54 protein-coding genes and 2 tRNA genes (2 of these 56 cut by a window edge) are annotated in these 56,387 nt (G+C 65.6%); 34 read left to right on the plus strand and 22 right to left on the minus strand.

Going from position 1 to position 56,387, the window contains the following annotated elements; all coding sequences use genetic code 11:
* Positions 1–68: transfer RNA gene (locus N8H22_RS01195), tRNA-Leu, on the plus strand (it extends 119 nt beyond the left edge of the window).
* Between the two features lie 112 nt (positions 69–180).
* Positions 181–267, plus strand: a tRNA-Leu gene (locus N8H22_RS01200).
* A 142-nt stretch (positions 268–409) separates the two neighbouring features.
* Here N8H22_RS01200 and N8H22_RS01205 read toward each other — a convergent pair.
* The 11 genes from N8H22_RS01205 to N8H22_RS01255 all read right to left on the minus strand — a co-directional run bounded on the left by N8H22_RS01205 (position 410) and on the right by N8H22_RS01255 (position 13,380).
* A complete protein-coding gene (locus N8H22_RS01205) occupies positions 410–1,705 on the minus strand; it encodes an adenylosuccinate synthase (protein ID WP_264588806.1) in 1,296 nt (431 codons plus the stop codon).
* Between the two features lie 81 nt (positions 1,706–1,786).
* On the minus strand, positions 1,787–2,974 hold the full coding sequence (locus tag N8H22_RS01210) for an ATP phosphoribosyltransferase regulatory subunit (RefSeq protein WP_264588807.1): 1,188 nt from the start codon (positions 2,972–2,974) through the stop codon (positions 1,787–1,789).
* A gap of 283 nt (positions 2,975–3,257) precedes the next feature.
* Entirely contained in the window at positions 3,258–4,124 is an 867-nt protein-coding gene (gene hflC / locus N8H22_RS01215) for a protease modulator HflC (RefSeq protein ID WP_264588808.1), read from the minus strand.
* Complete coding sequence (gene hflK / locus N8H22_RS01220) at positions 4,124–5,299, minus strand: FtsH protease activity modulator HflK (protein WP_264588809.1); 1,176 nt, start codon at positions 5,297–5,299, stop codon at positions 4,124–4,126. Before hflK ends, hflC begins: the two co-directional genes overlap by 1 nt.
* Before the next feature lie 97 nt (positions 5,300–5,396).
* Positions 5,397–6,698: a ribosome rescue GTPase HflX gene (gene hflX / locus N8H22_RS01225; protein ID WP_264588810.1), complete on the minus strand. Its 1,302-nt coding sequence runs from the start codon at positions 6,696–6,698 to the stop codon at positions 5,397–5,399.
* Positions 6,699–6,709: 11 nt separating this feature from the next.
* Positions 6,710–6,964 (minus strand): RNA chaperone Hfq, encoded by a 255-nt coding sequence (gene hfq / locus N8H22_RS01230; RefSeq protein WP_003283098.1) that lies wholly within the window; start codon positions 6,962–6,964, stop codon positions 6,710–6,712.
* Positions 6,965–7,053: 89 nt separating this feature from the next.
* Entirely contained in the window at positions 7,054–8,025 is a 972-nt protein-coding gene (gene miaA, locus N8H22_RS01235; RefSeq protein ID WP_264589318.1) for a tRNA (adenosine(37)-N6)-dimethylallyltransferase MiaA, read from the minus strand.
* A 102-nt stretch (positions 8,026–8,127) separates the two neighbouring features.
* Entirely contained in the window at positions 8,128–10,005 is a 1,878-nt protein-coding gene (gene mutL / locus N8H22_RS01240; protein ID WP_264588811.1) for a DNA mismatch repair endonuclease MutL, read from the minus strand.
* Entirely contained in the window at positions 10,002–11,414 is a 1,413-nt protein-coding gene (locus N8H22_RS01245) for an N-acetylmuramoyl-L-alanine amidase (protein WP_272890666.1), read from the minus strand. Before N8H22_RS01245 ends, mutL begins: the two co-directional genes overlap by 4 nt.
* Positions 11,415–11,431: 17 nt before the next feature.
* Positions 11,432–11,902, minus strand: a complete 471-nt coding sequence (gene tsaE, locus N8H22_RS01250) for a tRNA (adenosine(37)-N6)-threonylcarbamoyltransferase complex ATPase subunit type 1 TsaE (RefSeq protein WP_264588812.1) — start codon at positions 11,900–11,902, stop codon at positions 11,432–11,434.
* Complete coding sequence (locus N8H22_RS01255; RefSeq protein WP_264588813.1) at positions 11,890–13,380, minus strand: NAD(P)H-hydrate dehydratase; 1,491 nt, start codon at positions 13,378–13,380, stop codon at positions 11,890–11,892. Before N8H22_RS01255 ends, tsaE begins: the two co-directional genes overlap by 13 nt.
* 69 nt (positions 13,381–13,449) lie before the next feature.
* Between N8H22_RS01255 and queG the strand changes: the two genes are divergently transcribed.
* Complete coding sequence (queG, locus tag N8H22_RS01260) at positions 13,450–14,523, plus strand: tRNA epoxyqueuosine(34) reductase QueG (protein ID WP_264588814.1); 1,074 nt, start codon at positions 13,450–13,452, stop codon at positions 14,521–14,523.
* 22 nt (positions 14,524–14,545) lie between these two features.
* Here the strand turns inward: queG and ftsH are convergent, their stop codons facing one another.
* The 4 genes from ftsH to mpl all read right to left on the minus strand — a co-directional run bounded on the left by ftsH (position 14,546) and on the right by mpl (position 18,885).
* The gene (ftsH, locus tag N8H22_RS01265) at positions 14,546–16,387 is read right to left on the minus strand and encodes an ATP-dependent zinc metalloprotease FtsH (protein ID WP_264588815.1); all 1,842 of its coding nucleotides are present in this window, start codon (positions 16,385–16,387) and stop codon (positions 14,546–14,548) included.
* Between the two features lie 118 nt (positions 16,388–16,505).
* On the minus strand, positions 16,506–16,796 hold the full coding sequence (locus tag N8H22_RS01270; protein WP_264588816.1) for a YceK/YidQ family lipoprotein: 291 nt from the start codon (positions 16,794–16,796) through the stop codon (positions 16,506–16,508).
* 2 nt (positions 16,797–16,798) lie between these two features.
* The gene (ubiX, locus tag N8H22_RS01275) at positions 16,799–17,428 is read right to left on the minus strand and encodes a flavin prenyltransferase UbiX (protein WP_264588817.1); all 630 of its coding nucleotides are present in this window, start codon (positions 17,426–17,428) and stop codon (positions 16,799–16,801) included.
* Positions 17,429–17,535: 107 nt separating this feature from the next.
* Positions 17,536–18,885, minus strand: a complete 1,350-nt coding sequence (mpl, locus tag N8H22_RS01280; RefSeq protein ID WP_264588818.1) for a UDP-N-acetylmuramate:L-alanyl-gamma-D-glutamyl-meso-diaminopimelate ligase — start codon at positions 18,883–18,885, stop codon at positions 17,536–17,538.
* Between the two features lie 213 nt (positions 18,886–19,098).
* Between mpl and N8H22_RS01285 the strand changes: the two genes are divergently transcribed.
* From N8H22_RS01285 to eutC, 4 genes are all read left to right on the plus strand, one after another.
* Positions 19,099–20,619, plus strand: a complete 1,521-nt coding sequence (locus N8H22_RS01285) for an aldehyde dehydrogenase family protein (protein WP_264588819.1) — start codon at positions 19,099–19,101, stop codon at positions 20,617–20,619.
* Between the two features lie 197 nt (positions 20,620–20,816).
* Positions 20,817–22,265, plus strand: coding sequence for an ethanolamine permease (gene eat, locus N8H22_RS01290; protein WP_264588820.1), 1,449 nt, complete (start codon positions 20,817–20,819; stop codon positions 22,263–22,265).
* Between the two features lie 11 nt (positions 22,266–22,276).
* On the plus strand, positions 22,277–23,668 hold the full coding sequence (locus tag N8H22_RS01295) for an ethanolamine ammonia-lyase subunit EutB (RefSeq protein ID WP_264588821.1): 1,392 nt from the start codon (positions 22,277–22,279) through the stop codon (positions 23,666–23,668).
* A gap of 155 nt (positions 23,669–23,823) precedes the next feature.
* Entirely contained in the window at positions 23,824–24,618 is a 795-nt protein-coding gene (gene eutC, locus N8H22_RS01300) for an ethanolamine ammonia-lyase subunit EutC (protein WP_264588822.1), read from the plus strand.
* Positions 24,619–24,624: 6 nt separating this feature from the next.
* Here the strand turns inward: eutC and N8H22_RS01305 are convergent, their stop codons facing one another.
* The 3 genes from N8H22_RS01305 to N8H22_RS01315 form a co-directional block, all read right to left on the minus strand.
* Positions 24,625–26,178: an alkaline phosphatase D family protein gene (locus N8H22_RS01305; protein WP_264588823.1), complete on the minus strand. Its 1,554-nt coding sequence runs from the start codon at positions 26,176–26,178 to the stop codon at positions 24,625–24,627.
* 84 nt (positions 26,179–26,262) lie between these two features.
* On the minus strand, positions 26,263–26,691 hold the full coding sequence (locus N8H22_RS01310; RefSeq protein ID WP_264588824.1) for a RidA family protein: 429 nt from the start codon (positions 26,689–26,691) through the stop codon (positions 26,263–26,265).
* Positions 26,688–27,218, minus strand: coding sequence for a carboxymuconolactone decarboxylase family protein (locus N8H22_RS01315; protein WP_264588825.1), 531 nt, complete (start codon positions 27,216–27,218; stop codon positions 26,688–26,690). The genes N8H22_RS01310 and N8H22_RS01315 overlap by 4 nt, the downstream gene beginning before the upstream one ends.
* Positions 27,219–27,364: 146 nt before the next feature.
* Here N8H22_RS01315 and sigJ point away from each other — a divergent pair, with 146 nt between their 5' ends.
* The 9 genes from sigJ to dxs all read left to right on the plus strand — a co-directional run bounded on the left by sigJ (position 27,365) and on the right by dxs (position 37,407).
* Positions 27,365–28,243, plus strand: a complete 879-nt coding sequence (sigJ, locus tag N8H22_RS01320) for an RNA polymerase sigma factor SigJ (RefSeq protein ID WP_264588826.1) — start codon at positions 27,365–27,367, stop codon at positions 28,241–28,243.
* Positions 28,244–28,315: 72 nt separating this feature from the next.
* Positions 28,316–29,128, plus strand: coding sequence for a M90 family metallopeptidase (locus N8H22_RS01325; RefSeq protein ID WP_264588827.1), 813 nt, complete (start codon positions 28,316–28,318; stop codon positions 29,126–29,128).
* Between the two features lie 109 nt (positions 29,129–29,237).
* The gene (gene ppa / locus N8H22_RS01330; RefSeq protein WP_014854012.1) at positions 29,238–29,765 is read left to right on the plus strand and encodes an inorganic diphosphatase; all 528 of its coding nucleotides are present in this window, start codon (positions 29,238–29,240) and stop codon (positions 29,763–29,765) included.
* A 233-nt stretch (positions 29,766–29,998) separates the two neighbouring features.
* Entirely contained in the window at positions 29,999–30,934 is a 936-nt protein-coding gene (locus N8H22_RS01335) for an ABC transporter substrate-binding protein (RefSeq protein ID WP_264588828.1), read from the plus strand.
* On the plus strand, positions 30,928–33,324 hold the full coding sequence (locus tag N8H22_RS01340) for an EAL domain-containing protein (protein ID WP_264588829.1): 2,397 nt from the start codon (positions 30,928–30,930) through the stop codon (positions 33,322–33,324). The genes N8H22_RS01335 and N8H22_RS01340 overlap by 7 nt, the downstream gene beginning before the upstream one ends.
* Before the next feature lie 80 nt (positions 33,325–33,404).
* The gene (locus N8H22_RS01345; RefSeq protein ID WP_264588830.1) at positions 33,405–34,172 is read left to right on the plus strand and encodes a sulfite exporter TauE/SafE family protein; all 768 of its coding nucleotides are present in this window, start codon (positions 33,405–33,407) and stop codon (positions 34,170–34,172) included.
* A 90-nt stretch (positions 34,173–34,262) separates the two neighbouring features.
* The gene (locus tag N8H22_RS01350; RefSeq protein WP_264588831.1) at positions 34,263–34,505 is read left to right on the plus strand and encodes an exodeoxyribonuclease VII small subunit; all 243 of its coding nucleotides are present in this window, start codon (positions 34,263–34,265) and stop codon (positions 34,503–34,505) included.
* Positions 34,502–35,389, plus strand: coding sequence for a (2E,6E)-farnesyl diphosphate synthase (gene ispA / locus N8H22_RS01355; protein WP_264588832.1), 888 nt, complete (start codon positions 34,502–34,504; stop codon positions 35,387–35,389). Before N8H22_RS01350 ends, ispA begins: the two co-directional genes overlap by 4 nt.
* 119 nt (positions 35,390–35,508) lie before the next feature.
* Positions 35,509–37,407, plus strand: coding sequence for a 1-deoxy-D-xylulose-5-phosphate synthase (dxs, locus tag N8H22_RS01360; protein ID WP_264588833.1), 1,899 nt, complete (start codon positions 35,509–35,511; stop codon positions 37,405–37,407).
* Positions 37,408–37,725: 318 nt separating this feature from the next.
* Here dxs and N8H22_RS01365 read toward each other — a convergent pair whose 3' ends face one another.
* Positions 37,726–38,202 (minus strand): NYN domain-containing protein, encoded by a 477-nt coding sequence (locus tag N8H22_RS01365; protein ID WP_264588834.1) that lies wholly within the window; start codon positions 38,200–38,202, stop codon positions 37,726–37,728.
* 117 nt (positions 38,203–38,319) lie between these two features.
* On the opposite strand from N8H22_RS01365, the gene N8H22_RS01370 reads away from it, so the two are divergent.
* Positions 38,320–39,000 (plus strand): YciC family protein, encoded by a 681-nt coding sequence (locus tag N8H22_RS01370; RefSeq protein ID WP_264588835.1) that lies wholly within the window; start codon positions 38,320–38,322, stop codon positions 38,998–39,000.
* Positions 39,001–39,076: 76 nt separating this feature from the next.
* Positions 39,077–39,505 (plus strand): VOC family protein, encoded by a 429-nt coding sequence (locus N8H22_RS01375; protein ID WP_264588836.1) that lies wholly within the window; start codon positions 39,077–39,079, stop codon positions 39,503–39,505.
* Here the strand turns inward: N8H22_RS01375 and N8H22_RS01380 are convergent.
* Entirely contained in the window at positions 39,502–40,332 is an 831-nt protein-coding gene (locus N8H22_RS01380; RefSeq protein ID WP_264588837.1) for an SDR family oxidoreductase, read from the minus strand. The two genes, N8H22_RS01375 and N8H22_RS01380, sit on opposite strands and share 4 nt — an antisense overlap.
* A 192-nt stretch (positions 40,333–40,524) precedes the next feature.
* Between N8H22_RS01380 and N8H22_RS01385 the strand changes: the two genes are divergently transcribed.
* The gene (locus tag N8H22_RS01385) at positions 40,525–41,238 is read left to right on the plus strand and encodes a transporter substrate-binding domain-containing protein (RefSeq protein WP_264589320.1); all 714 of its coding nucleotides are present in this window, start codon (positions 40,525–40,527) and stop codon (positions 41,236–41,238) included.
* Positions 41,239–41,246: 8 nt separating this feature from the next.
* Here the strand turns inward: N8H22_RS01385 and hrpB are convergent, their stop codons facing one another.
* Positions 41,247–43,760, minus strand: coding sequence for an ATP-dependent helicase HrpB (hrpB, locus tag N8H22_RS01390; RefSeq protein ID WP_264588838.1), 2,514 nt, complete (start codon positions 43,758–43,760; stop codon positions 41,247–41,249).
* 189 nt (positions 43,761–43,949) lie between these two features.
* Here hrpB and N8H22_RS01395 point away from each other — a divergent pair, with 189 nt between their 5' ends.
* The 5 genes from N8H22_RS01395 (at position 43,950) to N8H22_RS01415 (ending at position 46,911) form a co-directional block, all read left to right on the plus strand.
* Positions 43,950–44,366 carry a polyribonucleotide nucleotidyltransferase gene (locus N8H22_RS01395; RefSeq protein ID WP_264588839.1) on the plus strand — a complete coding sequence of 139 codons (417 nt, stop codon included), beginning with the start codon at positions 43,950–43,952 and terminating at the stop codon, positions 44,364–44,366.
* Positions 44,367–44,397: 31 nt separating this feature from the next.
* Positions 44,398–45,291 carry a cation diffusion facilitator family transporter gene (locus N8H22_RS01400; RefSeq protein ID WP_264588840.1) on the plus strand — a complete coding sequence of 298 codons (894 nt, stop codon included), beginning with the start codon at positions 44,398–44,400 and terminating at the stop codon, positions 45,289–45,291.
* Positions 45,292–45,593: 302 nt separating this feature from the next.
* Positions 45,594–46,073 carry an Lrp/AsnC family transcriptional regulator gene (locus N8H22_RS01405; RefSeq protein ID WP_264588841.1) on the plus strand — a complete coding sequence of 160 codons (480 nt, stop codon included), beginning with the start codon at positions 45,594–45,596 and terminating at the stop codon, positions 46,071–46,073.
* Positions 46,074–46,242: 169 nt separating this feature from the next.
* On the plus strand, positions 46,243–46,446 hold the full coding sequence (locus N8H22_RS01410; protein ID WP_003290551.1) for a DUF2788 domain-containing protein: 204 nt from the start codon (positions 46,243–46,245) through the stop codon (positions 46,444–46,446).
* Positions 46,447–46,518: 72 nt separating this feature from the next.
* Positions 46,519–46,911, plus strand: a complete 393-nt coding sequence (locus N8H22_RS01415) for a globin (protein WP_264588842.1) — start codon at positions 46,519–46,521, stop codon at positions 46,909–46,911.
* Between the two features lie 16 nt (positions 46,912–46,927).
* Here N8H22_RS01415 and N8H22_RS01420 read toward each other — a convergent pair whose 3' ends face one another.
* On the minus strand, positions 46,928–47,566 hold the full coding sequence (locus tag N8H22_RS01420; protein WP_264588843.1) for a pseudouridine synthase: 639 nt from the start codon (positions 47,564–47,566) through the stop codon (positions 46,928–46,930).
* A 292-nt stretch (positions 47,567–47,858) separates the two neighbouring features.
* On the opposite strand from N8H22_RS01420, the gene urtA reads away from it, so the two are divergent.
* From urtA to ureC, 10 genes are all read left to right on the plus strand, one after another.
* Positions 47,859–49,127: an urea ABC transporter substrate-binding protein gene (gene urtA, locus N8H22_RS01425; protein ID WP_264588844.1), complete on the plus strand. Its 1,269-nt coding sequence runs from the start codon at positions 47,859–47,861 to the stop codon at positions 49,125–49,127.
* Positions 49,128–49,303: 176 nt separating this feature from the next.
* Positions 49,304–50,875, plus strand: coding sequence for an urea ABC transporter permease subunit UrtB (urtB, locus tag N8H22_RS01430; protein WP_264588845.1), 1,572 nt, complete (start codon positions 49,304–49,306; stop codon positions 50,873–50,875).
* Positions 50,872–51,951, plus strand: a complete 1,080-nt coding sequence (gene urtC / locus N8H22_RS01435; RefSeq protein ID WP_264588846.1) for an urea ABC transporter permease subunit UrtC — start codon at positions 50,872–50,874, stop codon at positions 51,949–51,951. The genes urtB and urtC overlap by 4 nt, the downstream gene beginning before the upstream one ends.
* Positions 51,948–52,799, plus strand: coding sequence for an urea ABC transporter ATP-binding protein UrtD (urtD, locus tag N8H22_RS01440; RefSeq protein ID WP_003283036.1), 852 nt, complete (start codon positions 51,948–51,950; stop codon positions 52,797–52,799). Before urtC ends, urtD begins: the two co-directional genes overlap by 4 nt.
* A 131-nt stretch (positions 52,800–52,930) precedes the next feature.
* Positions 52,931–53,629: an urea ABC transporter ATP-binding subunit UrtE gene (gene urtE, locus N8H22_RS01445; protein ID WP_264588847.1), complete on the plus strand. Its 699-nt coding sequence runs from the start codon at positions 52,931–52,933 to the stop codon at positions 53,627–53,629.
* A gap of 219 nt (positions 53,630–53,848) precedes the next feature.
* On the plus strand, positions 53,849–54,682 hold the full coding sequence (locus N8H22_RS01450; protein WP_264588848.1) for an urease accessory protein UreD: 834 nt from the start codon (positions 53,849–53,851) through the stop codon (positions 54,680–54,682).
* A gap of 169 nt (positions 54,683–54,851) precedes the next feature.
* Entirely contained in the window at positions 54,852–55,154 is a 303-nt protein-coding gene (gene ureA / locus N8H22_RS01455) for an urease subunit gamma (protein ID WP_264588849.1), read from the plus strand.
* An 11-nt stretch (positions 55,155–55,165) separates the two neighbouring features.
* Positions 55,166–55,720 carry a GNAT family N-acetyltransferase gene (locus tag N8H22_RS01460; protein ID WP_264588850.1) on the plus strand — a complete coding sequence of 185 codons (555 nt, stop codon included), beginning with the start codon at positions 55,166–55,168 and terminating at the stop codon, positions 55,718–55,720.
* Complete coding sequence (locus N8H22_RS01465) at positions 55,717–56,022, plus strand: urease subunit beta (RefSeq protein WP_264588851.1); 306 nt, start codon at positions 55,717–55,719, stop codon at positions 56,020–56,022. The genes N8H22_RS01460 and N8H22_RS01465 overlap by 4 nt, the downstream gene beginning before the upstream one ends.
* Before the next feature lie 103 nt (positions 56,023–56,125).
* Positions 56,126–56,387, plus strand: the 5' portion of a protein-coding gene (gene ureC / locus N8H22_RS01470; RefSeq protein ID WP_264588852.1) for an urease subunit alpha. 1,439 nt of this gene lie beyond the right edge of the window; 262 of the gene's 1,701 nt are visible here — the first part of the coding sequence; its start codon is at positions 56,126–56,128; its stop codon lies beyond the right edge, outside the window.

Genomic DNA, 56,387 nt, shown 5'->3' on the forward strand with positions numbered 1-56,387 from the left:
TAGACGCACTAGGTTCAGGTCCTAGCGGTGGCAACACCGTGGAAGTTCGAGTCTTCTCCTGGGCACCACTCTTCAGATGAAACCCGCGCAATTGGCGCGAGTCTCATGCAACAACGAAGCTGTCGTCTTCGGCCAGAAATGGCAAAACGACAAAAAGTCGATGAGCAATCATCGCAATGTGCCCAGGTGGCGGAATTGGTAGACGCACTAGGTTCAGGTCCTAGCGGTGGCAACACCGTGGAAGTTCGAGTCTTCTCCTGGGCACCACTCTTCAGAAAAAACCGAGCCACTGGCTCGGTTTTTTCGTTTAAGCCCCCACGTTTTACCCACCCCGCAATTCACATCCGAGCCGCCCTCGCCAGTCATAAAAAAGGCCGCCCTGAGGCGGCCTTCCATCAGCTCAGCGCCATCAGGCGTACGGATGACGCAGCACGATGGTCTCGTTGCGATCCGGACCAGTAGAAATGATATCCACCGGCGCCCCGATCAGCGCCTCAATGCGTTGGATGTATGCCCGGGCATTGACCGGCAGCTCATTAAGGCTCTTTGCGCCCACGGTGGACTCGCTCCAGCCCGGCATTTCTTCGTAAACCGGCTGAAGACCGTCATAGCTATCGGCATCGGTCGGCGCATCGACCAGCATTTCGCCATTGCGGTCTTTATACGCTACGCACAGACGAATAGTTTCCAGCCCATCCAGCACATCCAGCTTGGTCAGGCAAATACCGGAAATGCTGTTGATCTCGATCGCGCGACGCAGGATCACCGCATCGAACCAGCCACAACGACGCGCACGACCAGTGGTCGAACCGAACTCGTGGCCACGCTCAGCCAGGCGAGCACCGACCTCGTCAAACAGCTCGGTCGGGAACGGACCGGAGCCAACGCGCGTGGTATAGGCCTTGGTGATGCCCAGAATGTAATCCAGATACAGCGGGCCGAAACCCGAACCAGTGGCCGTACCACCCGCAGTGGTACTCGAACTGGTCACGTAAGGATAGGTGCCATGGTCGATATCCAGCAGCGAACCCTGCGCGCCTTCGAACATGATGCAGGCGCCCTGCTTGCGCAGCTCGTGTAGACGCGCACTAACGTCGCTGATCATCGGACGAAGAATCTCGGCGTAGCTGAGCGCCTCGTCGAGGGTCTTCTGGAAATCAACCGGATCGACCTTGTAGAAGTTCTGCAGCATGAAGTTGTGGTATTCCAGCAACTCGCGCAATTTGACGGCGAAACGCTCAGGATTGAACAGATCCCCGATACGCAGCCCGCGGCGCGCCACCTTGTCTTCGTAGGCCGGACCAATGCCACGACCGGTGGTGCCGATCTTGCCTTCCGAACGCGCTGCTTCGCGTGCCTGATCCAGCGCGACGTGGTACGGCAGGATCAGCGTACAGGACGGACTGATGCGCAGCCGTTCGCGAACCGGCACGCCCTTCTCTTCCAGCTTGGTGATTTCGCGCATTAACGCGTCGGGGGCAACCACCACACCGTTGCCGATCAGGCACTGCACGTTCTCACGCAAGATGCCGGACGGAATCAGGTGCAGCACGGTCTTCTCACCATCGATGACCAGGGTATGGCCGGCATTGTGGCCACCTTGGTAACGCACGACGGCGGCCGCCTGATCGGTCAGCAGATCGACGATCTTGCCCTTGCCCTCATCACCCCACTGGGTGCCCAGGACCACGACATTCTTACCCATAACCCTTTGTCCTCTTCGGAGAAGCATGCCGGCGTTTGACCGGCAGATATCGAACCAGCCTGGGCCGCGACGCGGCGTACATCAGGACGCCAGCGGCGCCACCATCCAGGAATTGTCTTTGGCCAGCAGCTGGCGATCACAGCCCAGCCCTATCGCAGCGCCATGTGCCTGCCCATCAAGCGCCTGCACCACCCGCTCACCCTGGCGGCGCAGGCGACAGATCTCCTGCCACAACGCAGGATCATCGCTGTGAGGCGCCCAGATACCGGTCACAGGCGTCGTCAAATCGGCATTCCCCAGACTTACAAGGGTCTTCAGATCTGTCGAAAAGCCGGTTGCCGGGCGTGCACGCCCGAAATCGGCGCCGATATCGTCATAACGCCCGCCCTGGGCGATCGATTGCCCGACCCCTGGGACAAAGACGGCAAACACCACACCGGTGTGATAGTGATAGCCGCGCAACTCACCCAAATCGAAGTAAAGCGGCATTTTCGGATAGCGTGCAGCGAGCTGATCAGCAATACGCGTCAAGGTCTCCAGCGCCTGGCGCACGTCGATAGGCGCGCCGGCCAGCGCGACCCGCGCATCCTCAAGGGCTTCGCGCCCACCGCAAAGGCGTCCAAGCGCTCGCAGCATGGCCGCCAATGACGGTTCGAGAGTAGCAGTCAGCACCTCGATTTCATCCATCGCCTTGCGCTGCAGTGCGTCGAACAACTGCTGCTCGGCGCTGCCGGCCAGTCCCGCCGCTCGCGCCAGCCCACGGTAGATCCCGACATGACCGAGATCCATATGCACGTCAGGCACATCGGCCAGCTCCAGCATTTCCAGCATCAGGCTTATGACCTCGATGTCACTGGAAGCACTGCCATCGCCATAGAGTTCGGCGCCCAGCTGGATCGGACTGCGCGAGGTGGCCAGTGCCTGCGGCTTGGCATGCAGCACGCTACCCGCGTAGCACAGTCGACTAGGCCCTTCGCGCCGCAGCGTATGCGCATCGACCCGCGCCACCTGCGGCGTGATATCTGCACGCAACCCCATTTGCCGACCAGACAGCGGGTCGGTGACCTTGAAAGTTCGCAGGTCGAGGTCCTGACCGGAGCCGGTCAACAGGGACTCGAGAAATTCGACATGAGGGGTGATGACCAGCTCATACCCCCAGCGCTGAAACAGATCCAGCACGCGACGCCGTGCGGTCTCGATACGCGCCGCCTCGGGCGGCAGCACCTCTTCGATGCCATCTGGCAGGAGCCAGCGGTCTACCGTTGCCATTTCGCCAATCACCTCTCGATACGGCAAGCCTAGTCAAGCGGACGAAAACCGGGCTGCCATCAGGGCTGGCCATCGGTCGCGTGCAGTTGTGTTCAACACCATGGCGTCAACGCCAAGCCCCGCTAGGGGTGCGGCATGGCATCCCATGCTCGGAGATCGTCCATCACCACGCTGGCGCAGACGCAAAAAAGCCGGGCTTTTCCCGGCGGGCGGATCATAGCAATGTTTTCCCGATGGGTCACCCGGCGGTCAGCATCGACCGCCGGGCGACCAGCATCGCTACTTACTGAGACTTTTCCAGATAGCGGAAGAAATCGCTTTTGGGATCCAGCACCAGCACATCTTCCTTGCTGGAGAAGCTCTCGCGATAAGCTTGGAGGCTACGGTAGAAGGAGTAGAACTCCCTGTCCTGACCATAGGCGGAAGCATAGATAGCCGCGGCACGCGCATCGCCATCACCGCGCAGCTCTTCCGCCTCGCGGAACGCTTCGGCGAGCAGGACTCGCCGCTGGCGATCGGCATCGGCGCGAATACCCTCAGCCAGCTCCTTACCCTTGGCCCGATGCTCACGGGCCTCACGCTCACGCTCGGAACTCATGCGCTCAAACACGCTGCGGTTCACTTCGCGCGGCAGGTCAATCCCCTTGACCCGCACATCCACCACCTCGATACCCAGCTCCTGCTGCACCGCACGGTTCAGGCTATTGGTCACCTGCCCCATCAGCTCGTCACGCTGGCCGGACACCGACTCATGCAACGTGCGCTTGCCGAACTGATCGCGCAAAGCGGCCTCCAGACGGCGGGCCAAGCGCTCATCGGCGATCTGCTTCATGCCAGACGTCGCGGTGTAGAAGCGCTCGGCATCCGCGACACGCCACTTGGCGTAGGCATCGACCATCAGCGCTTTCTTCTCCAGAGTGAGGAAGCGCGAGGTGGACGAGTCCAGCGTCATCAGACGAGCGTCGAACTTGCGCACGCTGTTCACGTAGGGAATCTTCATGTGCAGTCCGGGCTTAACATCGGGCTCGACAATTCGGCCGAAGCGAAGCAGCACCGCACGCTCGGTCTGCGAAACGATATAAAAGCTGTTCCACAGCACCAGCGCTAGCACCACACCCACGATCAGCGCCGTCAGGGATTTATTGCTCATCAGCGACTCTCCCTCGTACGAACTTCACGCGGATCCAACTCCGGCGGCAGACGTGTAGCCTGACTGGCCGCGCCCGAGGCCATTCCTGGAGGCGTGGCGTTACTGGCAGCGCCGCGACTGTTGATCATCTTGTCCAGCGGCAGGTACAGCAGGTTGTTCTGCCCACTCTCGCCGGTCACCATGACCTTGCTGGTATTGCTCATGACTTCCTGCATGGTTTCCAGATACAGACGCTCACGAGTGACATCCGGCGCTTTGCTGTACTCGGCGACCAATTTGCTGAAGCGATCAGCCTCACCCTGGGCACGGGATATCACCGCATCGCGGTAACCGGCAGCCTCTTCCAGCATGCGCTGAGCCTGACCACGGGCCTCTGGAATCACGCCATTGGCGTAGGATTCCGCTTGGTTCTTCTCGCGCTGTTCGTCCTCACGCGCACGAATCACGTCATCGAAGGCTTCCTGCACTTCACGCGGCGCGGCCGCGCTCTGCAGGTTCACCTGGGTGACGATGATGCCGGTGCCGTAATTGTCGAGGAACCGCTGCAGGCGCTCCTTAACTTCGGCAGCCATCGCCTCTCGCCCCTCGGTTAGCACCTGATCCATCGCAGTCGAACCGACCACGTGGCGTACTGCGCTGTCGGTCGCGTGCTGCAGACTGACCTCCGGCTGGTCAACGTTGAGCACGAAGGACTGCAGATCACTGATCTTGTACTGAACGGTCAGCGGCACTTCGATGATGTTCTCGTCCTCGGTGAGCATCTGCCCCTGCTTGGTGTAAGAGCGCTCACGGGTGACATTTTCCTGGAACTTCTTGTCGATCGGCGGGAAATAGATGTTCAGACCCGGCCCGACGGTTTCGTGGTACTTACCGAAGCGCAGCACCACCGCTTGCTCCTGCTCGTCGACGATATAAATGGCATTGAACAGCCAGACCGCGAGCAATACCACCAGCGCAATCCATACCAGTCCGAAGCCACCACGCTTGCCGGCACCACCAGCGCCACCGCCACTGCCACGCTTCTTGCCGCCAAACATGCCGTTGAGGCTGTCCTGCAACTTGCGGAAAGCTTCGTCGAGATCCGGCGGCCCTTTCTGATCGCCACCGCGACGGCCACCGCCGCCGCCCCAGGGATCCTGGTTGTTCGAGTTGCCACCCGGCTCATTCCAAGCCATAGCGCTCTCCATTCAGATAAAGCCAAAGACGCGCCTGCGGCGCGCCCGCCAATGCTACCGAAAGCACGAAACCAGCGGCTAAATTGCCGCCCGGGCTTTATTGCAAAGTGTGTTGTTCCAGAAACTCGTTCGGCTGCAGCCCTTCTCGACTGAGCAGTCGATGCAGTTCGACCCGCGGCAAGCGCACGCTGAGCAGGCTGTCACCCACCTCGTCATGTTTCTCGTCCTGCACAGCGCCCAATTCGAACAGCTGGGCACGCATGCGTCCCATGCCCTGCGGCAAACGGAGCGTTCCCACGAAAAGATCGCTGCCGAGCAGCTCAGCGATCGCCTCGCGCACCAGCTCCAGCCCCAGCCCATCGCGTGCGGACACCCATACTCGCTGAGGCTTGCCATCGGCATCGCGCTGAATCTGCGGCTCAATGCCCTCCATGAGATCGACCTTGTTGTAGATCTCGAGCATCGGTAACTCGTTGGCACCGATCTCCGCCAGTACTGCCAGCACCTGCTCAATCTGTTGATCGCGCTCAGGCTCATGGGCATCGATCACATGCAACAGCAGATCGGCATTGCTGGACTCTTCCAGCGTCGCCCGAAAGGACTCCACCAACTTGTGTGGCAAGTGACGAATGAAACCCACCGTATCAGCCAGAATCACCGGCCCGAGATCAGGGAGTTCCAGTCGACGCAGGGTCGGATCGAGAGTGGCGAACAACTGATTGGCCGCATAGACATCCGCCTCGGTGAGGGCATTGAACAACGTGGATTTCCCGGCGTTGGTGTAACCGACCAGGGAAACCGAGGGAATATCGGCACGCCTGCGGCCACGGCGGGCCTGCTCGCGCTGTCCGCGCACCTTCTCCAGGCGCTGCTTGATCTGCCGGATGCGCACCCGCAGCAAACGGCGGTCGGTCTCCAGCTGGGTTTCCCCGGGACCGCGCAGACCGATACCGCCTTTCTGCCGTTCCAGGTGCGTCCAGCCACGAACCAGGCGCGTGCTCATGTGCTCAAGCTGCGCCAGCTCGACCTGCAGCTTGCCTTCGTGTGTCCGCGCACGCTGCGCGAAGATATCCAGAATCAGACCAGTACGATCGAGGACGCGGCACTCGAGCGCGCGCTCAAGATTGCGCTCCTGACTGGGCGTCAGCGTGTGATTGAAAATCACCAGCTCAACCTCGCCTTCCTTGACGAGATCGCGTAGCTCCTCGACCTTCCCGGTGCCAATCAAATACTTGGCGGAAGGCTGATGACGAGCCACATTGACGAAATTGACCATCTCGGCACCCGCCGAACGGGCGAGTTCCTGAAACTCCTGCGGATCCTCGCGCGCCGCGGGGTCCTGGCCCTCCAGATGAACCAGAATGGCCCGTTCCCCACCACCGGGACGTTCGAAGAACAAAGACGCCTACCTTAGTCGTTGCCCGACTCGGATTGCTCGGCATCACCCGCAGTCGGCAAGCGCACCGGGCGACCCGGCACGACCGTGGAGATGGCGTGCTTGTAGACCATCTGGCTGACGGTGTTCTTGAGAAGAATGACAAACTGATCGAAGGATTCGATCTGGCCCTGCAGCTTGATGCCGTTGACCAGATAGATGGAAACCGGAACGCGTTCCTTACGCAGTGTGTTGAGGTAAGGGTCTTGTAGCGAATGCCCTTTTGACATGTGCCGCACTCCTTAGAGGATCTTTTTCATTAATTTTTAGGGTAAACCGACGATCCACTTGTCTGAGAATAGACGGTCAATTTGCAGTGTCAGCTCAATATGGAGAGCGATTGCAGGTATTTCAATGCTCGCGGCAGATTGTCGCGGGACAAGCTATCCAGCCAGCTGACATCCTCCCACCCACGCAACCAAGTGAACTGCCGCTTGGCTAGCTGCCGGGTCGCGATGATGCCGCGCTGAACCATCTCTTCCCTGGACAGATTCCCGTCCAGATAGTCCCAAACCTGCCGGTACCCCACCGCCCTGATGGAAGGCAGACCGGAATGCAGATCGCCACGACAACGCAAGGCTTCGACCTCTTCGACGAACCCCTGTTCAACCATGCGAAGAAAGCGTTGTTCGATGCGCTGATGCAGGACCGACCGCTGTGCCGGCGCGATGGATAAGTGGGCGACAGTATAAGGCAAGTTTCCGGCACCTGGCGCGTCTGCGCCGGCTTTTTGCGACCTTTGTCGGGCGCGATGCTCAGTCATGCTCAGACCGCTGACTCGATAGACTTCGAGCGCTCGCACCAGACGCTGCGGATCGTTGGGATGAATCCGCGCCGCCGACTCCGGATCGACCTCGGCCAACTGGCGATGCAGCGCCTGCAAGCCCTCGCCCGCCGCGAACGCCTCGAGCTCCGCGCGAACTGCGGCATCCGCCCCTGGCATATCCGCCAAACCGTCGCGCAACGCCTTGAAATACAACATGGTGCCGCCGACTAGCAGCGGAATTCGCCCCGCCGCTGTTGCTTCGGCCATGGCGTTCAGCGCATCCGCGCAAAACTCGGCAGCGGAATAGCTCTGTGCCGGATCACGGATATCCACCAGACGATGTGGGTACTCAGCGAGTAATTCGCGCGAAGGCTTCGCAGTACCGATATCCATGCCGCGATAGACCAGTGCCGAATCGACGCTGATCAGTTCGCAAGGCAGCACCCGCGCCAGCTCCAGCGCGAGATCGGTCTTGCCAGAGGCGGTAGGCCCCATCAGGAAGATAGCGGGGGGAAGCGAAGACATCGGACTGCTCGGCAACTATGGCCGCATAGTTTCCGATCGCACGCAGCGGGCTGCAAGCTCGGCATAGCCACCGCACTCGCCCGCCCAGTCGAATCGAAGCAATCAGCGACCGCGCAGGAACAGCTTGTCCAGCTCGTCCATGCCCAGTTGCGTCCAGGTCGGACGGCCGTGATTGCACTGTCCGCTACGCTCGGTGTGCTCCATATCGCGCAGTAAGGCGTTCATCTCCGGCAGCGTCAGGCGACGGTTGGCGCGTACCGCGCCGTGGCAGGCCATGGTCGCCAGCAACTCGTTGAGATGGGCCTGGATACGATCACTGGTACCGTATTCCAGCAGATCGGCGAGCACATCGCGCACCAGTTGGGTCGCTTCGGCCTGCTTGAGCAGCGAGGGAATCTGACGGATCGCCAGGGTTTCCGGGCCGAGGCGCTGCAGCTCGAAGCCGAGCATCTGGAACCACTGCGCATGCTCTTCCGCGCAGTCGGCCTCGCGCTGACTGAGGGCGATGGATTCGGGCACCAGCAGCGGCTGGCCGCGCAGCCCTTCGCTGGCCATGGCGGTCTTCAGGCGCTCGTAGGTAATGCGTTCGTGCGCGGCGTGCATGTCCACCAGCACCATACCCTGAGCATTCTCGGCAAGGATGTAGACCCCCTTGAGCTGCGCCAGCGCGTAGCCCAGCGGGGGTACGTCATCCTGGCTGACCGGCAGTGGCGCAGGGCTGCTTTCGGGCAGCGGCGTGAAAAACTCGCGGTAGGCACCCTGGGCTTCGGCGGTATAGCCGGCCGATGCCGAGCGTGGCGCCTGATAGCCAGCGCCAGCACCGCGCCAGGCCGGCGCCTCGCCTTGGGGCTGTTCGAGCAGGCTGGCCGACAGGCTCATCTCGTTCTGCCCAGCGAACTCACCAGCAGCCAATCCGGTGGCCTGGGTCATCGGCGTAACACTGGCCGGCGCGGCCAGATGGTCCTCGGGACGCACATCACCCAGCGCGCGGTGCAGCGTGCCGTAGAGGAAGTCGTGGACCATGCGGCTGTCGCGAAAGCGCACCTCGTGCTTGGTGGGGTGTACGTTGACGTCCACCACCGCCGGATCGACATCGAGAAACAGCACGAAGGTCGGGTGCCGGCCGTTGAACAGCACGTCGCGATAGGCCTGGCGCACCGCATGGGCGACCAGCTTGTCGCGCACCATGCGGCCGTTGACGTAGAAGTACTGCAAGTCCGCCTGGCTGCGCGAAAAGGTCGGCAGCCCGACCCATCCCCAGAGCCGCAACCCGTTGCGCTCGATCTCGATCGGCAGCGCCTGCTCGAGGAAGGCCGGCCCGCACACTGCTGCGACCCGCCGCGCACGGGCGCCATCGTCGCTGGCTTGGTGCAAGGCCAGCACGCCCTTGCCGTTGTGGCGCAGGTGGAAGGCCACATCGAAGCGCGCCAACGCCAGACGCTTGATGACCTCCTGCAGGTGATCGAACTCGGTCTTTTCGGTACGCAGGAACTTGCGCCGCGCCGGCGTGTTGAAGAACAGGTCGCGCACCTCCACGGAAGTACCCACCGGATGCGCCGCTGGCTGCACCCGTGCCTCCATCTCGCGCCCCTCTGTTTCGACCTGCCAGGCCTCGCCGGCATCAGCGGTACGTGAAGTCAGGGTCAGGCGCGAGACGGAGCTGATCGACGCCAGCGCCTCACCGCGAAAACCCAGGCTCATCACCCGCTCGAGGTCCTCGAGATCGCGAATCTTGCTGGTGGCGTGGCGGGCCAATGCCAGCGGCAGATCGTCCGGCGGAATGCCGCAGCCGTCATCACGCACACGCAGCAGCTTCACGCCACCCTGCTCGACATCCACATCGATGCGCTGAGCACCCGAGTCGAGACTGTTCTCCAGCAATTCCTTGATCACCGACGCCGGGCGCTCGACCACCTCACCGGCGGCAATCTGGTTCGCCAGCCGCGGACTCAGCAGCTGGATACGGCGCAACTCGCTCATGGCTGCGCCGCCAGCGTGGTTGCCGGAATACTCAGCGTCTGGCCGATCTTGATGGTGTCGCTGCGTAACTGATTGGCACTGCGCAGTGACGCCAGGCTGACCTGATAGCGCTCAGCGAGCAGGGCCAGGCTTTCGCCGGAGCGCACCACATGCTCACGAGGGCCGGCGGCAATCTTGCCGGCATCGCGCAACCAGGCGACATAGGTGCCGGGGGGCGGATTTTCATGGAAGAACTGCCGCACGCCACTGTGGATCGAACGCGCCAGCGACTGCTGGTGGCTCCCAGTCTGCAGCTTGCGCGCCTCGGACGGATTGGAGATGAAACCGGTCTCAACCAGGATCGACGGAATATCTGGCGACTTCAACACCATGAAGCCCGCCTGTTCGACACGACGTTTATGCAACGGCGTGATACGCCCCATGTTACTCAGCACCTTCTGACCGACATTCAGGCTCGATGACAGCGAGGCCGTCATCGACAGGTCGAGCAGCACGCCGGCGAGCATGCGGTCTTTGTCATCGAGGCTGACATTGCCGGCGCCACCGATCAGGTCCGAGCGGTTTTCGCTGTCGGCCAGCCAGCGCGCGGTTTCCGATGTGGCGCCACGATCGGAAAGGGCGAACACCGAAGCGCCGTACGCGGAGGAGCGCGGCGCGGCGTCGGCATGGATCGAGACGAACAAGTCCGCACCCTTCTTGCGGGCAATCTCGGTGCGCTTGCGCAACGGAATGAAGTAATCGCCCGTGCGCACCAGCTCCGCGCGAAAGCCTTTTTCGGCATTGATCTGACGCTGCAGCTCCTTGGAAATCTGCAGCACCACCGTCTTCTCGTAGACCTTGCCCGGCCCGATGGCACCGGGATCCTCGCCGCCGTGACCGGCATCGATGGCGATGACGATGTCGCGCTTGCTACTCGGCGCGACTGGCAGCTTGACCGCCGGCAGCGTCGGCGAAACCGGTGTCACTGGCGTGGCCGGCGCGGCATTGACCGGAACCGCTGCAGTCGTCGGGGCCGCGCCCTGATCGAACAAATCGACCACCAGGCGATGCCCATACTGCTGGTTCGGTGCCAGGCTGAAGCTCTTCGGCGAGACGGGCGCTTTCAGATCGACCACCACCCGCAGCGTATTGGCGTCATGCTGACCTGCACGTAACGAGGCAACCGGAGTGTTCTGCAGCGGCAGTTGATCGAGCGGAGCCTTGAGCGCCGCACCGGTAACATCGATGACGATGCGGTGCGGTGCCTCCAGGGTAAATACGTTGTGCTTCACCGGACCCGACAGGTCGAACACCAGTCGCGTGTTGTCCGGTGCCCGCCACAAACGCACGGACTGCACGTCGGTGGCGGCAAACACCTGCACAGCTGCCAGCAGAATTGCCAAACCGCTAACCAGCGCGCGTATGCGCATACCCAACCTCATGCTTGTCATTGATTTCCAGCGGTCAGGACGGCACACCAGGCATCGCCGCGCTCGCCCCGCGGCGACAGGCGCAGCGTACGGCCGGCCCCATGCGGCGTAATGGTAATGTCCAGGTCCGCCTTTGGCAAAACGCCGGCGCCGCGCTCCGGCCACTCGACGAGGCACAGCGCGTCGCCGTCGAAGTAGTCGCGAATGCCGAGAAACTCCAGCTCCTCCGGGTCGACCAAGCGATAGAGATCGAAGTGAAAGACCCGCACACCGCCGATCTCGTAGGGTTCGACCAGCGTGAAGGTCGGACTCTTGACCTTGCCTTCGTGACCAAAACCGCGGATCAGGCCACGCGACAGCGTGGTCTTGCCGGCACCGAGGTCGCCATGCAGGTAGATCACCCCGCGGCCGCCGGTCGCCTGGGCGATACGGGCGCCGACTGCCAGCATCGCTGCCTCGTCCTCGGCATACAACGTCACTTCAGGCATGGCGACTGTTCCTCGAGCAATTGACGGATGATCGGTATCAGGTCACTGGCCGCCAGTCCGCGCCCCTGGGTGCCAAGCCGTTCGCCGGCTGCCGCATGCAGCCAGGCACCCAGGCAGGCCGCATCGAATGGGGACAGGTTCTGCGCCAACAAAGCCCCAATCACGCCGGCCAGCACGTCGCCGAGGCCGGCACTGGCCATGGCCGGATGACCGCGATCGCACAGCGCCAGTCGCCCGTCCGCCGCGGCGACCAGCGTACCGGCACCCTTGAGCAGCGCGACGCAGGCATAACGCCGCGCCAGCTCGCGCGCCGCCGCGGGGCGATCGGCCTGAATCTCCGCCACCGAACACTGCAGCAGCCGCGCCGCCTCGCCCGGATGTGGCGTGATCACGCAGCCGGTCGGCAGTTGGATGCCGCCGGCCGCCAACAGGTTCAGCGCATCGGCGTCCCATACCTGCGCCAGCTCACGCTGCGCCGCCAGCGACAGCAGACTGCGGCCCCAGGGCGCCTGCCCAAGTCCCGGGCCGACCACCAGCACGTCGGCGCGCTCGACCAGTGCCGTCAGGCTGTAGGTCGACTCGACACCACTGCACATGATTTCCGGCCGACGGACCAGCGAAGCGGTGACGTGCTCCGGCCGAGTCGCCAGCGTCACCATGCCCGCACCGCAGCGCAGCGCCGCTTCGGCACTGAGCAGCGCGGCGCCGCCAGTACCCAGATCGCCGCCGATCACCAGCACCTGACCGAAGCTGCCCTTATGCGCCGTGGGAGCGCGCGGCGCGACCTGGACCAGCGAGGACCGATCGAGACGCACGGCCTCGCCAACGGTTTGCCTAACGATCTGCGGATCGGCCTGCAGATCGTCGAACACCAGCGCGCCGACACGATCCGGGCCGTCCGCGGTGAACAGCCCGGGCTTGAGACCGATGAAGGTAACGCTGACGTCGGCCTGAACCGCATGTCCGAGCACCTTGCCGGTGTCAGCGCACAGCCCGGAAGGCAAATCGATCGCCACGACCGGCAGACCGCTGGCGTTGATCGCCGTGATCGCGCTGATATAGGGCTCGCGCACCGCACCGGCAATGCCGGTACCGAGCAGCGCGTCCACCAACACGCCCTGCAGCGACGCCCCGGCATGCCAAGGCTCGATCGCTACGCCGCAACCCCGCGCCTCAGCGCAGGCCTGCGCGGCGTCGCCCTGCAACGCTTGAGGATCGCCGACCGCCAGCACCGCAACCTGCCAGCCGGCGCGTTGCGCCAGCGCCGCAACCAGATAGCCATCGCCAGCGTTATTGCCACGCCCGGCCAGCACGGTGACGGCACCGGCCTCCGGCCAGCGGCGGCGCAGCGCACGCCAGGCGGCGTGGGCGGCACGCTGCATCAGTTCAAAACCGGGAGTGCCGGCGGCAATCAGGCGCGCATCGAGTTCACGCACCTGGGCGGCGGTATACAGAGCGACGGGCAGGGAATCGGTCATCAGTGCAGGAATCATCGCGGCGGAATGTCTGGCAGAATTATACGCACCCGCCAGCCAAGCCGCCCTCCGATGTCCAGCCCTGCTATCGATCCAACCGCCCTCGCCGACGCCATCAAGCAATGGGGCCGCGAACTGGGCTTTCAGCAAGTCGGCATCACGGATGTCGACCTTGGCGAGCACGAAGCCCACCTCGACGCCTGGCTGGCGGCCGGCTACCAGGGCGAGATGGACTACATGGCCGCCCACGGCAGCAAGCGCTCGCGGCCGGACGAACTGGTGCCTGGCACGCTGCGGGTCATCTCGCTGCGCATGGACTACCTGCCCGGCGATACGCGCATGACCCAGCTGCTGGCCGAGCCGGAGAAGGCCTATGTATCGCGCTACGCCCTCGGCCGCGACTACCACAAGCTGATCCGCAAGCGCCTGCAGCAACTGGCCGAACGCATCCAGCAGGTGGTCGGCCCGTTCGGCTTTCGCGCTTTCGTCGACAGTGCGCCGGTGCTGGAAAAGGCTGCCGGACAGCAGGCCGGACTCGGCTGGATTGGCAAGAACACCCTGCTGCTCAACCGCAAGGCCGGCAGCTGGTTCTTTCTCGGTGAACTGTTCGTCGACATCGCGCTGCCGGTCGACGAATCGGTGACGCGCGACCACTGCGGCAGCTGTCACGCCTGCCTGGACGTCTGCCCGACCGATGCCTTTGTTGGCGAGCGTCTGCTGGATGCGCGCCGCTGCATTTCCTACCTGACCATCGAGCTGAAAGGACCGATCCCCATCGAGCTGCGCGACAGGATCGGTAACCGCGTATTCGGCTGCGATGACTGCCAGATCGTCTGCCCGTGGAACCGCTTCGCCCGGCCAACCGAACAGAGCGATTTCCAGCCGCGCCACAGCCTGGACAACGCCGACCTGGCGGCACTGTTCCGCTGGACAGAAGAGGAATTTCTCAGCCGCACCGAGGGCTCGCCGCTACGCCGTGCCGGCTACGAGCGCTGGCTGCGCAACCTGGCAGTCGGCCTGGGCAATGCCCCCTCGAGCATCCCCGTGCTGGAAGCACTGCAGGCGCGCCGCGACGATCCCTCCGAGCTGGTGCGCGAGCATGTCGAGTGGGCACTGGCACAGCACGCCCGGCGCACGCGCAGCTGATCCGCGCGCAGCATTTACCCACTCAGGCTTTCGGGATCGTCGGTTCGCTGGCCGCAGTGGCACTCAGCTCGCGCAGTTCGCCGGCGTCCAGCGTCTCCTGCTGCAGCAGGCGACGCGCGCAGCGTTCGAGCAGCTCCCGCCGCGCTTCGAGCAACGCCAGGCTGCGCTGGAAGCAGGCTTGCACCAACTCCTGCACCTCTTCGTCGATCGCCGTGGCGGTGCTCTCGGCATAGTCATGCTGCGGCTTCAGGCCGAGCATCGCCTCGTTACCGAGGAACGAGTTGGGCTCGCGCTCCAATGCCATGTGGCCGAGGCGCTTGGACATGCCGTAGCGGGTGACCATGGCGCGGGCGATATCGGTGACCTTGGCCAGATCGTCCGCCGCGCCAGTGGACAGGTGGGTGAAGACCAGCCATTCCGCGGCACGCCCGCCGAGCAACACGGCCATCTTGTTCTCCAGCTCCTCGCGGGTCATCAGGAAGCGATCCTCGATGGGGCGCTGGATCGTGTAGCCCAGCGCGCCCATGCCGCGCGGAATGATCGACACCTTGTGCACCGGATCGACCCCCGGCAGCGCCATCGCCACCAGCGCATGGCCCATCTCGTGATAGGCCACGATCTCACGCTCGCGCGGGTTGAGCAGGCGGTTGCGCTTTTCCAGACCGGCGATGATGCGTTCGATGGCTGCGGTGAAGTCCTCCATGGCCACCGCATCGGCATTGCGTCGGGTCGCCAGCAGCGTCGCCTCGTTGACCAGGTTGGCCAGGTCGGCGCCAGTGAAGCCTGGTGTCAGCGCGGCGATGGCCTGCGGATCGACGTCGGTGCCCAGTTTCGACTTCTTCAGATGCACGTTGAGAATCTGCACCCGACCGATCTTGTCCGGCCGGTCCACCAGCACCTGACGGTCAAAACGACCGGCGCGCAGCAGGGCCGGATCGAGGATTTCCGGCCGGTTGGTGGCAGCCAGCAAGACCAGCCCGCTGGAGGTATCGAAACCGTCCATCTCCACCAGCAGCTGGTTGAGCGTCTGCTCCTTCTCGTCGTGTCCGCCGGATAGCGGCCCGGCGCCACGGGCGCGACCGAGGGCGTCCAGCTCGTCGATGAAGATGATCGCCGGCGCCTGGGCGCGAGCCTGCTCGAACAGATCGCGCACCCGCGCCGCACCGACGCCGACGAACATCTCGACGAACTCGGAACCGGAAATGGAGAAGAACGGCACCTTCGCCTCACCGGCCACGGCCCGCGCCAGCAGCGTTTTGCCGGTGCCGGGCGGGCCGACCAGCAGCACGCCCTTGGGCATGCGCCCGCCGAGGCGGCCGTAGGTTTGCGGGTCACGCAGGAATTCGATGATTTCCTTGAGCTCGTCCTTGGCCTCGTCCACGCCGGCGACATCGGCGAAGGACACCTTCATGTCGGTCTCGACGTAGACCCGCGCCTTGCTCTTGCCGATCTGCATCATGCCGCCGCCACCCAGGCCGCTGCCGATGCGCTTGAGCAGAAACAGCCAGATGCCGAAGAACAGCGCCGCCGGCACGATCCACGACAACAGGTCGCGCACCAGCGTGCTTTCCACCTTACCGGTGTAACGCACTGGATACTGCTGCAGATGCTCGGCCAGCTGCGGCTCGACGCGGTTGCTGATGAAGCGCCGCTGGCCGCTGGCCAGGGGTTCCTTGAGCGTGCCCTCGATGCGCCGCTCGGTGATCGCCAGCTCCGCGACGCGCCCATCCTTGAGGTGCTGTTCGAACTCGCTGTAGGGAATGGTCGCCACTTCCTGCTGTACCGACAGCAGATACTGGAGGCCGAGGAACACCAGAATGGCGATCATCCAGTAGCTCATGTGGAACTGGGCCTGCTCTTTCACACCTGTTCTCCTTAAGTACCGCGGCCACGCGTAACGCTCGCGAACGCCAGCATTATGCCTGCTGTGCAGCCGAACGACTGGATGTGGATCAGTGATGGCGTACGCAACGCATCATCGTTCAGAGCCCGCCGCGAACGCCGAGCCCGACACCCAGCTCCGCCGCCACCGCAAAGGGCAGCAACAACGTATCCACCAGCGCGCTGGCGGGCAGATCCAGCGCCGGATACTGCGGCGCCACGGCACCGAAGCGCTCCAGCGGACAGCAACCACCGTTGAGGCTGTACCAATTCAGGCGCGTGCCGGAATAGATGATCGGCGCGCCGGGTTTGGCCGCATCCAGCGTTCGCAGCGTGGCGCAGCCACTCAGCGAGGTCAGCAGCGTCAACAGGCAGAGAGCCCGGATGCGCATCGTCACTCGTCGCTGACCACATGATGCTCACCCCAGCGCGGCAGCATGTCCTGCGGGATGTTGAGCAGATTGAGGATGCGCGCGACGACGAAGTCCACCAGATCGTCGATGGTCTGCGGCTGGTGGTAGAAGCCCGGCGAGGCCGGCAGGATGGTTACGCCGAGGTTGGACAACTTGAGCATGTTCTCCAGATGGATGCTCGAGTACGGCGCCTCGCGCGGCACCAGAATCAGCTGGCGGCGCTCCTTGAGGGTGACGTCGGCGGCGCGCTCGATCAGGTTGTTGCAGGCGCCAGTGGCGATCGCCGACAACGTGCCGGTGGAACAGGGCACCACGACCATGGCCGTCGGCGCGCCGGAGCCGGAGGCCGCAGGGGCCATCCAGTCTTCCTTGGCGAACACGCGGATCTGCCCGGCCGCCGCGCCGGTGTATTCGGAAAGAAAGGCCTGCATCGCCTGCGGCTTGGCCGGCAGCACCACGTCGGTCTCCGTGGCCATGACCAGCTGCGCGGCCTTGGAGATCAGGAAGTGCACCTCGCGGTCTTCCTGTACCAGACAGTCGAGCAGGCGCAGGCCGTATTGCGCGCCGGAGGCGCCGGTCATGGCCAATGTGATGCGTTCCGGTCCGTTCATTCAATCTGCTCCTGGTGCGATCCGCGTGGAAATGCCTGCGGCGATTTCCACCCTACCCACGGTCATCGTAGGGTGGAAAACCGCACAGCGTTTTCCACCTTGAGCAATCAGCTCAACGCCGCGGCCAGCTTGCCGTGCAGACCGCCGAAGCCGCCATTGCTCATGACCACCACCTGCGTACCCGGCGTGGCGTCGGCCTTGACCTTGGCGATGATCGCCTCCAGCGAATCGCAGACCGTGGTCGGCACCGGCGAGCTGGCGACGGTCGCAGCCAGGTCCCAGCCGAGATTGGCCGGTGCGTACCAGATGGCCTGGTCAGCCAACGCTACTGATTCGGCCAGGCCCTCGCGATGCGCGCCGAGCTTCATCGAGTTGGAGCGTGGTTCGATCACCGCGATGATCGGTGTATCGCCCACGCGCTTGCGCAGGCCATCCAGGGTGGTGGCAATGGCGGTCGGGTGATGGGCGAAATCGTCATAGATGGCCACGCCGTTGACTTCGGCGACCTTTTCCATGCGCCGTTTGACGCTACGGAATTCGCTCAGCGCCTCGGCTCCCTGCTTCGGCAGCACACCGACATGCCGCGCCGCTGCCAGCGTGGCCAGCGCGTTGTTGACGTTGTGCTGGCCGGTCAGCTCCCACTCCACCACGCCCTGCACGGCGCCGTCGAAGATCACTTCGAAGCGCGAGCCGTCCGCACTGAGCAGGTTTGCCTGCCACAGCCCGCCCTCGCCGGTGGTCTGCACCGGCGTCCAGCAGCCCATGCCGATGACGCGCTTGAGCGCCGCTTCCGACTCGGGATGGATGATCAGCCCCTCGCCCGGCACGGTGCGCACCAGATGGTGGAACTGCCGCTCGATGGCCGCGAGATCCGGAAAGATGTCCGCGTGATCGAACTCAAGATTGTTCAGGATCGCGGTGCGCGGGCGGTAATGGACGAACTTGCTGCGCTTGTCGAAGAAGGCGCTGTCGTACTCGTCGGCCTCGACCACGAAGAATGGCGTGCCGCCCAGGCGCGCGGAGATGCCGAAATTCTGCGGCACGCCACCGATGAGAAAGCCCGGACTCATGCCGGCATGCTCCAGCACCCAGGCCAGCATGCTGCTGGTAGTGGTCTTGCCATGGGTGCCCGCGGCGGCCAGCACCCAGCGCCCCTGCAGCACGTGATCGGCCAGCCATTGGGGGCCGGAGACGTAGGGCAAGCCCTTGTTCAGCACATACTCGACCGCCGGATTGCCGCGCGACAGGGCATTGCCCACCACCACCAGGTCGGGCGCGGGCTCCAGATGCGCAGGCTCGTAGCCCTGCATCAACTCGATACCCTGGGCCTCCAGCTGGGTGCTCATCGGCGGATAGACGTTGGCATCGGAGCCGGTGACGCGGTGGCCAAGTTCCTTGGCCAGCACCGCGAGCGAACCCATGAAGGTGCCGCAGATGCCGAGAATGTGGATATGCATGGATGCCCTCTGCAATGCCCCGCAAGGCGCCCATCAGGAACGGCTCGCGGCTGTCGGAAATTGCGCGGCAGATTAGCACAGCGCCGCGCCGGGAACGGCCCGCCAGCGCAGGCGCAGCGCCCGAATGTCGGCTCGGTCGCAGGTCGCCGCAAGCTGATCTACGCTGAAACGACCGCCGTTTCCACAGACCATTACAAGAACCGGAGACTCACCATGCGTTACGCCCATCCCGGCACCGAAGGTGCCAAGGTCAACTTCAAGTCCCGCTACGGCAACTACATCAACGGCCAGTTCGTCGAACCAGTAGGCGGTCAATATTTCACCAACCTGTCGCCGGTCAACGGCCAGCCGATCGCCGAATTCCCGCGCTCCGACGCCGCCGATATCGACAAGGCGCTGGACGCCGCGCATGCCGCCGCCGACGCCTGGGGCAAGACCAGCGTGCAGGCGCGCTCGCTGATCCTGTTGCAGATCGCCGACCGCATCGAGCAGAACCTCGAGCTGCTCGCCGTCACCGAAACCTGGGACAACGGCAAGGCGGTACGCGAGACGCTGAACGCCGATATCCCGCTCGCCGCCGACCACTTCCGCTATTTCGCCGGCTGCATCCGTGCTCAGGAAGGCACCAGCGCCGAGATCGACGAGAACACCGCCGCCTATCACTTCCATGAGCCGCTGGGCGTGGTCGGGCAGATCATCCCGTGGAACTTCCCGATCCTCATGGCCGCCTGGAAGCTGGCCCCGGCGCTTGCCGCGGGCAACTGCGTGGTATTGAAACCCGCCGAGCAGACGCCGCTGGGCATCACCGTGCTGATGGAGATCATCGGCGACCTGCTGCCGCCGGGCGTGCTCAACGTGGTGCAGGGCTTCGGTCGCGAGGCCGGCGAAGCACTGGCCTCGAGCAAGCGCATCGCCAAGATCGCCTTCACCGGCTCCACCCCGGTCGGCTCGCACATCATGAAGCGCGCCGCCGAGAGCATCATCCCGAGCACCGTCGAGCTGGGCGGCAAGAGCCCGAACATTTACTTCGAGGACATCATGCAGGCCGAGCCAGCCTTCATCGAGAAGGCCGCCGAAGGGTTGGTACTGGGCTTCTTCAACCAGGGCGAGGTGTGCACCTGCCCGTCGCGGGCGCTGGTGCAGGAATCCATCTACGCGCCCTTCATGGAGGCGGTGATGAAGAAGGTCGCGCAGATCAAGCGCGGCGACCCGCTGGACACCGACACCATGGTCGGCGCCCAGGCCAGCCAGCAGCAATTCGACAAGATCATGTCGTATCTCAAGATCGCCCGCGAGGAAGGCGCCGAGGTGCTGACCGGCGGCGATGCGGAGCGGCTCGAAGGCTCGCTCGCCACCGGCTACTACATCCAGCCGACACTGCTCAAGGGCACCAACAAGATGCGCGTGTTCCAGGAGGAAATCTTCGGCCCGGTGATTGGTGTCACCACCTTCAAGGACGAAGCCGAGGCGCTCGCCATCGCCAATGACACCGAGTACGGCCTCGGCGCCGGTGTCTGGACCCGCGACATCAACCGCGCCTATCGCATGGGCCGGGCGATCAAGGCCGGCCGCGTGTGGACCAACTGTTACCACCTCTACCCCGCCCACGCGGCCTTTGGCGGCTACAAGAAGTCCGGCGTCGGCCGCGAGACGCACAAGATGATCCTCGACCATTACCAGCAGACCAAGAACCTGCTGGTGAGCTACGACATCAATCCCTTGGGCTTCTTCTGATGGGCTGAACGTGGCGGGCCTCCACCCGCCACGCTTTCCAACAAGACACCTACCGGGCGCCGCCGTGGTGCTGTGCAGCCCGAAAAAGGTGCGTTCCTGCCGGACTTGGCTGACAAATCACCGCAAACATTGTGTTCGCGGTGCGGGGCATGCCGCTTGCTAGGGAGAGTTGCCAACCTATCCAAGAGGATTCCCCCATGGCTCTCGAACACAGCCGTTCAACGCCACCGCAACATGCAATCGATTTCGAAACCGTCGGCAGCAGCTACTTTCAGGAACGCGAGCTGAAGAAAGGCGCCGCCGGCTGGGTGCTACTGGTCGGCCTTGGCGTCGCCTACGTGATTTCCGGCGACTACGCCGGCTGGAACTTCGGCCTCGCCCAGGGCGGCTGGGGCGGGCTGTTCATCGCCACGCTGCTGATGGCGACCATGTACCTGTGCATGTGCTTCTCGCTGGCCGAGCTGTCCTCGATGGTGCCCACCGCGGGCGGCGGCTACGGCTTCGCGCGTACCGCGTTCGGCCCCTTGGGCGGCTTTCTCACCGGCACGGCGATCCTCATCGAGTACGCCATCGCACCGGCGGCCATCGCCGTGTTCATCGGCGCCTACTGCGAGTCGCTGTTCGGCATCGGCGGCTGGATGATATATCTAGCCTTTTACATCGTCTTCATCGGCATCCATATCTTCGGCGTCGGCGAGGCGCTGAAGCTGATGTTCATCATCACCGCCATCGCCGCGCTGGCGCTCGCGGTGTTCATCATCTCGATGGTGCCGCACTTCTCCGTCGACAAGCTGCTGGACATCACGCCGACCACCGCAGCCGGCGCCAGCGCCTTCCTGCCCTATGGTTACGTCGGCATTTGGGCGGCGATTCCCTACGCGATCTGGTTCTTCCTCGCTGTCGAAGGCGTGCCGCTGGCCGCCGAGGAAACCAAGAACCCGCAGCGCGACATGCCGCGCGGGCTGATCGGCGCCATGCTGATCCTCGCCGCCTTCGCCGGGCTGATTCTGCTGGTCGGTCCCGGTGGCGCCGGCTCCAGCACGTTGATCGAATCCGGCAACCCGCTGGTGGAGGCGCTGACCAGTGCCTACGGCTCGTCCACCTGGATGAGCGGCTTCGTCAACCTGGTCGGCCTGGCCGGGCTGATCGCCAGTTTCTTCTCGATCATCTACGCCTACTCGCGGCAGATCTTCGCCTTGTCACGGGCCGGCTATCTGCCACGCAATCTGTCGCTGACCAACCAGAACAAGGCGCCGGTGCTGGCGCTGGTGATCCCCGGCATCATCGGCTTCGCCCTCTCGCTGACCGGCCAGGGCGACCTGCTGATTCTGGTCGCGGTGTTCGGCGCGACCATCTCCTACGTGCTGATGATGGCCTCGCACATCGTCCTGCGCGTGCGCCGGCCGGATCTGCATCGGCCGTACAAGACGCCCGGCGGCATCCTCACCTCCGGCGTGGCACTGGTACTGGCCTGCGTCGCGGTCATCGCGGGCTTCCTGGTCGATCCGCGGGTGGTGATCGGCGCGGTGATCATCTACGGGATCTTCATCGCCTACTTCGCGATCTACAGTCGGCACCACCTGGTGGCCGGCACGCCGGAAGAAGAGTTCGCGGCGATCGAGCAGGCCGAGGCGACACTCAAGTAGGGGGAGCAGCCATGACGTACTCGCACAGTGTGGGCGGCACCACCTGGCGCTTCGACGACCTGCGCGAGGTGATGGCCAAGGCCAGCCCGGCGCGCTCCGGCGACCTGCTCGCCGGGGTCGCCGCCGGCAGCGACGCCGAGCGCGTGGCGGCGCAGATGTGCCTGGCCGCGGTGCCGCTCAAACGCTTTCTCGAAGAAGCCCTGATCCCCTACGAAAGCGATGAAGTCACCCGGCTGATCATCGACAGCCATGACGCCGCCGCCTTCGCTCCGATCAGCCACCTGACCGTGGGCGATTTCCGCAACTGGCTGCTCGGCGAGGAGGCGGACGAGTCGTCGCTCAAGGCCCTCGCACCGGGGCTGACGCCGGAGATGGTCGCCGCGGTGTCGAAGATCATGCGCGTGCAGGACCTGATCCTCGTCGCGCAGAAGGTCCGCGTGGTCACCCGCTTTCGCAACACCGTCGGGCTGGCCGGGCGCATGTCCACCCGGTTGCAGCCGAACCACCCGACCGACGATAGCGCCGGCATCGCCGCGAGCATTCTCGACGGCCTGCTCTACGGCAACGGCGACGCGGTGATCGGCATCAACCCGGCCACCGACAGCACCGCCGGCATCTGCGAGCTGCTGAAGATGCTCGACGCGGTGATCAGCCGCTACGAGATCCCGACCCAGGGTTGCATCCTCACCCACGTCACCACCTCCATCGAGGCGATCAATCGCGGCGCGCCGCTGGACCTGGTGTTCCAGTCCATCGCCGGCAGCGAGGCGGCCAATGCCAGCTTCGGCATCAACCTGGCGACGCTGCAGGAAGGCTACGAGGCCGGCCTGTCGCAGAAGCGCGGCACCCTCGGCGACAACCTCATGTATTTCGAAACCGGCCAGGGCAGCGCGCTTTCGGCGGGCGCCCATCACGGCGTCGATCAGCAGACCTGCGAAGCCCGCGCCTACGCCGTCGCGCGGCGGTTCAAGCCGCTGCTGGTGAACACCGTGGTGGGCTTCATCGGCCCGGAATACCTCTACAACGGCAAGCAGATCATCCGCGCCGGGCTGGAGGACCACTTCTGCGGCAAGCTGCTCGGCGTGCCCATGGGTTGCGACATCTGCTACACCAACCACGCCGAAGCCGACCAGGACGACATGGACATGCTGCTCACCCTGCTCGGCACGGCCGGCATCAACTTCATCATGGGCATCCCGGGCTCGGACGACGTGATGCTCAACTACCAGACCACCTCCTTCCACGACGCCCTCTACGTGCGCCAGGTGCTTGGTCTGAGGCCCGCGCCGGAATTCGAGGAATGGCTGGCGAAGATGCAGATCCTCCGGCAGGACGGCAATCGCCTGCAGCTCGGCCGTGACCTGCCGGAAGCCTTCCGCCGGGCGCTGGAGCAGCAGGCATGAAGCCGCTCTTCCTGCCTCGACCATCCTCAGGTGGAAAACGCTACGCGGTTTTCCACCCTACACCGATACCCTCACCGCGGCGTAGGGTGGAAAACGACCACAGGTCTTTTCCACGCGCTTGTCCACGCGTCTGACCGTCACGCTCCGAGGTAGCCATGCACGACCGCTCCCCCACCATCGAAAATCCGTGGCAGCACCTGCGCCAGCTGACCCCGGCACGCATCGCCCTTGGCCGGGCTGGTGTCAGCCTGCCCACCGACGCGCAGCTGGATTTCCAGTTCGCCCACGCCCAGGCGCGCGACGCGGTGCATCTGCCGCTGGACTGCGAAGCGCTGGCCGCCGAACTGGAAAAGCATGACCTCAGCCATCTGTATCTGCGCAGCGCCGCCACCGACCGGCAGATCTACCTGCAGCGCCCGGACCTCGGTCGGCGCCTCGACGAAGCCAGCGCCACCAGGCTCGACGAGCAGGCGGGCGACGGTTGCGATCTGGCGCTGGTGATTGCCGACGGCCTCTCGGCCCTGGCCGTGCAGCGCCACGCGGCGCCGATGGCACTGAAGATCGCCGAACAGGCCCGCACCGAAGGCTGGTCGCTCGGGCCGATCAGCCTGGTCGAACAGGGCCGCGTCGCAATCGCCGACGAAATCGGCCAGCGGCTGAAGGCGCGCATGGTGGTGATCCTCCTCGGCGAACGCCCAGGGCTCAGCTCGCCGGACAGCCTGGGCCTGTATTTCACCTGGGCGCCACAGGTCGGCCGGCACGATGCGCAGCGCAACTGCATTTCCAACATCCGCCCGGAGGGCCTGAGCTACAACCTCGCCGCGCACCGCCTGCTCTACCTGCTGCGCGAAGCCAGCCGCCGGCAGCTCTCCGGCGTGCAGCTCAAGGACGAAGCGGAAGTGCCGGCGCTGGACGGTCAGCCGCGCGCCGGCAACTTCCTGCTCGGCTAGCCGGCATCAGGCCGGCTGCCAGGGCTCCAGCGTCTGGCTGTAGACCACCGTGCCGTCGATGTCGCGCAGACTCACGCCCAGCGCACCGCTCTGCGCGTCGATCTCTACCTCGCCGAAGAACTGGAAGCCCGCCCGCGGCGAGCTGTTCGGCGTGGGCGCCGCCTTGTGGAACACCACTTCCGGGCCGAAGGTGGCGTCCAGCGGATTCGGCCCGAAGCTGCCGGCGTTCAACGGCCCGGCGACGAACTCCCAGAACGGCTCGAACTGCTGGAACGCGGCGCGATTGGGGTGGTAGTGATGCGCGGCGCAGTAGTGCACATCCGCCGTCAGCCAGACGGTGTTGCGCACCCGCGCGCGCTGGATGAAGGTCAGCAGCTCGGCGATTTCCAGCTCGCGACCCAGCGCCGGACCATCGTTGCCATTGGCGATGGCCTCCCAGCGCGGACCATCCGGCACGTGCAGGCCGATGGGCATGTCGGCGGCGATGATCTTCCAGGTCGCGCGCGAGGCGCGCAGCTCGCGCTTGAGCCAGCGCAGCTGCTCGCGGCCGAGAAACGCCGTGTCCGCGCCCTGCTCCGCCTGCAGGTTGTGGGTGTTCGGCCCGCGATAGCTGCGCATGTCCAGCACGAACACCTCCAGCAGCGGCCCGTAGCTGACCTTGCGGTAGATGCGCCCAAGCCGGTCGCCGCGCGCGATGCGCATCGGCGCGTATTCGAGATAGGCCTGCCGCGCACGACGCACCAGGGTATCGACATCGCGCACTTGCTGGTATCGGTCGTCCAGCACCTTGCTCGGCGACCAGTTGTTGGTCACTTCGTGGTCGTCCCACTGCCAAATCTGCGGCACCTCGGCGTTGAACGCGCGCAGGTTCTCGTCCAGCAGGTTGTAGCGGTAGTTGCCGCGAAACTCGTGCAGCGTCTCGGCAACCTTGCTCTTCTCTTCGGTGACCAGGTTGCGCCAGGTGCTGCCGTCCTCGGCGGTCACTTCGGCGGGAATCGGTCCGTCGGCGTAGATCACGTCGCCGCTGTGCAGGAAGAAGTCCGGCCGGCGCTGGCGCATGGTTTCGTAGATGCGCATGCCGCCGACGTCCGGGTTGATGCCGTAACCCTGGCCGCAGGTGTCGCCGCCCCAGACGAAGCGGATATCGCGCGGGCGCTTCGGTGCGCTGCGCAGATGGCCGAACCAGGGCTCGCTGAGCACGCCGCTGCGGGCGTCCTCGAAACGCGCGCGGTAGAAGATCGACTGATCCGCCGGCAGCCCACGCAGGTCGACGCGGGCGGTGAAGTCCCGACCGGCATCGGTGATGGACGACAGCATGCGCCGCGGATTGCCGAAGCGGCTGCGCGTGTCCCACTCGACGATCAGCCGGCCGGGGCGGTCGCAGCGGCTCCAGACCAGCGCGCGGTTGCCCTCGACATCGCCGGACTGCACACCATCGAGCATCTGCGGCCGCGCGCGCGGCGCGGCGATGATGGCGGGCGCGATGCCCAGGGCCGGCAGGGCGAGGCCGGCGCCGATGCCCTGCAGCAGTTGGCGGCGTTTCTGATCCGGTGCGGTCATCTCGGGGTCTCCTTGCGAGTGAGTGGTTCTCCTGATGTAGCCGCCCCGCTTGACAGTCCCGTGACGCGCCGACCGACGGCATGCTCAGCCAGCCGTCAGCAACAGCACGGCCTCGATCTCGAACAGCATGCCGTCGAGCGCCAGGCGCGGCACCGGGATCAGCGTGCAGGCCGGTTTCGGCTCCGCCCCCAGTGCGCGCGCCAGCTCCTCGCCGAACACCTGCAACCGCGCCTCGCTGTGCTCGACGATCAGTACGCCGAGCTTGGCGATCTGAGCCGGCGAGCCGCCCGCCGCCTCAATGGCGACACACAGGTTGCGCAGCGCCTGGCGCACCTGCTGGCGGAAATCGGCCGGCAGGCGGCCGTCGGCCGTCTCGCCGCCCTGCCCGGCGATGAACGCCAGTCGCGCGCCGGCCGGCAACAGCGCGACGTGCGAGTAGCCGTTGGGCGCCGGGTCGTACAGCCCCGGCGGGTTGATCAATTGCAGTCCGCTGCGCTCGGTTAGTTCGCTCATGCCTTGCTCCTTTCGGTGGTGGGACGCAGATCGGCAAAACGCTCCAATGCGCGGTTCATCGCGCCCTCGAGGTCGCCCGGTCGGTACTGGCCCGGCTCGCGGCCGAAGGCGACGCTCAGACGATTCCAGCTGTTGATGACAACGATGGCGAAGGTCAGCCGGGTGATCGCTCGCGGTGAGAAATGCGCGGTCAACTCACCGTAGCAGCGATCCAGGGTTTCACCGTCGGGCAATCGGGTCACCGCCTCGGTCCAGGCCAGCGCCGCGCGTTCGGCCAGGCTGTAGACGTTGGCTTCGCGCCAGGCCGGCAGCAGCAGAATGCGCGGCAGCGGCGTTTCCAGCGCCAGCAGGTCCTTGCTGTGCATGTCGATGCAATAGGCGCAGCCGTTGAGCTGCGAGGCGCGCAGCTCGATCAGCGCAAGCAGCTGCGGGTCCAGGCCGGATTCGTGCAGGTAGCCGCTGATCGCGGTCAGCGCCTGCAGCGGCAGTGCGTCGGCGTGTTTGAAGTAGTCGAGGCGAACGGTCATGGCGGTCTCCAGTCGGTTTGTCGGTACTGACTCAGCCAGGACGCAGCCGCCCGATGGGCTGTGACAGCCGAGCGGCAGAAAAACCGGCTGTCACAGCGAGCGCGGTCGATCCGTCCATACTGGACGAGTCATCGTGAGGAACTGACGTGCGGGACAAGACGGATTTCTTTCAGACGTTACGGCCGAAACTGTTCGGCCTGGCCTACCGGTTGCTGGGCAGCCGCGCCGATGCCGAGGATCTGCTGCAGGACGCCTGGCTCAAGTGGAGCGGCGCGGACACGGCGACCATTCGCGACGCCGAGGCCTGGCTGGTCACCGTGGTGACGCGGCTGGGCATCGACCAGCTGCGCCAGCGTCGCGCACGCCGCGAGGAATACCTCGGCCCGTGGCTGCCTGAACCGCTGCTCGGCCTCGGCAACCACGAAGGCGAACGGCTGGCCGACCTCGGCGCGGACATCTCCATGGCCTTCATGGTGCTGCTCGAGCGCCTCGGTGCGGAGGAACGTGCAGCACTGCTGTTGCGCGAAGTGCTCGAGCATTCCTACGAACAGATCGCCGAGGCCCTCGGCAAGAACGCGACCGCCTGCCGGCAGATCATCAGCCGCGCGCGGCGGCGGGTGCGCGAAGAGCGGCCGCGCTTCGCGGTCGATGGCGAAGCACATCGACGGCTGGTGGAGCGCTTCGCCGCCACGCTGCTGGAACCGGACAGCACGGCCTTCGCCGAACTGCTCGCCGAAGACGTGAGCTGGATGGCCGACGGTGGCGGTCTGGTCTCCGCCGCCTCGAAGACGCTGCATGGCGTGCGGGCTTCGGCGCGCCTGGCCCGCGGCATCGCCCGCCGCGCGGCCGGCCAGTGGAGCACTCGCGTCGCCTGGATCAACGGCGAGCCCGGTGTGCTGGTGCTGCACGGCGATCGCATTCATGCGGCGATGGCGCTGGTCAGCGACGGCCGGCAGATCCGCCGCATCTACTCGGTGCTCAACCCGCACAAGCTCGGACAGGCGCCGCTGGACGCGGCGTCCTGAACGCCTGCGCGCGGCTTGCCGCACATCGCCGCCGCGCTTATGGTGAGCGCCCTTTCGCTGGAAGCTTCGTGCATGTGGTCCTTTCGCGCCTGGCAGCGCAAACGCATCCTCGCCCGCAACCCGGTCGATGCCGACCTGTGGCAGCGGGTGCTCGACAGCCTGCCGATTCTCGACGGCCTGAGCGACGAAGAACTCGGCCGCCTGCGCGAACGCGCCGTGCTGTTCCTGCATGACAAGCGACTGACTGCGTTGCCGGGCGTCGAGCTGCAGGTCGAGGATCGCCTGCGCCTGGCGCTGCAGGCCCAGCTGCCGCTGCTGCATCTGGCCGATCTGGGCTGGTATCGCGGCTTCCACGAGATCGTCATCTATCCGGACGACTTTCTCAGCCCGCAGAAGCACCGCGACGCCGCCGGCGTCGAGCACGAGTGGGACGCCGAACACAGCGGCGAAGCCTGGCTGCAGGGCCCGGTGATTCTCGCCTGGCCCGGCGTGCAGCAGAGCGGCGGCTGGGAGGCCTACAACCTGGTGATCCACGAGCTGGCACACAAGCTGGACATGCTCAACGGCGACGCCAATGGCCTGCCGCCGTTGCACCGATACATGCGCATCGACGCCTGGGCGGTGGCCATGCAGCAGGCCTACGACCGCCTGAACACCAGCCTCGACGCCGATCCGGACGCCGAAACGCCGATCGATCCCTACGCCGCGGAAAACCCGGCGGAGTTCTTCGCCGTCACCAGCGAATATTTCTTCAGCGCACCGGACGTGCTGCACGCTGCCTTCCCCGAAGTCTACGCACAGCTCGCCGATTTCTATCGCCAGAACCCGCTGCAACGCTTGCAGCGACTGCAGGCCGAACACCCGGCCTACCGGGAACCTGCCTAGGCCGTACGCGTCGAACCCGGCGTGCATTGCGCGCGACATTGCGCCTATAATCGCGCCCACTTTTTTTCGCCCCCCCGGCCACGCTGGCCGATCACGGAGCCTTTCCTTCATGAGCTACAGCAAAGTCCCGGCCGGCAAAGACCTGCCGAACGACATCTACGTCGCCATCGAAATCCCGGCCAACCACGCGCCGATCAAGTACGAGATCGATCACGACACCGACTGCCTGTTCGTCGACCGCTTCATGGCCACCCCGATGTTCTACCCGGCCAACTACGGTTTCATCCCGCACACCCTGGCCGATGACGGCGACCCCCTCGACGTGCTGGTCGTGACCCCTTACCCGGTCGCACCGGGCTCGGTCATCCGCTGCCGTCCGGTCGGCGTACTGAACATGACCGACGAAGCCGGCGGTGACGCCAAGCTGATCGCCGTCCCGCACGACAAGCTGACCCAGCTGTACGTGGACGTGAAGGAATACACCGACCTGCCTCCGCTGCTGATCGAGCAGATCAAGCACTTCTTCGAGAACTACAAGGATCTCGAGAAGGGCAAGTGGGTCAAGGTCGAAGGCTGGGAAGGCGCCGACGCCGCCCGTGCAGCAATCACCAAGGCGGTTGCGGCTTACCAAAAATAAGCCAACGCCACCCCCTGAAGCCGGCCACAAGCCGGCTTTTTTATTGCCCGGTTACTGCCAGCCTGCTGCCGCCTCGTCTAGCCTGAGCATCTCCGCCCAGTCGGATCGTCGCGGTTCGACCATCGCGAAAACGTGATGCATAGCACCGCATCGATTACCCCTAGACCTTTTACGGGATTCACGGCGACCCATGAGTCAGCTATGGTGGCCTTCAACCATCATGGAGTCGCCAGATGCGTCGGGCTCTATTATTGCTGTTTGGGTTGGCCCTGCTGGGCTGTCAGCCAGAATCGGACGAGATTCGCATCGGCAGCAACCGCTGGCCGGGCTACGCCCCTCTTTACCTGGCCGATGATCTGCGCTGGACCGAGCCCAGCCGCGTGCGCCTGGTCGAGTATCCGACGACGACCGGCGTGCTACGCGGCTTTCGCAACGGCCTCCTGGATGCAGCGATGCTGACGCTCGACGAAGTGCTGTTACTGCAAAGCGGCAGCGAAGAGCTGGACCTCGAAATCCTACTGGTCACCGACGTCTCTGCCGGCGCCGACGTACTGTTCGCTCGCGCGCCGATCGCCTCGTTGGCCGAGCTGAAGGGGCGGCGTATCGGTGTGGAAAGTACCGCGCTCGGGGGCTTCTTCCTCTCGCGGCTGCTCGACGAGGCGCAACTGCGCCTCGAGGATGTCACCATCGTCAGCCTTCCGGTCCATGAGCATGTAGAAGCGTTTCGCGATCGACGGGTCGACGCGGTCATCAGCTTCGCCTCGCAAGGACCGACTCTGGAAAGCCACGGTGCGCGACACCTGTTCGACAGCCGGCAGTTGCCCGGCGAGATCATCGACGTACTGGTAGTCGACCGTCATCGCGTCAGTGCGCGACAACGCCAGCTGCTCAAAGCCCTGTGGTTCGACTCGCTACGCGCCTGGCAGGAGAATCGCGCGAAAACCGACCCCCGCCTGCAGCGCCGTCTCGGCCTGGATGCCAACGCTCTGCAGATCACGCTGAACGGCTTGGTCATGGGCGATGCAGCACTCAATCAGCAGTGGCTGGTCGACGGCCAGTTGCTGCGCAGCGCTCAGCGCCTGAGCGACTACTTGACCGAGCGTCAGCTGATAACCAAGCCGCCCGCACCGCAACAGCTGATTGCCGTCTGCCGAGGTGAAACATGCTGACACGCCTCTCGCTGCGTCTCTCGTTGCCGCTGGTGCTGGGCCTGTTCGGCCTGACCTTCACCCTGTTGCTGACCGCATGGCATCTGCCCGGGCGCGTCGATGAAACCCTGTTGCACTGGCGCAGCCATACCCATCAGCATCTGGCCCTGCTGCAGAGCAGCCTGAGCGATCACCAGCGTTTCGGCCGCGCCACCGAACTGCAAACCGAGCTGGCCGATCTCGCCAGCCTGGAAGGGGTCCGCTGGGCGATGGTCATCGACCAGCAACTACGGGTCATCGAAAGTACCCGCCTCGGCCTCGACCCGGCCGAGCTGGAACTGATCAGCCCCGGCAAGCTCAGCGAGCACGTACGCAATGGCCGCTCCGGCTGGCTCGGCACGTCGTCTTCGCAGCAACTGGCAATCTATCCGCTGGAGCGGACCGACGGCGATGGCAGGCCGCTACGCGAGGCCCTGCTGATCGAGTTCGATTTCGCCCCGGTGGTTGCGCAGACCAAGCGCGACGGCTGGTTCTACCTGGCACAGACCCTGAGCCTGCTGATCATGCTGGGCCTGGCGCTCAACCTGCTTTACGACCGTCTGATCACCCAGCGCCTGGCGCGCATCGACCGTGCGGCCCGCGCGTTTGCCAGTGATCAGCAACCGCAGCCGCCGGCCGTCTCCGGCAACGACGAGATCGGTCAGCTGGCAACCACCTTCAGCCGCATGATGCGTCAGCTGCACGAGCGCCAACTGGCGCAGCGCGAAAGCGAACAACTGATGCGCAACCTGATCGACACCGCACCGGTGGGCATGCTCGTGGTCGACCGGGAGCTGCGTGTACAGCAGGCCAACCCGGCAGCGGCGACACTCTTCGGCTGCACGCCGGCCGAACTGATGGGCGCCCTGCCGGGCGACCGCCTGGTCGAAGCCGACGCTGCGGAGCGCCTGCAACGTACGCCGGCCAACACCGTGCTGGAGCTGACCGGGCGCCGGCACGGACACAAGGTGCCGCTGGAAATCACCTGCACGCCCTTCCAGCGCGATGGCGAACAGCTTGCGCTGGTTCTGTTACGCGATATCGGAGACCGCCTGCGTGCCGAGCAGCGTCTGCGCTTTCTCGCGCATTTCGATCCGCTCACGCAGCTGGCCAACCGCAACTTCCTGGTGCAACGTCTGGAGCAGCTGCTCAGCGCACGGATACCGCTGAGCCTGCTCTATCTGGATATCGATCATTTCAGAAGGATCAACGACGCCCTGAGCCACGAAGTCGGCGATCGCCTGCTGGTCCAGATCGGTGACCGTCTGCGCCGTCTCGCCCCATCCCCGGCCGTGCTGGCGCGCTCTGGTGGCGACGAGTTCATGATCCTGCTGGAAGGCGGTAGCGCCGAGCAGGCCGTACAGCTGGCCGAGCGCCTCATCGACGGCTTCAAGCCGGCGGTACGCATCAATCAGTACGAGTGTTTCGCCAGCCCGAGCATCGGCATCACCAGCAGCGACGGCACTGGCAGTGCCAGCGAGCTGCTCAAGCAGGTCGATCTGGCCCTGTATGCCGCCAAGGATGCCGGGCGCAACTGCACCCGCCTCTACACCCATGAGCTCAGCGCCGCAGCCGAGCGGCGCCGGCAGCTGGAGCAGGCCTTGCGCCTGGCGCTGGACGAGCAGCAGTTCGTGTTGCACTACCAGGCGCAGGTGAACGCGGCGGGCGAGCCCGAGGTGATGGAGGCGCTGCTGCGCTGGAACTCGCCCGAGCGCGGCCTGGTACCACCAGCTGAGTTCATCCCGGTGCTGGAGGACAGCGGACTGATCATCGAAACCACCCGCTGGGTCTTCCGCCAGGCCTGCCGCCAGGCGCGCCAGTGGCAGGAACAGGGCCACTCGCTGCGCATCGCCGTTAACCTCTCGCCGCTGGATTTCCGTCAGGCCGACCTCGCCGGCAGCCTGCTCGGCATCCTCGAGGAAGAAGGCGCCTCGGCGAACCTGCTGGAGCTGGAGATCACCGAGAGCGCACTGCTCGAGGCCGATGAGCACGTGCAGCAGACCCTGACCCGCCTCAAGGCGGCCGGCCTGCCGCTGCTGCTCGATGACTTCGGCACCGGCTATGCCTCGCTGACCTACCTGCAACGCTTCCCCTTCGACGGCATCAAGATCGACCGCGAGTTCGTCGCCGGCCTGCCGGACAGCGAACACTCGGTCGCGCTGGTGCGCGGCATTCTCACCATGGCCGGCCACCTGGGCCTGCATGTGGTCGCCGAAGGGGTGGAGAACGAACGCCAGGCCGCGTTTCTGCGACTGAACAACTGCCCGAGCCTGCAGGGCTATCACTATGCACGGCCCCTGCCGGCAGCACAGTGTCAGCTGACCCGCGCACCCCGCCAGCAGACGGTACTGCCGTTGCCGCTGGACGGCTGACGCGCCGGCGTTTTACGCCGCCGGCTAGCCTGGGCGCAGCGGCTTGGATACCCTGCCTCCTTTTGGTGCGAGCCTGTCCGATGTCCCTCTTCGAGATTTTGCTGCTGGTTGCCGCCGGCTTTGCCGCAGGCGGTATGAATGCCCTGGCCGGCGGCGGTACTTTCTTCTCCTTCCCCGCCCTGCTCGCCACCGGCCTGCCGCCGGTGACGGCCAATGCCACCAACGCCGTCGCCCTCTGGCCGGCGAGTCTGGCCGGCGCCTGGGCGGCACGCTCCAGCCTGCGACCGCTGGGCGGTTATCTTCTGCCGCTGCTGCTCGCCGGGCTGGCCGGCGGCCTGCTCGGCGGCCTGCTGCTGCTGGCCGGTGGTGACGACGTGTTCAGCCTGCTGATCCCCTGGCTGCTGCTGCTGGCCACCGCACTGTTCGCCGCCAGCCCTTGGCTCAGTCGCTGGCTGGCCGGACGCCGGCGGGAAACCGCGGTGCCACCCCATGCTCCTGCCTCGCTCGCCGCACATGGTCTGGTGTCGATCTATGGCGGTTACTTCGGTGCCGGCATGGGCATCCTGCAACTGGCGGCGTTCTCCATCGAAGGCCATGCGCTAGTACGCGCCAATGCACTGAAGAACCTGATCTCGGCGGTGATCTACAGCGTGGCCAGCATCACCTTCATCGTCGCCGGCCGGGTCAGCTGGTACGAACTGCTGATCCTGCTCGTCGGCGCCACGCTCGGCGGCTACGCCGGTGGCGCGCTCAGCCAGAAGCTGCCAGCCACCTGGTTGCGTGCCTTGGTGATCCTGATCGGCAGCGGCATGACGCTCTATTACTTCTGGGCCACCTACGCCGCCTGAGCCGGCCAAAGCCGTCGAAGGTGGCTGTAGCGGGCCTTCTTTGCTAATGTCGCGCCCGATTCAGACCCGCCGCACACTACAGGTTCCGTCATGGCCCGCAAGAAAGCCGCGCTCGATTTCGAACAATCCCTCGCCGATCTGCAGCAACTGGTCGAACGTCTGGAAAGCGGCGAGCTGTCGCTGGAAGACTCGCTGACCTGCTTCGAGCAGGGCATCGGCCTGACGCGCGACTGCCAGGCGGCGCTGAGTCAGGCCGAGCAGAAGGTGCAGATCCTCCTCGAGCGCGACGGCAAACTGCAGGAAGCGCCGTTCGAAACGGACACCGACGCATGATCGCCGACTACCAGAAAGCCTGTCAGAAGCGCGTCGACGACTGCCTGCAGGCGCTCTTCGTGGCGCCGCACCCGCAGCTCGAACGGCTTTATCAGGCGATGCACTACAGCGTCATGAACGGTGGCAAACGTGTGCGCCCGCTGCTGGTCTACGCCGCGTGCGAGGCGCTGCGCGGCGAGCGGGCCGAAGCTGACGGTGCGGCCTGCGCGGTGGAACTGATCCACGCCTATTCACTGGTGCATGACGACCTGCCGGCGATGGACGACGACGACCTGCGCCGCGGCCAGCCAACCACCCACAAGGCCTTCGACGAGGCCTGCGCGATCCTCGCGGGTGACGGCTTGCAGAGCCTGGCCTTCGAAGTCATCGCCAGCGCCGCGCACAATCCCGCCGACCCCGCACTGCGCCTGCAGATGCTCGGCGTGCTCGGGCGCGCCGCCGGCCCGGCCGGCATGGTCGGCGGGCAGGCCATCGACCTCGGCTCAGTGGGACACAAGCTCGACCGCGCCGCGCTGGAGCTGATGCACCGGCACAAGACCGGCGCACTGATCGAGGCGAGCGTCCGGCTCGGAGCACTGGCCAGCGGTCGCGCCGATGCCGCCAGCCTCGCCTCGCTCAGCCAGTATGCCCAGGCGATCGGCCTGGCATTCCAGGTGCAGGACGACATCCTCGACGTCGAAAGCGATACCGCCACGCTCGGCAAGCACCAGGGGGCCGACATCGCGCGCGACAAGCCGACCTACCCGGCGCTGCTCGGACTGGACGCAGCCAAGGCGTATGCGCGCGAACTGCACGATCTCGCACTGCACGCCCTACGCCCGTTCGACAGCGCCGCCGAACCGCTGCGCGACCTGGCCCGCTTCATCGTCGAACGCCGCAGCTGAGCGGCACGGCCGCAGTCATTGCGGCCGCGACAAAGACCCCGCCGAGCGCCGAGCCGTTCTTATCGAAGTATCCTTCGGGTAAACTGCCGCTCTTTTTTCAGCCAAACGATTCCGCCCCGATGCCCAAGACGTTCCATGAGATTCCTCGGGTCCGCCCAGCGACGCCCGTCCTAGATCGCGCGGCCACGCCGGAGCAGCTGCGCCGGCTGGGCGAGGCGGAACTCGAAGAGCTCGCCAACGAACTGCGCCAGGACCTGCTGTTCAATGTCGGACAGACCGGTGGGCATTTCGGTGCCGGACTGGGCGTGATCGAACTGACCATCGCGCTGCACTACGTCTTCGACACCCCGGACGATCGCCTGGTGTGGGACGTCGGCCATCAGGCGTACCCGCACAAGATTCTTACCGGCCGTCGCCAGCGCATGAGTACCCTGCGCCAGAAGGACGGCCTGGCCGCCTTTCCGCGCCGCTCGGAGAGCGAATACGACACCTTCGGCGTCGGCCACTCCAGCACCTCGATCAGCGCTGCACTGGGCATGGCCATCGCCGCCCGCCTGCAGGGCGAAAAGCGCAAGTCCATCGCGGTGATCGGCGACGGTGCGCTGACCGCCGGCATGGCCTTCGAGGCGCTCAACCATGCGCCGGAAGTCGGCGCCAACATGCTGGTGGTGCTCAACGACAACGACATGTCGATCTCGCGCAACGTCGGCGGCATGTCCAACTACCTGGCCAAGATCCTTTCCAGCCGCACCTACGCGAGCATGCGCGAGGGCAGCAAGAAGGTGCTCTCGCGCCTGCCCGGCGCCTGGGAGATCGCCCGCCGCACCGAGGAGTATGCCAAGGGCATGCTGGTGCCCGGCACGCTGTTCGAGGAGCTCGGCTGGAACTACATCGGCCCGATCGACGGCCACGATCTGCCGACGCTGATCGCCACCCTGCGCAACATGCGCGACCTCGATGGCCCGCAGTTCCTCCATGTGGTGACCAAGAAGGGCAAGGGTTTCGCCCCGGCCGAGGCCGATCCGATCACCTGGCACGCGATCAGCAAGCTGGAACCGGTCGGTGCGCCAGTGGCACCGAAGAAGCCGAGCGGGCCGAAGTATTCCAACGTATTCGGCCAGTGGCTGTGCGACATGGCCGCCGCCGATCCGCGCCTGACCGGCATCACCCCGGCGATGAAGGAAGGCTCCGACCTGGTGGCCTTCAGCGAGCGCTATCCGGACCGTTACTTCGACGTCGCCATCGCCGAACAGCATGCCGTGACCCTGGCCGCCGGCATGGCCTGCGAAGGCCTGAAGCCGGTGGTGGCGATCTATTCGACCTTCCTGCAGCGCGCCTACGACCAGCTGATCCATGACGTCGCGGTGCAGAACCTCGACGTGCTGTTCGCCATCGACCGAGCGGGCCTGGTCGGCGAAGACGGCCCGACCCACGCCGGCAGCTTCGATCTGTCCTACCTGCGCTGCATCCCCGGCATGCTGATCATGACGCCGAGCGACGAGAACGAGATGCGCCGCATGCTCACCACCGGCTACCTGTTCGAAGGCCCGGCAGCGGTGCGCTACCCACGCGGCAGCGGGCCGAACGCGACCATCGAGCCGGGCCTGGCGCCGCTGGAAATCGGCAAGGGCGTGGTGCGCCGTCAGGGCAAGGGTGTCGCGCTGCTGGTATTTGGCGTGCAGCTTCCCGAGGCGCTGCAGGTCGGTGAAACGCTCGATGCCACGGTGGTGGACATGCGTTTCGTCAAGCCGCTGGACGAAACGCTGCTGCGCCGCCTGGCCGCCGAGCACGAGCTGCTGGTGACGATCGAGGAAAACAGCATCATGGGCGGCGCCGGCAGCGCAGTCGCCGAGTTCCTCGCTAGCGAGGCCGTGGTCATGCCCATGCTGCAAATGGGCCTGCCGGACATCTATGTCGAGCACGCCAAGCCGAGCGAGATGCTCGCCGAGTGCGGCCTGGATGCCGCCGGCATCGAAGGCGCGGTGCGCAAGCGCCTGGCTGCCCTCGGCAAGGCTTGATCAGCATTTCGGTGGATGGCTGAAGCGCCTCCATCCTACGTCTCGAAGCTCGCTCCAACAGCTCCCGGCGAGCCTTCGGAAAAGGCTTTGCTTCCGCACGGCACCATCCGGAGTTATATCGGCGAAGGCCGCAGGGTGGAAAACTGCGAAGCATTTTCCACCGTGTGAACGACGCTCTCACTAAGCCCTAGCGAGAGCCCACGCCGCGTCCCACGCCGTGGCGGTGGATGGGTGGAGCACCATCCACCCTACGTCACTGGTAACTCCGACGCGCCTCAATCGCGAGCAAGCTCGCTCCCACAAAAGCGGGCGGAATGTTCAGCCACGCAACAGCAAATCCCCTTCGATGGGTACATAACGCGTTGCGGCGCGAATCAGTGATTGCGCGGTAAGCCCCGGCACGCCGTAGGCGGTGGCCTCGGCGCCGCCGGCACGGACCCGCTCCAGCAGCAGATCGAAGTCGCCATCGCCCGAGGCCAGCACCACCTCGTCGACCCGCCCCGCGGCATCCAGCACGTCGATGGTGATACCTACGTCCCAGTCGCCCTTGGCCGAACCGTCGCTGCGCTGAATGTAGGGCTTGAGCTTCACGGTGAAACCCAAGTTGCGCAGGATCTGCTGGAACTGCTGCTGGCGCGCATCGCCACGGTCGATGGCATAGGCATAGGCCTCGACGATGGTGCCACGCTGGCTGACGTCGGCCCACAGCGCCGCATAGTCGAAGTGGCAACCATGGGCCTGTCGCACGGTGTAGTAGAGGTTCTGCACATCGGCAAACAGGGCGATCTTCTTCACGCATCAATCCGGGTCGGTAAGGGATCGTCAGTATGGACGGCGAAATCGCGCGTGTCCCGCCCCGGGCGCATCGGCTACAGTGGCGCCCCTCGATGTCCTACTCAGCTTTCGATTGCGATGAACGTCCTTGCCATCCTGCGCGACGCCTGGTTCTTCTACTCCCGCCACTTCGGTTCGATCGTCCGCCTCTGCCTGCCGCTGATCCTGCTCGAGAGCGGCACCCGTCTGGCCGTGGACCACTGGCTCGGCAAGGGCGCGCTGCCGGGGCAGGAGCTGCTGGTGGGCATGCTGTTCTACCCGCTGTATATCGGCGCGCTGATCCTGTTCATCGATGCCCGCAGCCGTGGCCACGCTCCGGAGCTGCGTGCCGTGCTCGCCCGTGCGCTGCCGCTGTGGCCGGCGCTGGCGGTGCTCACCGGCCTGGGCACGCTACTGATCATGCTCGGCGCCTCGCTGTTCGTCCTGCCCGGCATCTGGGTGATGGTGAAGATCGCCTTCGCCGAATTTCTGCTGGTGTTGCGCGGCCTGTCGCCGCTGGCGGCATTGAAGCAGAGTTTCATCCTTACCCGCGGGCACTTCCTGCTGGTGCTCGGCTGCGTGCTCAGCGTGCTGCTGCCGCTGTGGATCGTCGAGGCCTGGCTGGCCACGGCGCTGGTCGCCGACAACGCCGCGAACGCTCTGCCGCGGCTGCTGCTCGACGCCGTGGTCGGTGTGCTGCAGCTGCTGCCAACGGTCATGCTGTTCCGCTGCTTCATGCTCTGCAGCGACACGCCGGCAGGCGATCGCGGCCGGACCTAGCCGTTCAGCTGACAGCGCAGCAGCGGCGCCGGGGGCTGCTAGGCTTGCTTCGGTCACGCCCATGAGAGCCACTGCCATGACCGCACAGAACCCCAGCATCCTCTCGCATATTTCCCTCGGCACCGCCCGCTTCGACGAGGCGGTCGCCTTCTACGATCAGGTGCTCGCCACCCTCGGCTGCAAGCGCATCCTCGAGCATCCCGGTGCGGTTGCCTGGGGTCGTGAATTTCCCGAGTTCTGGATCCAGACGCCGTTCAACGGCAGCCCCGCCTCGGTAGGCAACGGCACCCATGTAGGTTTCTTCGCCGCCGATCAGGCGGCGGTGAACGCCTTCCATCGCGCGGCCATCGCCGCCGGCGGCCTTGACGAGGGCGCTCCCGGGCCACGCCCCGAATATGGCGAGCCCTATTACGGCTGCTTCGTGCGCGACCTCGACGGCCACAAGATCGAGGCGACATTCTGGGACCCAGCGCTGATGCAGCAGCTCTACGGTACGCCCGGCTAGCGCGCCCGCGCCGCGAGCAGCCGCGGCAGCAGCAGACTCTGATACAGCCGCGGAAAGCAGCGCGCCAGCAACTGCGCCTTCCAGTCGAGGTTGGACAACACCAGCAGTTTGCGCCGCCTGAGCGCGCCCTGATAGATCGCCTCCGCCACGTCCTGCGGCGAGGCTACCCGGCCGATGGTCAGCACCGGCTGCGGCGCGGTGGAACCGTCGCCGACCAGCACATTCTTGCGCAGGTCGGTGGCGGTGTATCCCGGGCACACCAGCATCACGTTGACGCCGCTACCCTCCAGCTCGCCGCGCAAGGTCTCGAACAGACCGTGCAGCGCGTGCTTGCTGGCGTTGTACGCGGCGCGATCAGGTACCGGCGCGTACTGCGACAGCGAGCTAAGCACAATGATCTGGCCACCACGAGCCATCAGGCTCGGCAGCGCCGCCTGAGTGCAGTGCAGTGCGCCGTAGAAGTTGACCGCCATGACCCGGTGGAACACCGTCAGGCTGGTGTCCGCGACGCGGCTGCGGTGGGTGATGCCGGCGTTGTTGATCAGCACGTCGATACCGCCGTAGCGCTCGATCACCAGACTGACTGCCCGCTGCACCGCCTCGGCATCGCTGACATCGCAGCGCACACCAAGCGCCTCGGCGTTGTGATGATCAGCCAGATGCTGCACCAGGCTGTCGAGCGCCGCCTGTTCGAGATCGAAGATGACCAGCCGTGCGCCGGCCTGCGCCATGCGCAGCGCCAACGCCCGGCCGATTCCGGCGCAGCCGCCAGTGATCAGCACCACCTTGCGATCGAACACCTTGCTGGTGAATACCTTGCGTCGCATACACGCCCCCTTGCCCTGCACTCGGCTACCCGCCGCGCGCTCTAGTCTGAGCATAGGCCGAGCGCCGCAGGCTTTCCTGACAAGTGACATTCTGTGGCATGGACAAACCGCTATCGGTTCCTCATCCTCCGCCCCGCGAGACATTCAGGGACGACGCACATTTTGAGATCACTCCTGTTGACCGCAGCGCTCCTGCTCGGTGGCTGCGGCCTGGCCCACTCAGCGCCGCCCACGCAGGCGCCGCTGACGGTCGGCTACTACGAGTTCCCACCGGCCATCTACAGTGACCCGCAACAACGGGCCCGCGGCCCCGTGGCCGAACTGACGCGCCGCGTGCTACGGCACGCCGGCTATCGCGCGCGTTTTCGCTCGTTACCCAGCGCGCGCCTGTATGCCGGATTGAAAAGCGGAAGCGTCGATCTCTGGGCCGGAGCACCTGGCAAGCCCGAACTGGCGGTGCACACACTGGAAAGCCGTCACACCCTCGGGCGGATCCACCTCAATCTCTACTACCGCCCGGACACGCCGCCGCCACGCATCCCCGAGGACCTGGCCGGGCAAGGGGTGATTCTGATCAGCGGCTACAGCTACTGGCCGGAAATCACCGACATGCTGCAGGATCCGGCACTAGGCGTGCGGGTGGTGCATACCAGCAATCATGAATCGGCGTTGCAGATGCTCCGGTACCGCCGGGCCAACTATGTGCTGGACTACCAGGCCCCGGTGAGCCAAGCCCGCCAGCGCCTGCGGCTGGGCGAACTGCCGTTCCTGCCGATCAGCGAGGTGCCGATCCACTTCATCGTTTCGCGCTACGCCGCCGACAGCGAGGCAGTGCTCGCTGCGCTGGACCGCGCCTACGATGAGCTGCGCGCCGCCGGCGAAGACGTCCGCCTGCCGGACGACTGAGCGGGCTGCTATTGGCCTCGCGGCTTGGCCCGCGCGGTGGGCTCGGCGATCAGCGGGTCGTCCGGCCAGTAATGCTTGGGGTAGCGCCCCTTGAGGTCCTTCTTCACCTCGGCATAGGTGTTGGCCCAGAAGCTCGCCAGATCCTGCGTGACCTGCACCGGCCGACGGGCCGGCGACAGCAGATGCAGCTTGACGACCTGGCGGCCGCCGGCAATACGCGGCGTCTCGGCCAGGCCGAACAGCTCCTGCAGCCGCACTGCCAGCACCGGCGGCTGCTCGCTGTAATCAAGGCGAATGCGTGAGCCGGACGGCACCGACAGTGCCACCGGTGCCTGCTCGTCCAGCCGTTGCGGCAGCGGCCAGGGCAGCAGGGTGGCGAGCATCGCAGGGAGATCGAGCAGGGCGAAATGCGCCAGTCGCGACACCCGCCCCAGATATGGCAACAGCCAGTCTTCCAACCGTTGGAGCAGCGCGGCATCACTGACGTCCGGCCACTCGCTGGTGCCCGCCGTGTCGAGATCCAGCTGCCGCAGCAGTGCGATGCGCGCCTGCCACTGACGCAGTTCTGGCGTCCACGGCAGCATCTCCAACCCCTTGCGCCGCACCAACCCGAGCAATGCCCGCCCGCGTGATTCGTCATCCAGACCCGGTAGCGGCTCACGGCTCAACACCAGCTCGCCGATCCGGCGCTGGCGCTCCGCACGCAGCACGCCCTCACGTTCGTCCCACTCCAGCTCGTCGCGCTGACTGACCTGCTCGGCGAGTACGCCATCGAACAGCGCCGGATCCAGCGCGACCGCACGGTAGATGCGCTCCTCGCGCCGGCCCTGATGACTGCCGAGCTCGGCGATCACCAACCAGGGTTCCTTCATCAGCGCATCGGGTTCATCGAATTGCGCGGCGCGGCCGTTGGCCAGACGGTATTCGCCGCCGCCATCCCGGCGCTGGCGCGCGACTCGATCCGGATAGGCGAAGGCCAGCAACGCAGCGACGGCCTGCGCTTCGTCCAGCGCAGCCGGCGTGCGTTGCGCATCACCGCGCAGCAGGCCGCGAAACTGCCGAGCCAGCTGCCGCACCCGTTGCACGCCGCCGGCGCGCCCGCTGGCCAGCGAGTGCAGGCGCAAGGCCAGGTCGGCGCCGCCACCGCGCTGGGTGTCGCGCTCGCTGAGCAGCGCGGCGATGTCCGCCGCCAGCGCCGCCTGCCCCAGCGCCTGGCCGCGCAGCAGCAGATGCGCCAGACGCGGATGTACCGGCAGCTCCGCCATCGCCTGGCCGTGGGTGGTCAGTTGCCAGCCACCGCGCGGGTTACGCTGCAGGGCACCGAGCCGCTCCAACAGTGCCTGTGCCTGGGCATAGGCCGCCGCTGGCGGCGCATCCAGCCAGGCCAGTTCACCCGGCTCGGCACCCCAGCGCGCCAGCTGCAGCGCAACACCGGCCAGGTCGGCCTGGAGAATTTCCGCCTCGCCATGGGCCGCCAGCTGGGCGTGCTGTTCCTCGGACCACAGCCGGAAGCAGACGCCGGGCTCCAGACGCCCGGCGCGCCCCGCCCGCTGCGTCGCCGAAGCGCGGGAAATGCGCCGCGTCTCCAGGCGCGTCATGCCGCTGCCCGGGTCGAAACGCGGCACTCGCGCCAGCCCGGCATCCACCACCACCCGCACGCCTTCGATGGTCAGGCTGGTTTCGGCGATGTTGGTGGCCAGCACGACCTTGCGCGTGCCCGCCGGCGCCGGCTCGATCGCCGCTCGCTGCGCCGCCAGTTCCAGCTCGCCATGCAGCGGGCAGAGCAGCACATCGCTGCGCCCGGCCAGCGACTCGGCCAGCACCTCGTTGACGCGGCGGATCTCCGCCTGCCCCGGCAGGAATACCAGCAAACTGCCGTGCTCCTCGTCCAGCGCCTGCAGCACCATCTGCACCACCCGCGCCTCGATGCGCTCGCCGGCCTGGTAGGGCCGCCCCCAGCGCAGCGCCACCGGGTGCATGCGCCCGTCGCTGCGCACCACCGGCGCCTGGTCGAGCAGGCTGGACAACCGCTCGCCCTCCAGCGTCGCCGACATCAGCAGCAGCTTGAGCGGCTCGTCGCGCAGCAGCAGCCGCGCATTGAGCGTCAGCGCCAGCGCCAGGTCGGCATCCAGGCTGCGCTCGTGAAATTCATCGAAGATCACCAGGCCGACGCCTTCGAGTGCCGGATCGTCCTGCAGGCGACGGGCAAGAATGCCTTCGGTGACCACCTCGATGCGCGTGTTCGGGCCGACCCGGCTTTCCAGGCGGATGCGATAGCCGACGGTCTCGCCGACCCGTTCGCCCAGCTCGCTGGCCAGGCGCTCGGCCGCCGCGCGCGCGGCCAGGCGCCGTGGTTCGAGCATGACGATCGACTGCCCGGCCAGCCAGGATTCGTCCAGCAATGCCAGCGGCACGCGGGTGGTCTTGCCGGCCCCGGGCGGCGCCTCCAGCACCGCTTCGTCGCGAGTACACAGGGCCTGACGCAGGGCTGGCAGGGCTTCGTCGATGGGTAGGCTGATCATGGCGGCTCCGGTTTGCGGCCGCCGATTATATAGACGCCACGCGCCGCGCAGCGCCCCCAGCCCTGCCGTCCAACGCGGGCGCGTCGGTATAGGGCGACTTTGCGAACAGCCACGCCGTCACGGCGGTCCGATATCAGGAAAACATCACGCAGCCCTTGTATAGTTGCGCCACTTTTTGCGGAGGTCCCTATGCGTACTCGTTCCCGTGTCATCGGCGGCGTGCTGGCCGTCTCCCTGTTCACCCAACTGGCCGCCTGCGGCACGCTGTTCTACCCCGATCGCCGCGGGCAGATCGAAGGCCGCATCGATCCGGCGGTGGCCGTGCTCAACGCCATCGGCCTGCTGTTCTATGTGATTCCCGGCCTGATCGCCTTCGGCATCGACTTCGCCACCGGCGCCATCTACCTGCCCGAGGGCGAATACTCGGTGGCACCGCAGAAACTGCAGGAGGCCATCGGCGCCGACGGCCGCGTCGACCAGGCACGGCTCAAAGCCATCCTCGAGGAAGAAATCGGCCGCAGCCTGCCGCTGGATGATCCGCGACTGATCCAGCAGAGCGGCAACCACGAGCAGCTGGCCACCTTCGGCCTGCGGACGGCCGTCTGATGGGTATTGGCGCGCTTGGCGGCCTGCCACGATGAGTACTAGCGCCGAGCACGCCCGCCTGCTGCGCCGTGCCACTGGTGCTGCACTGGCGGTGGCGCTGTTTCTCGCCGTGAGCAAGGCCGTGGCCTGGTGGCTGAGCGGTTCGGTGAGCCTGCTGGCGGGCCTGACCGACTCGCTGCTCGATGGCGCCGCCTCGTTGCTCAACCTGCTGGCAGTGCATTACTCGCTGCGTCCGGCCGATGACGATCATCGCTACGGCCACGGCAAGGCGGAGGCGCTGGCCGGGCTCGGGCAGGCGGCGTTCATCGGCGTCAGCGCGCTGCTGGTCGGCGCCCAGGGCGTCGACCGGCTGCTGCATCCGCAGCCATTGGGCGCGCCGCTGCTGGGCATCGTGGTGATCGTCGTCTCGCTGGGACTGACGTTCGCGCTGCTTGTCTACCAACGTCACGTGGTACGGATCACCGGCTCGACGGCGATCCGCGCCGACTCGCTGCACTACCGCTCGGACCTGCTGCTCAACAGCAGCATCCTGCTCGCGCTGGTGCTGGCGAGCTACGGCTGGGAGCAACTGGACGCCATCTTCGGCATCGCCATCGCCTTCTACATCCTCTGGAGCGCGGCGAGCATCCTGCGCGAGGCCGGCGCGGTGCTGATGGACACCGAGGTATCCCCGCAGATCAGTGAGGACATGCATCGGCTCGCCTGTAGCGTGCCCGGCGTGCTCGGCTGCCATGACCTGCGCACGCGGGTCTCCGGCACCCGCTGGTTCGTCCAGCTGCATCTGGAACTGCCCGGCGAACTGTCGCTGACGCGGGCGCATGCCTTGTGCGACGAGGTCGAAGCGACGATCCACGCGCGCTATCCGCGCGCCGAGGTGCTGGTGCATGCCGACCCGCAGGAAGTGGTAACACCGCCAACTCCGTGAGCGGGCAAAAAAAAAGACCACGCCTTGGCGTGGTCTTTCATTATCTGGCGGGCCGCGGGTAACGGCATCTTCATCCAGCGCCTTGTGGGCGGTGGGGTCCCGGACCGCTGCGCAGGGTAAGCGCAGCGGGGAAGTACCAGCCGGTTGACCGGTACCGTTACTGCCGGGAGCGGAAGTTGTGATCAGGTTACGCGCCTCGCCGCGGCAGATGCTTGCGAAGATTGCTCAAATCAACACCTCTTGCGCAATGATCGCCAACCGAGTCATTCTTTCTCGCAATCTTTCTTCTGGCGACAGCAAAAATGAGCAAACTCGACCGCTTCGACCTACGCATTCTCGCCGAACTGCAGCATGACGCCCGCATCTCCAACCAGGAACTGGCCGAACGCATCGGCCTGTCGCCGTCGCCCTGCTCCCGCCGCGTCAAGCAGCTCGAAGACGACGGCTACATTGCGCGCCAGGTCGCCCTGCTCGACCGCAAGAAGCTTGGCCTGACGCTCACCGCCTACGTGCTGATCGGCATGGACCGCCACACCCCGGAGCGCTTCGAGCACTTTGAACAGGTGATCGGTAAATGCCCGCAGGTGCTGGAGTGCAGCCTGGTCACCGGCATGGATGCCGACTACCAGCTCAAGGTGGTGGTGCCGGACATGGAGCACTACCAGCAGTTCCTGCTCGGCACCCTGACGCGTATCGAAGGCGTGTCCAGCGTGCGTTCCAGCTTCGTGCTACGCCAGGTGGCGTCGAGCACCGAGCTGCCGCTGGAGCACCTGCGCGGCTGAGACACCGCTCACGAACCGAAGCCACATCCAGCAGGCCTATTGCGTATAATCCGCGCCGCCTTGCTATGCCCCGCACGCCGATCCAATAAGAGCCTCGCTCGATAACTACTCGCCTGCCGCTGTCATAGCTCTCGTCGTCTGTTTCAGACCTAGTCATGCGGAGGATTAAATGGATCCAGCTGTTTTCGAAGAGTGGATGATGATCATCCTGGTCGGCGGCCTCGTGGCCTTCATGGCCTTCATCGTCTGGGATCTCGCGAAAAAATCGAAAGCCGGGCGCTACGGCACGCTGGTGCTGTTCGGCGCGCTCGGACTGGGCGTACTCGGTTTCGTCATCAAGACCCTGGTGATCGGCAGCCTCGAAGGCATCTGATCGCCCTTCCCATCCGAATCTGCGGCCGCGTCACCCGACGCGGCCCGGGTCGTTATTTGCTAAGGAAAAGCCATGAAAGCCACCGACCGGGTGATGCAGAGCTACGGACGCTGCTGCGCCAGTGCCACTTTCTTCGAAGATTTCTACGTCAACTTCCTCGCCAGCTCGCCGATGGTCCGCGAGAAATTCGTCCAGACCGACATGGCCGCGCAGAAACAGTTGCTGCGCGCCGGCATCCTCAATCTGGTGCTGTTTGCGCGCGGCATGCCGGACACCAAGCTCAAGGCGCTGGGCCAGAGCCACTCGCGCAGCGGCTTCGATATTCGTCCGGAGCTCTACGATCTGTGGCTGGCAGCGCTGCTGCGCACCATCGGCGAGCATGACGACGACGCCGGCAAGGACGATCTGCTGGCCTGGCGCGAAGTGCTGGGCAAGGGCATCGAGGTGATCAAGTCGTGCTACTGACGCATCCGCCGGCGCGCTAAAGCTGCGCCGGCACCTCCCGCCACTCGCCCGGCTGCAGGCCATCGAGCGTCCACGGCCCGATGCGCACCCGCACCAGGCGCAGGGTCGGCAACCCGACCGCCGCCGTCATGCGCCTGACCTGGCGATTGCGCCCCTCGCGAATCACCAATTCCAGCCAGCTGGTCGGCACGCTCTTGCGAAAGCGCACCGGCGGGTTGCGTGGCCATAGCTCGGGCTCATCGAGCTGCCGTGCTTCGGCCGGCAGGGTCAGGCCGTCATTGAGCTGGACGCCATCGCGCAAGCGCTGCAGCTGCTCGGCGCTGACCTCACCTTCCACCTGCACCCAGTAGGTCTTCGGCAACTTGTGCTTCGGGTCGGCGATACGCGCCTGCAACTGGCCATCGTTGGTCAAGAGCAGCAGCCCCTCGCTGTCGCGATCCAGCCGGCCGGCCGGATAGACGCCCGGCACCTGCACATAATCCTTCAGCGTCGCGCGGCCATCGGCATCGTTGAACTGGGTGAGCACATCGAACGGCTTGTTCAGCAACAACAGGCGTGGCTCGGCCGGCGGTGCCTTGGCGATGCGACGCGGCGCGGATGGGCGCGCGGTTCGTGCAGGCGGACGCGAGGATGGAGAACGCGGCGGACGGGGCATGGCGATGGCTCTCGGAGCGGGCCGGCCATGCTAGAAGTGACGCCCAGCAGTCGCAAGTGGCGGAGCCCCCGCTGCGCGGCACTGAAATCGGGCAAAGCGGCCTCCGGCAGTGCGCCACTCGTCTTCGCGTGCACCAGCGTGGCTCACCGAGAAAGCTGTCCAATCAGCGGCAGATCGGCGCAAAGCCGCGTCGCAGAAGGCTTTGCGCCATTTGGCACGGATGCTGCCATTGCTCCTGGCGTTCCGATGTTTTCAGCCCACAGTTGCGCACGGACAGCCAAGGAGCCCCACGATGAAACGCCGTCCTCTGATCAAGACCACCCTCGCCGCCAGTGCCCTGATGCTCAGCGGCCTGTTCCCGTTCACCCTGCAGGCCGCCGAGACCATCAAGGTCGGTATCCTGCATTCGCTGTCCGGCACCATGGCCATCTCCGAGACCTCGCTCAAGGACATGGCGCTGATGACCATCGACGAGATCAACGCCAAAGGCGGCGTGCTCGGCAAGCAGCTCGAGCCGGTGGTGGTCGATCCGGCTTCCAACTGGCCGCTGTTCGCCGAGAAAGGCCGCCAGCTGCTGACCCAGGACAAGGTCGCGGTGACCTTCGGCTGCTGGACCAGCGTGTCGCGCAAGTCGGTGCTGCCGGTCTATGAAGAACTCGACGGCCTGCTGTTCTACCCGGTGCAGTACGAGGGCGAAGAGCTGTCGCCGAACGTGTTCTACACCGGCGCGGCGCCAAACCAGCAGGCCATCCCGGCGGTCGAGTACCTGATGAGCGAAGACGGCGGCAGCGCCGAGCGCTTCTTCCTGCTCGGTACCGACTACGTCTACCCGCGCACCACCAACAAGATCCTGCGCGCCTTCCTGATCAGCAAGGGCGTGCCGGAATCCAGCATCGAAGAGGTCTACACGCCGTTCGGTCACAGCGATTACCAGACCATCGTCGCCAACATCAAGAAGTTCGCCGCCGGCGGCAAGACCGCTGTGGTATCGACCATCAACGGCGACTCCAACGTGCCCTTCTACAAGGAGCTGGCCAACCAGGGCCTGGAAGCCACTGACGTTCCGGTCGTGGCCTTCTCGGTCGGTGAGGAAGAACTGCGTGGCATCGACACCAAGCCGCTCGTTGGTCACCTGGCCGCCTGGAACTACTTCCAGTCGGTTGAAAACCCGGTAAACGAAGCCTTCGTCAGCAAGTGGAAGGCCTACGCCAAGGCCCAGAACCTGCCGGGCGCCGACAAGGCGGTGACCAACGACCCGATGGAAGCCACCTACGTCGGTATCCACATGTGGGCGCAGGCGGTCGAGAAAGCCGGCACCACCGACGTCGGCAAGGTGCGCGACGCGCTGGCCGGCCAGACCTTCAAGGCACCGAGCGGCTACACCCTGACCATGGACGAGAAGAACCACCACCTGCACAAGCCGGTGATGATCGGCGAGGTCCAGGAGGACGGTCAGTTCTCGGTGGTCTGGGAAACCGAAAGCCCGGTCCGCGCGCAGCCGTGGAGCCCCTACATCCCGGGCAACGACAAGAAGCCGGATTACGCGGTGAAGTCGAACTAACCGCTGCGGTCGTCGCGGTGGATGGGTGACGCGCCGACTTCGCGTCCCGATCCACCCTGCGATCACTCGGCTTTCGTCAGGCGGATCGGGACGCGTAGTCGAGACGTTCTCATCCGCCTGCCCACCGCCGCCAGCTCCGCCAAGAGAGCACGCGGCGCCCCTTGGGGAATGCACAGATGAACACTGCCCTGCACCGATTATTGCTGCTGCTCCTGCTCGCCCTGCCCTGGGCGGCACAGGCCGGAGACGCGGCCGACTACGCCAAGGCCAGCCCAGCCAAGCAGGCCAAGCTGCTTGAAGACTGGTCCGTCGCGCCGGTTCCCGAGCGGCTTGAGCTGATCGAAGCGCTGCGCGCCAGCCGCGTCGTTATCGACCAGAACAAGACACCCTTTATCGAGGACAACGGTGCCTACCGTGCCCTCGAAGGCGACGCCGAGCCGGTCGGCACGCCGAAGAAGCTGCGCCTGAACAACCGCCTGCGCGGCCTGCTCAACACGGCACTGGCCAGCCACCAGCTGTTCGCCGAAGACCCGGCGCAGCGTCTCGCTGCGGCCAAGCGCCTGCAGCGCAGCGGCCAACCGGAACAGCTCGAGCTGCTTCAGCAGCGCCTGGACGCCGAGGACGATGCCGCCGTCAGTGAAGCGCTGACCCTGGCGTTGGCCAACCTGCAGCTGACCGCGAGCGACCCCGCCGTGCGCCTCGCCGCCGTGCGCCTGCTCGGTGAAACCGGCGCGCCGCTGGCGCGGGTAAGGCTGGAAAACCTGCTGGCCGACGAGGCGGAGATCGACGACAGCGTGCGCAAGGCCGCCGAGACCAGCCTTGTGCAAGTCAAACGCAAACTACTGATCGGCGAACTGCTCGGTCAGGCGTTCAGCGGTCTGTCACTGGGCTCGATCCTGCTACTCGCCGCCCTCGGGCTGGCGATCACCTTCGGCCTGCTCGGCGTGATCAACATGGCCCACGGCGAGATGCTGATGCTCGGCGCCTACACCACCTACATGGTGCAGGTGCTGATGGCGCGGCTCGCCCCTGAGGCCCTCGCCTTCTACCCGCTGGTGGCGCTGCCGGTGGCCTTCTTCGTCACCGCCGCGATCGGCATGGCGCTGGAACGCACGGTGATCCGCCACCTCTACGGCCGCCCGCTGGAAACCCTGCTGGCGACCTGGGGCATTAGCCTGATCCTGATCCAGCTGGTGCGCGTGCTGTTCGGCGCGCAGAACGTCGAGGTCGCCAATCCGGCCTGGCTCTCCGGTGGCCTGCAGGTGCTGCCGAACCTGGTGCTGCCGTACAACCGCATGGTGATCATCGGCTTCGCGCTGTTCGTGGTGCTGCTGACCTGGCTCTTGCTGAACAAGACGCGCCTGGGCCTGAACGTGCGCGCGGTAACGCAGAACCGCAACATGGCCGCCTGCTGCGGGGTGCCCACCGGGCGCATCGACATGATGGCCTTCGGGCTGGGTTCCGGCATCGCCGGGCTCGGCGGCGTGGCCCTGAGCCAGATCGGCAACGTCGGCCCAGACCTCGGCCAGAGCTACATCATCGATTCCTTCCTGGTGGTGGTGCTCGGCGGTGTCGGCCAGCTGGCCGGCAGCATCTTCGCCGCCTTCGGCCTCGGCATCGCCAACAAGATCCTCGAACCGCAGATCGGCGCCGTGCTGGGCAAGATCCTCATCCTCGCGCTGATCATCCTCTTCATCCAGAAGCGTCCGCAGGGGCTCTTCGCTCTCAAGGGGAGGGTCATCGATTGAACCAGCCACTTACCCTCACCGCCGCGCAGAAAGCCGGGCCGAAAGCCACGGTCATCGCCCTCGGCGTGGCGCTCGCCGTCCTCGTCGCCATGCCGCTGCTGCATCTGCTGCCGGCCGAGCATGCCCTGCACGTCTCGGCCTACACCCTGACCCTGGTGGGCAAGATCCTCTGCTACGCCATCGTCGCCCTGGCGCTGGATCTGGTCTGGGGTTACGCGGGGCTCCTGTCCCTCGGCCACGGCCTGTTCTTCGCCCTCGGCGGTTACGCCATGGGCATGTACCTGATGCGCCAGAGCGCCGGTGACGGCCTGCCGGCATTCATGAGCTTCCTCGCCTGGAACGAGCTGCCCTGGTACTGGTATGGCACCTCGAGCTTCCTCTGGGCCATGTGCCTGGTGGTGCTGGTGCCCGGCGTGCTGGCCTTCGTGTTCGGTTTTTTCGCCTTCCGCTCGCGGATCAAGGGCGTGTACTTCTCGATCATGACCCAGGCGCTGACCTTCGCCGGCATGCTGCTGTTCTTCCGCAACGAGACCGGCTTCGGCGGCAACAACGGCTTCACCGATTTCAAGACCATCCTCGGCTTCTCGATTTCGGCGCCGGCGACCCGCGCCACGCTGTTCCTCGCCACTGTGGCGCTCCTGGCCGGCAGCCTGTACCTGGGTGTCCGCCTGGCGCGCAGCAAGTTCGGCCGGGTGCTCACCGCCCTGCGCGATGCCGAGAACCGGCTGATGTTCTGCGGCTACGATCCGCGCGGCTACAAGCTGTTCATCTGGACGCTGTCGGCCGTGCTCTGCGGCCTGGCCGGTGCGCTCTATGTGCCGCAGGTCGGCATCATCAACCCCAGCGAAATGGCACCGACGCAATCCATCGAGGCCGCCGTCTGGGTCGCCCTCGGCGGGCGCGGCACGCTGATCGGCCCGCTGCTCGGCGCCGGCATCGTCAACGGCATGAAGAGCTGGTTCACCGTGGCTTTCCCCGAATACTGGCTGTTCGCCCTCGGCGCGCTGTTCATCGTCGTCACCCTGTACCTGCCCAAGGGCGTCATCGGCCTCATCAAGCGGAGGGGCGAAGAATGAAAACCGTACCCTGCAGCGCCGTCATCGACGGCTTCGACCCCACCGGCGGTGGCCTGACCCGCGATGCCATCGGCCTCGGCCGGGTCGCCGAGAAGGGCCTGGACGTACGCCACGGCACCATCCTCAGCCTGGAAGACATCAACGTCAGCTTCGACGGCTTCAAGGCGCTGACGGATCTCAGCCTGTACATCGGCGTCGGCGAGCTGCGCTGCATCATCGGCCCCAACGGCGCCGGCAAGACCACCATGATGGACGTCATCACCGGCAAGACGCGCCCCACCAGCGGCAGCGCCTGGTTCGGCGAAACCCTGGACCTGACCCGCATGAGCGAGGTGGACATCGCCCAGGCCGGCATCGGCCGCAAGTTTCAGAAGCCCACGGTGTTCGAGGCGCTTTCGGTGTTCGAGAACCTGGAGCTGGCGCAGAAGACCGACAAGTCGGTATGGGCGAGCCTCAGGGCCAGGCTTTCCGGCGAGCAGAAGGACCGCATCGACGAAGTGCTGGAGACCATCCGCCTCGGCCAGTCGCGTCATCGCCCGGCCGGGCTGCTGTCCCACGGGCAGAAGCAGTTCCTCGAGATCGGCATGCTCTTGATGCAGTCGCCGCAGCTCTTGCTGCTCGACGAACCGGTGGCCGGCATGACCGATGCCGAGACCGAATTCACCGCCGAGCTGTTCAAGTCCTTGGCGCGCAAGCATTCGCTGATGGTGGTCGAGCACGACATGGGCTTCGTCGAGACCATTGCCGACCACGTCACCGTGCTGCACCAGGGCCAGGTGCTGGCCGAGGGTTCGCTGCAACAGGTGCAGGCGGATGAGCGGGTGATCGAGGTGTATCTGGGCCGTTGAGCAAAAAGGGTGGATGGCTTCGGCCATCCACCCTACGCCCACCGAATCGTAGGGTGGATAACGCCGCAGGCTTATCCACCGAAAACGGCGCAGCCTTTTCCACGCGTCACGAAAGAAACAAGGACATCGACATGCTGCAAGTCCAGCAACTGCACCAGTACTACGGCGGCAGCCATATCCTTCGCGGCCTCTCGTTCGAGGCGAAGGTCGGCGAAGTCACCTGCCTGCTCGGACGCAACGGCGTCGGCAAGACCACCCTGCTCAAGTGCCTGATGGGCCTGATCCCGGCCAAGGAAGGCGCGGTGAACTGGGAAGGCAAGCCGATCACCGGCTTCAAGCCGCACCAGCGCGTGCGCGCCGGCATCGCCTACGTGCCGCAGGGGCGCGAGATCTTCGGCCGCCTGACCGTCGAGGAAAACCTGCTGATGGGCCTGTCCCGTTTCAGCGCCAGGGAAGCCAAGGAAGTCCCCGAGTTCATCTACGAGCTGTTCCCGGTTTTGCAGGAAATGAAGCACCGCCGCGGCGGCGACCTCTCCGGCGGCCAGCAACAGCAGCTAGCCATCGGCCGCGCACTGGCGAGCAAGCCGCGCTTGTTGATCCTCGACGAACCCACCGAAGGCATCCAGCCCTCGGTGATCAAGGAGATCGGCGCGGTGATCAAGAAGCTCGCGGCCCGCGGCGACATGGCGATCCTCCTGGTGGAGCAGTTCTACGACTTCGCCGCTGAACTGGCCGACCGGTACCTGGTGATGAGCCGCGGCGAGATCATCCAGCAGGGCCGCGGCGAAAACATGGAAGCCGAAGGCGTACGTGGGCTGGTCGCGATCTGATCGGCCAGCGCACCAAAACGGCGCATCCGGCACTCGACGCACCAGCCCGAAGCACAAACGCGTCAGCCAGAGGCGCCTGATCAGGAAGCCAACTCGCGGCGAAAAGCGCTGCAGCGCCGAGCTATCAGGCCGCGCCACAGGACGACGCACCAGGGCAGCGCACAACAGGCACGGCGATTGCTCTGCTTTCCTGACCGACAGATCGAAAAGCCTGCGCCCATGAACGCCCCTGCACCGCTGTTCACCCCTCACTGGCATGCCGAGCTCGAGCTCGGTTATGCGCTGTGCGCCGGCGCCACGCGGCCGGTACTGCGCCGCCACAGCGGGCCGCTACGGGTGCAGAAGCATCTGTATCCCGAGGGGCCGGAGGTTTGCCAGCACATCATCGTGCACCCGCCGGGTGGCATCGCCGGCGGTGATCGGCTGGATATCTGCGCCACGGTCGCTGCCGGTGCCTGGGCGCAGCTGACCAGCCCCGGGGCGGCCAAGTGGTATCGCGCCGCCAGTCCGGCCTTCCAGGACCTGCAGCTGCGCGTCGAAGCCGGCGCCACGCTGGAATGGCTGCCGCAGGAGACCATCATCTACTCCGCCGCGCAGGCCGAGCTGAATACACGCATAGATCTCGAAGGCGATGCGCGGCTGCTCTACTGGGACATGGTCGCGCTGGGTCGCCCGGCGGCAGGCGAGCGCTTCGACGCCGGGCATTTTCAGGCGCGCCTGGATATTCGCCGCGATGCCCAGCTCATCTGGCACGAACGCCAGCGCATCGCCGGCGGCGACGGCCTGCTGCATTCGCCGATCGGCCTCGACGGGCGTTCGGTGTTCGCCACCTTGATCGTCAGCGGCGAAATCGATGCCGACCTGATGGAGCGCTGCCGTGAATTACCCGGCCGCGTGCGTGGTGATCTGACCCAGCTGCCCGGCCTGGTGGTCGCGCGCTGCCTGGCCGACGAAGCGCTGCATGCACGCGCCTGGCTGATCGCATTGTGGCGACTGTTGCGCCCCGAACTGCTGGGCCGCGAGGCGGTACCGCCGCGAATCTGGAGTACCTGAATGATCGGTGGGCAAGGCTGCGCCGTTGCCCACCCTACGCTGGCACGCCGGCGTGCGCGCACTATCTGGTAATCGTAGGGTGGAAAACCGCGCAGCGTTTTCCACCGATACGGACCGAAGAACAACACGACGGGCGCGGCATCGCTCCCGTCAGCGACTGGAAGCCACGATGGACCTCACACCCAGAGAAAAAGACAAGCTGCTGATCTTCACCGCCGGCCTGGTGGCCGAGCGCCGGCTGGCCCGCGGTGTGAAGCTCAACTACCCGGAAGCCATGGCTTACATCTCCGCCGCGCTGCTCGAAGGCGCGCGCGACGGCCGGACGGTCGCCGAGCTGATGCACTTCGGCACCACCCTGCTCAGCCGCGAACAGGTGATGGAAGGCGTGCCGGAGATGATTCCGGAGATCCAGGTCGAGGCCACCTTCCCGGATGGCACCAAGCTGGTCACCGTGCATCAACCTATTCCCTGAAACGCGGGTCAATGTCTACTGCCCACGACCTTGAACCGTTCTTGAAGGAAACCAACGTGCAGATACGTGACGCCCTGGACACCGACCTCGAAGGCATCCTGCAGATATACAACGACGCGGTGCAGAACAGCACGGCGATCTGGAACGACCACTGCGTCGACCTCGCCAACCGCCGGGCCTGGCTGGCCGAGCGCCACGCGCAGGGTTACCCGGTGCTGGTGGCCATCGACGAGCTGGGCCAGGTGGCCGGCTATGCCTCTTTTGGGCCCTGGCGCCCGCATGACGGCTTTCGTCATACCGTGGAGAACTCGGTGTACGTCAGCCCCGACCACCGCGGCAGCGGCATCGGCCGCAGCCTGATGCAGGCGCTGATCGAGCGCGCCCGGCAGCTGGAAAAGCACGTGATGGTCGCCTTTATCGAAAGCGAGAACCGCGCCTCGGTGCATATGCACCAGCAGCTCGGTTTCATCCATGTCGGCCAGATGCGCCAGGTCGGCTGCAAGTTCGGCCGCTGGCTGGACCTGACCATGATGCAACTGACCCTGAACGGGACGTCCCAACCATGATTCCCGGCGAATACCAGATCCAGGACGGCGACATCGAGCTCAACGCCGGCCGCCGTACCCTGACCCTCTGCGTGGCCAACAGCGGCGACCGGCCGATCCAGGTCGGTTCGCACTACCACTTCTTCGAAACCAACGACGCCCTCACCTTCGATCGCGCCGCCACGCGCGGCATGCGTCTGAACATCCCGGCCGGCACCGCGGTGCGTTTCGAGCCGGGGCAGAGCCGCGAGGTGGAGCTGGTCGAGCTGGCCGGCGAGCGCCGGGTATTCGGCTTTGCCGGGCGGGTGATGGGCACGCTCTAGAGGCACAGCGCTTTTCGTAGGGTGGAAAACGCCGAAGGCTTTTCCACCGTGGAACCAGATCGGTGGATGGCTCCGGCCATCCACCCTACGCGAGACGATACGGATGAAGATTTCCCGCCAAGCCTACGCCGACATGTTCGGCCCCACCGTTGGCGACAAGGTGCGCCTGGCCGACACCGAGCTGTGGATCGAGGTCGAAAAGGACTTCACCACCTATGGCGAGGAAGTGAAGTTCGGCGGCGGCAAGGTGATCCGCGACGGCATGGGCCAAAGCCAGCTGTGCGCCGCCGAGGTGGTCGATACCCTGATCACCAACGCGCTGATCCTCGACCACTGGGGCATCGTCAAGGCCGACGTGGGTCTCA

The sequence above is a fragment of the Stutzerimonas sp. S1 genome, assembly GCF_025966695.1.
Lineage (GTDB): Bacteria > Pseudomonadota > Gammaproteobacteria > Pseudomonadales > Pseudomonadaceae > Stutzerimonas.

Bases quoted from the DNA above. Each gene is read 5' to 3' on its own strand.
- N8H22_RS01205 (WP_264588806.1), bottom strand. From the start codon at position 1,705: ATGGGTAAGAATGTCGTGGTCCTGGGCACCCAGTGGGGTGATGAGGGC.
- N8H22_RS01210 (WP_264588807.1), bottom strand. From the start codon at position 2,974: ATGGCAACGGTAGACCGCTGGCTCCTGCCAGATGGCATCGAAGAGGTG.
- hflC (WP_264588808.1), bottom strand. From the start codon at position 4,124: ATGAGCAATAAATCCCTGACGGCGCTGATCGTGGGTGTGGTGCTAGCG.
- hflK (WP_264588809.1), bottom strand. From the start codon at position 5,299: ATGGCTTGGAATGAGCCGGGTGGCAACTCGAACAACCAGGATCCCTGG.
- hfq (WP_003283098.1), bottom strand. From the start codon at position 6,964: ATGTCAAAAGGGCATTCGCTACAAGACCCTTACCTCAACACACTGCGT.
- miaA (WP_264589318.1), bottom strand. From the start codon at position 8,025: ATGTCTTCGCTTCCCCCCGCTATCTTCCTGATGGGGCCTACCGCCTCT.
- mutL (WP_264588811.1), bottom strand. From the start codon at position 10,005: ATGAGCGAGTTGCGCCGTATCCAGCTGCTGAGTCCGCGGCTGGCGAAC.
- N8H22_RS01245 (WP_272890666.1), bottom strand. From the start codon at position 11,414: ATGCGCATACGCGCGCTGGTTAGCGGTTTGGCAATTCTGCTGGCAGCT.
- tsaE (WP_264588812.1), bottom strand. From the start codon at position 11,902: ATGCCTGAAGTGACGTTGTATGCCGAGGACGAGGCAGCGATGCTGGCA.
- N8H22_RS01255 (WP_264588813.1), bottom strand. From the start codon at position 13,380: ATGACCGATTCCCTGCCCGTCGCTCTGTATACCGCCGCCCAGGTGCGT.
- queG (WP_264588814.1), top strand. From the start codon at position 13,450: ATGTCCAGCCCTGCTATCGATCCAACCGCCCTCGCCGACGCCATCAAG.
- N8H22_RS01270 (WP_264588816.1), bottom strand. From the start codon at position 16,796: ATGCGCATCCGGGCTCTCTGCCTGTTGACGCTGCTGACCTCGCTGAGT.
- ubiX (WP_264588817.1), bottom strand. From the start codon at position 17,428: ATGAACGGACCGGAACGCATCACATTGGCCATGACCGGCGCCTCCGGC.
- mpl (WP_264588818.1), bottom strand. From the start codon at position 18,885: ATGCATATCCACATTCTCGGCATCTGCGGCACCTTCATGGGTTCGCTC.
- N8H22_RS01285 (WP_264588819.1), top strand. From the start codon at position 19,099: ATGCGTTACGCCCATCCCGGCACCGAAGGTGCCAAGGTCAACTTCAAG.
- eat (WP_264588820.1), top strand. From the start codon at position 20,817: ATGGCTCTCGAACACAGCCGTTCAACGCCACCGCAACATGCAATCGAT.
- N8H22_RS01295 (WP_264588821.1), top strand. From the start codon at position 22,277: ATGACGTACTCGCACAGTGTGGGCGGCACCACCTGGCGCTTCGACGAC.
- eutC (WP_264588822.1), top strand. From the start codon at position 23,824: ATGCACGACCGCTCCCCCACCATCGAAAATCCGTGGCAGCACCTGCGC.
- N8H22_RS01305 (WP_264588823.1), bottom strand. From the start codon at position 26,178: ATGACCGCACCGGATCAGAAACGCCGCCAACTGCTGCAGGGCATCGGC.
- N8H22_RS01310 (WP_264588824.1), bottom strand. From the start codon at position 26,691: ATGAGCGAACTAACCGAGCGCAGCGGACTGCAATTGATCAACCCGCCG.
- N8H22_RS01315 (WP_264588825.1), bottom strand. From the start codon at position 27,218: ATGACCGTTCGCCTCGACTACTTCAAACACGCCGACGCACTGCCGCTG.
- N8H22_RS01325 (WP_264588827.1), top strand. From the start codon at position 28,316: ATGTGGTCCTTTCGCGCCTGGCAGCGCAAACGCATCCTCGCCCGCAAC.
- ppa (WP_014854012.1), top strand. From the start codon at position 29,238: ATGAGCTACAGCAAAGTCCCGGCCGGCAAAGACCTGCCGAACGACATC.
- N8H22_RS01335 (WP_264588828.1), top strand. From the start codon at position 29,999: ATGCGTCGGGCTCTATTATTGCTGTTTGGGTTGGCCCTGCTGGGCTGT.
- N8H22_RS01340 (WP_264588829.1), top strand. From the start codon at position 30,928: ATGCTGACACGCCTCTCGCTGCGTCTCTCGTTGCCGCTGGTGCTGGGC.
- N8H22_RS01345 (WP_264588830.1), top strand. From the start codon at position 33,405: ATGTCCCTCTTCGAGATTTTGCTGCTGGTTGCCGCCGGCTTTGCCGCA.
- N8H22_RS01350 (WP_264588831.1), top strand. From the start codon at position 34,263: ATGGCCCGCAAGAAAGCCGCGCTCGATTTCGAACAATCCCTCGCCGAT.
- ispA (WP_264588832.1), top strand. From the start codon at position 34,502: ATGATCGCCGACTACCAGAAAGCCTGTCAGAAGCGCGTCGACGACTGC.
- dxs (WP_264588833.1), top strand. From the start codon at position 35,509: ATGCCCAAGACGTTCCATGAGATTCCTCGGGTCCGCCCAGCGACGCCC.
- N8H22_RS01370 (WP_264588835.1), top strand. From the start codon at position 38,320: ATGAACGTCCTTGCCATCCTGCGCGACGCCTGGTTCTTCTACTCCCGC.
- N8H22_RS01375 (WP_264588836.1), top strand. From the start codon at position 39,077: ATGACCGCACAGAACCCCAGCATCCTCTCGCATATTTCCCTCGGCACC.
- N8H22_RS01380 (WP_264588837.1), bottom strand. From the start codon at position 40,332: ATGCGACGCAAGGTATTCACCAGCAAGGTGTTCGATCGCAAGGTGGTG.
- hrpB (WP_264588838.1), bottom strand. From the start codon at position 43,760: ATGATCAGCCTACCCATCGACGAAGCCCTGCCAGCCCTGCGTCAGGCC.
- N8H22_RS01395 (WP_264588839.1), top strand. From the start codon at position 43,950: ATGCGTACTCGTTCCCGTGTCATCGGCGGCGTGCTGGCCGTCTCCCTG.
- N8H22_RS01400 (WP_264588840.1), top strand. From the start codon at position 44,398: ATGAGTACTAGCGCCGAGCACGCCCGCCTGCTGCGCCGTGCCACTGGT.
- N8H22_RS01405 (WP_264588841.1), top strand. From the start codon at position 45,594: ATGAGCAAACTCGACCGCTTCGACCTACGCATTCTCGCCGAACTGCAG.
- N8H22_RS01410 (WP_003290551.1), top strand. From the start codon at position 46,243: ATGGATCCAGCTGTTTTCGAAGAGTGGATGATGATCATCCTGGTCGGC.
- N8H22_RS01415 (WP_264588842.1), top strand. From the start codon at position 46,519: ATGAAAGCCACCGACCGGGTGATGCAGAGCTACGGACGCTGCTGCGCC.
- N8H22_RS01420 (WP_264588843.1), bottom strand. From the start codon at position 47,566: ATGCCCCGTCCGCCGCGTTCTCCATCCTCGCGTCCGCCTGCACGAACC.
- urtA (WP_264588844.1), top strand. From the start codon at position 47,859: ATGAAACGCCGTCCTCTGATCAAGACCACCCTCGCCGCCAGTGCCCTG.
- urtB (WP_264588845.1), top strand. From the start codon at position 49,304: ATGAACACTGCCCTGCACCGATTATTGCTGCTGCTCCTGCTCGCCCTG.
- urtD (WP_003283036.1), top strand. From the start codon at position 51,948: ATGAAAACCGTACCCTGCAGCGCCGTCATCGACGGCTTCGACCCCACC.
- urtE (WP_264588847.1), top strand. From the start codon at position 52,931: ATGCTGCAAGTCCAGCAACTGCACCAGTACTACGGCGGCAGCCATATC.
- N8H22_RS01450 (WP_264588848.1), top strand. From the start codon at position 53,849: ATGAACGCCCCTGCACCGCTGTTCACCCCTCACTGGCATGCCGAGCTC.
- ureA (WP_264588849.1), top strand. From the start codon at position 54,852: ATGGACCTCACACCCAGAGAAAAAGACAAGCTGCTGATCTTCACCGCC.
- N8H22_RS01460 (WP_264588850.1), top strand. From the start codon at position 55,166: ATGTCTACTGCCCACGACCTTGAACCGTTCTTGAAGGAAACCAACGTG.
- N8H22_RS01465 (WP_264588851.1), top strand. From the start codon at position 55,717: ATGATTCCCGGCGAATACCAGATCCAGGACGGCGACATCGAGCTCAAC.